Genomic DNA, 57,119 nt, shown 5'->3' on the forward strand with positions numbered 1-57,119 from the left:
ATGGACGTCAAGAGCGCCACGGACGCGCTCTCCGGCGGCAGTCTGATCGCCGTCCTCGCCGTGATGGGTGTCGCGGTGCACGCGGGCGGCTGGATCGTCGTCCTGCACGGGGCACTCACCGCACTCCCCAAGGACGTCCTGGACGCCGCCCAGGTCGACGGGGCGTCGGCCTGGCGCACCATGTGGCACATCAAGCTGCCCCTGGTCCGCACCTACGTGGCCTTCGTGCTGATCTCCAGCTTCGCCGCCGGCAGCCAGGTCTTCGTCGAACCCACCGTGCTCGGCACCGGCGCCCCCGGCCAGATCAGCCCCACCTGGTCCGTCAACCAGCTCGCCTACGTCTACGCCACCCAGGACGGCGACTTCGGCACAGCGGCGGCGCTGTCGCTGGCCATGCTCGCGGTCGGGCTGCTGGCCGCGTGGATCGTGATCACCCGCACCCGCATGTACGCCACGGACCCCACGAAAGCCGGGTGAGCCGGACCATGACCGCCCTGACCCGCGGCGCCCGCGCCCTGTTCCTGCTCGGCGCCGCCGTCTTCTTCGGACTGCCCCTGCTCTGGCTCCTCCTCGCGCCCACCCGTACCGCCGACGACCTGACGACCGGATCCCCGCTCGGCTTCGGCGCGCTCGGCAACGTCGGCGACGCCTGGCAGCACCTGATGTCGTACAACGACGGCGAGATCACCCTGTGGATCGGGAACTCCGTCATCTACGCGGTCGCAAGCGTCGTCCTCGCCCTGCTGCTCTGCGTGCCCGCGGGCTACGTGCTCGCCAAGCACGACTTCACGGGCCGCCGGACCCTGCTCACCCTCTCCGTCGTGACGATGATCCTGCCCCCGGCCGCCCTGGTGCTGCCGCTGTACCTGGAGATGTCGGCGGCCGGCCTCACCGGCACGGTCTGGGCGGTCGTCCTGCCGCTCTCCTTCTACCCGTTCGGTGTCCACCTCGCCTTCCTGCACTTCCAGGCCAACCTGCCGGACAGCCTGCTGGACGCCGGGCGCGTCGACGGCGCGGGCGAACTGCGGCTGTTCTGGTCGGTGGCGGTTCCGCTGGCCCGCCCGGCGATCGCCCTGATCGCGTTCTTCGGCTTCGTCCGCTGCTGGACCGACTTCTTCCTCCCCTTCGTCATGCTCTCCGACGACCGCACCTTCACCCTCCAACTGGGCCTGATGTCCCTGCTCCAGTCCACCGGCGCGGTCAACAACTCCAGCGGCTTCGCCGACCTCGACATCCACCAGCCGGAGGCCGCGCTCGCCGGTCTGGTGGCCTGTGCGCCGCTCCTCGTCGGATTCGTGCTGGCACAGCGTTTCCTGCGCACAGGGCTGCCGGCCGGGGCGGAGAAGGGCTGATGAGGGAGCAACTACAGGAGGAGTTGCGGCGGTTGGCGGCTGCCGTCGTGCCGCACTTCAGCACGGGACGGGCCCGGGTGCGCCTCGGCGTCAACACCGCGATTCACGACGACACCGCCGCCGAACTGGAGTCCTTCGCCCGCCCGCTGTGGGGGCTCGCCCCGCTCTCCGCGGGCAAGGGCTCAGTGCCGCACGCAGAACTGTGGTCGCGCGGGCTGGCGTCCGGCAGCGATCCCGGCCACCCCGAGTACTGGGGCGAACCCGGCGACCGCGATCAGCGGATCGTGGAGATGGCCGCCATCGGCTTCGCGCTGGCGGTGGCGCCCGAATGGTTCTGGGACGCGCTCACCGGCCCCGAACGCGACCGGCTGGCCCGTTGGCTGCTGAGCGCCCTGCCGTGCGAGACCGCCGACAACAACTGGCACTTCTTCCCGGTGCTGATCGGTCTCGGCCTGGACCGGGTGGGCGTGGCCTACGACCGTGAGCTGATCACCGCCCGCCTCGACCGCTTGGAGGCCTTCTGGCTCGGCGACGGCTGGTACTGCGACGGACCCACCGAACGCCGCGACTACTACGTGCCCTGGGCCATGCACTTCTACGGCCTGCTGTACGCCCGGCTCGCCGGTGACGGCGACCGGTTCCGCGAGCGCGCCGCCCGGTTCGCGCACGACTTCCGGCACTGGTTCGCCGACGACGGCGCAGCCGTCCCGTACGGCCGCAGCCTCACCTACCGCTGGGCGCAGGCCGCCTTCTGGGGCGCACTGCCCTTCGCCGGGGTCGACGCGCTGCCATGGGGCGAGGTCAAGGGCTATCTGCTGCGGCACCTGCGGTGGTGGCAGGGACGCCCGGTGACCGGTCCCGACGGGCTGCTGTCCATCGGATACGGCTATCCGCAGCCCGCGCTGGCCGAGCAGTACAACGCGCCGGGCTCACCGTACTGGTCCCTGAAGGCGTTCCTGCCGCTCGCCCTGACCGCCGACCACCCGTTCTGGACCGCCGCGGAGCAGCCCGCCCCGCTTCTCCCGGCAGTCAGCTCGCAGCCGCACGCCGGCGCGGTCCTGATGCGCGCGGGCGGGGACGTCACACTGCTCGCCGGGCGCCAGCACCACCCCTGGGTGCGGCACGGCGCCGCGAAGTACGCCAAGTTCGCCTACTCGACGCGCTTCGGCTTCAGCCTGCCGAGCGGTGCGCTCGGACTGGAGCAGGGCGCGTACGACTCGATGCTCGCGCTCAGCGACGACGGCGGGAGGCACTACCGGGTGCGCGAGGAACCGGCCGGCTGGCACCTGAGGGGCGACACCGTGCTCAGCACCTGGTGGCCCTGGCCCGACGTCGAGATCACCACCTGGCTGACCGCCGCGCCCCCGTGGCACGTGCGCAGACACCGCCTGCGGACCGGGCGGACCCTCCACACGGCGGAGGGCGCCTTCGCCGTCGACCGCGACCCAGGGGTGAGCCTGAGGACCGGCGTCGGCTACGCCCGCGTGTCCGCACCGGCGGGCTTCACCGGTCTGCGGGACCTCGACGGCGTGCGCCGGGGCGAGGTCATCGACTGCCTGCCCGGCACCAACGTCCTGGCCCGGCGCACGGCACTGCCCATGCTGACCGGTCGCATCCCGCCCGGGGAGCACTGGCTCAGATGCGCGGTGCTCGGTGCCCCCGGCGGCCCCGAAGCCGAGGCGGCCTGGCGGCGACCCCCGACGACTGGAGACGGCACATGAGACCGAGACACCTGTCCGTACTGGCCGCCGTGACAACGCTGCTGGCCCTCCCGGTCCAGGCGCACGCGGCGGCCCCCGCTCGCACCTATCACGTCGCCCCCTGGGGCAGCGACCACGCCCACGGCTCCCCGTCGAGCCCCCTGCGCACGATCACCGGCTGCCTCTCCCGGGTCCGCCCCGGCGACACCTGCCTCGTCCACCACGGCACCTACCGCGAGCAGATCACCCCGCCCTCCGGCACGAAGGACGCCCCGATCACCCTCGCCGCGTACGGAGACGGCCCGGTGACCGTAGACGGGACCGAGCCGGTGACCGGCTGGAAGGACGCAGGGGACGGACTGGTCGCCGCCGACACGAACCTTCCGCTCGACCCCGACTTCAATGCGGTCTTCCTCGACAACGACCGTGCGGCCGAGGGACGTTGGCCGAACTCCGGCGCCGATCCGCTGAACACCACCTGGGCCGAGGCCGATCCCACCTCCACCGACCAGCACATCGACGACACCGACCTGCCGGACGCCGACTGGACCGGCGCCACCGTGCACCTGTGGGCCGGCTCCAACCCGTGGGCCCAGCAGACCGGCACGGTCACCGCCACCGCACACGGCAAGCTGGACTTCAAGGGCGGCAACCACCGCTGCCCGCCCCTGTGCATGGGCAACCAGAACTACCGCAACTACTACCTCGTGGGCTCGAAGGCCGCCCTCGACCAGCCGGGGGAGTGGTACTACGACAAATCCGCGCACCGGCTCTACCTCGTACCGCCGAAGGGCGGCATGGCAGGGCACACGGTGACCGCCAAGCACCGCCTCTGGGGCGTCGACCTGAGCAGCAGCTCGTACCTCACCGTGCGCGGGCTGAACCTGTGGGGCACGTCCCTGCGAACGGGCAGGGACACTACGGGAGTTGTGATCGACCAACTCCACGCCACGTACATCTCCGAGTTCTCGACCCTCCCCATGCCGCCCGACAGCGACCTCGCTGTCCCGCCGTTCGAGGGGCACATCGTCGCCTCCCGCATCCTCGACTCGGGCGTGCAGATCCTCGGCACGGGAAACACCCTGAAGAACAGCGAGATCTCGCGGTCCGCCGGCGACGGCGTCCTGGTGCGCGGCACCGGCAACACCGTCACCGACAACTACATCCACGACGTCGGCTGGATGGGCAGCTACACACCCGGCATCGAGATCAACGGCGACGACCACACCGTCACGCACAACACGATCCGGCGCACCGGACGCGCCGCCATCGACACGGCGTGGCAGCTGGGCGGCACGGAGTTCCACGGCGACCGCATCGCCTACAACGACATGTCCGAGGCGATGCGCACCTCCCGCGACGGGTCACCCTTCTACGTCTGTTGCAGCCTGGACGGCTCCGGCAGCTCCATCGACCACAACACCTCCCACGACGCCGACGGCCAGGTCGGCTTCTACGTCGACAACTACTCGGGGCACTTCCTGCTGCACCACAACGTCGCCTGGAACACCGGCACCCGCGGTACGTTCTTCAACGGCCACACCGGACCGAGCATCGCCAACCAGGACCACAACTCCAGTTACGGCGTGGGCGTCAACGGAAACTCGACGCTGCTGAGCGGCGCGACCGACGCTTCCGGCTCGTACCTCAGCAACATCGTCGGACCGACGCCGGTCAGCGCGACCAGGACCGGCGACCCGCTGCCCGTCGTCCGCTCCAACCTCATCACCGACAAGCCCGGTTACACCGACGCCGTCAACGGCGAACTGTGGCTCACCGACGGCTCACCCGCCATCGACGCGGGCGAGACGATCGACGGGATCACCACGGACGTGCGGGGCTCGGCTCCGGACGTCGGCGCGTACGAGTACGGAGCGCCGGTCTGGTCGACCGGCTGCGACCTCCCCGGCTGCGCACAGCGCGTCCGGCACGGCACCTGGACCGCGACCACGAGCGACGGCACCGACGCCGCCGCAGCCGTCGACGGGGACATCGACACCCGCTGGACGGCCGCCGCCGCGCAGGCCCCCGGCCAGTCGCTCACCGTCGACCTGGGCGGGACCGAGACCTTCGACCGGCTCTCCCTCGACGCGGGGCGCGACACCAGCGGGCAGCCGTACGGCTTCTCCGTGTCCGTGAGCCGCGACGGCACGCACTGGAGCGGGAGCCTCGCCCGGGTCTCCGGGCGGTCCTTCACCCAGGACGCGGTCTTCCCGACGCAGACGGCCCGGTACGTCCGGATGACGCTCACCGCGCGCGGCCCGGCTCCCTGGGTGGTCAACGACCTGCGCCTGTACGGCGACGGCCCCGACGCCTCCGGCACGCTCCAGGCCGAGCAGGCCACCACCGTGCGCGGTGTCGCCCGCGGCACGGCCGCCACCGGCGTACTGGGCTCCGGCGACCGGATCGGCTTCCGGCGGGCGAGCGTGACCGGCGACCGGCTCACCGTGCGCCTCGCCTCCACCTGCACCGCGGGCTGCGCGCTCCAGCTCCGGCTCGACGCCCCGGACGGCCCGGTGGCCGGAACGCTGCGCGTACGCGCCACCGGCTCCACCGACACCTGGCAGGAGCAGTCGCTCGCCCTGCGCCGCCGACTGGCCGGCACCCACAGCCTGTACCTCGTCGCGAAGGGAGGTCCTCGGGTCGCGGCCCTGGACTGGCTGACGGTCCGTGCGCAGTGACAATGGCCGCGAAACGACAAAGGCAAGGAGTGCACCCACTCCTTGCCACTCTCAACTTATAGCGCACTGGGGGGCTTGCGGCAAGGCCCCCATCGTGCCGCAGAATCATCGGCCGAGGCCAGAACCTGCGGAATTAGGGGATTCACGAAGTGCGCGTTCTTTTGATGGGGTATGGGTCACGAGGGGACGTCGAACCGCTGGCGGGGCTCGCGAGGGCGCTGCGGACACTCGGTGCCGAGGTCCGGGTGTGCGTGCCGCCGGACGAGGAGTTCGCGGAGCTGCTGGCCCGTGCCGGTGCGGAGCCGGTGCCGTTCGGCCCGTCGGTGCGCTCGCTGGTGACCAGGCCGAATCCGTCGCCGGCGGACGCGTTCAAGCTCGCGCCCGAACTGGTCGCCGCGCACTTCGACACGGTCGCCCCGGCCGCCGAGGGATGTGACGCGCTGGTGGCCACCGGCCTGCTGCCGGCCGGCGCGCGGTCGGTGACCGAGAAACTGGGCATCCGCTACGTGTTCGCGTGCTGCCATCCGTTCGGAATGCCGTCCTCGCACCTCCCGCCGCCCGGGCGGCCGGGCCGCCCCGCCCCGCCGGACGCCGACATCCGGACGCTGTGGAAGGTGGACGGCGAGCGCGTGAACGCGCTGTACGGCGAGGCACTCAACACCCACCGGGCGGCGATCGGCCTGCACCCGGTGGACAACGTCCGCGACCACGTCCTCACCGACCGGCCGTGGCTGGCGGCGGACCCGGTCCTGGGCCCATGGCAGGACATGACCGATCTCGACCTCGTGCAGACCGGGGCGTGGATCCTGCCGGACGAACGCCCGCTCCCGGACGAGCTGGAGGCCTTCCTGGACGCCGGCGCGCCGCCGGTGTACGTGGGCTTCGGCAGCATGGCCATGCGCACCTCGCCGGACGTCGCCCGGGTGGCCGTCGAAGCGGTCCGCGCCCAGGGCCACCGCGTGCTCGTCGGGCGCGGCTGGGCCGACCTCGCGGCCGTCGACGACCGGGACGACTGCTTCACCGTCGGGGAGGTCAACCACCAGGCGCTGTTCCGCCGGGTGGCAGCCGTCGTGCACCACGGCGGCGCGGGCACCACGACGACGGCCGCCGCGGCCGGCGCGCCCCAGGTGGTCGTCCCCCAGATCGTGGACCAGCCGCACTGGGCCGCCCGGGTGGCCGAACTGGGCATCGGCGCGGCGCACGACGGCCCCACCCCCACCTTCGAGTCCCTGTCGGCCGCGCTCGAGGTGGCCCTGGCTCCGGAGACCCGGGCTCGCGCGACCGCCGTGGCCGGCACGGTCCGCACCGACGGGGCGACCGTGGCCGCGCGGCTGGTCCTCGAGGGGATCAGCCGGGACACGCCGTCCGCGTCCGCGTGACCACACGGAATCCGCCGGCCCGGACCCGCGGGCACAGCGATCCGGACACCTCGCCGTGCGCCATGGGCGCGAGCGGCCCCCACATCGGAGCTGATGCAGTGAACCCCCTGACCACGAGCGCGTTCGACCTGCCCGAACGCCTCTGCGCGAAGGCAGCCCCGGCACTCGTCGCCGACGACGAACGGCACTTCGCCGCCATCGCACAGTGCCTGGCGCAGTCGGTCGCCGAGCTGTCCGACCGCCTCGACGCCGAACTCAAGGCGCCGGGCGGGACGGGCCGGGCCGCCATGGACCGGGACATCGAGGTCCACCGGCTGACCGGACGCCTGCGCACCCTGCGCCGCTTCGGCCTGGACCTGTGTCTGGGGCACATGGTCGCCGCGGACGACGCCGAGCCCGTCTACATCGGACGGCTCGGCCTCACCGACAGCGAGGGCCGCCGGCTGCTGCTCGACTGGCGGTCACCCGCGGCCGAGCCGTTCTTCGCGGCGACCCACGCCGACCCGATGGGCCTGAAGAGCCGCCGCAGGTACCGCTGGACGGACGGCCGGATCAGCGACTACTGGGACGAGGTGTTCACCGCCGACGGGCTCGAAGGGCATGCCGCGCTCGACGACCAGTCCGCCTTCATCGCCGGCCTGGGCGCCAACCGGTCGGCCCGGATGCGTGATGTGCTCGCCACCATCCAGGCCGACCAGGACGCCATCATCCGCGCGGGATCCCGTGGCGCCCTCGTCGTCGACGGCGGCCCGGGCACCGGGAAGACCGTCGTCGCCCTGCACCGCACCGCCCACCTCCTGTACTCCGACCCCCGTCTCGGCCACCGTCGGGGCGGCGTCCTGTTCGTCGGCCCGCACCGGCCCTACCTGAACTACGTCTCCGACGTCCTGCCCAGCCTCGGCGAGGAGGGCGTGCAGACCTGCGTCCTGCGGGGCCTCGTGGACGAGGGAGCGGAGGCGACGCCCGAGGCCGACCCGGACGTGGCCCGCCTGAAGTCGTCCGCGGACATGGTCAGGGCGATCGAGACGGCCGTCAGGTTCTACGAGGAGCCACCCGCCGAGGGGATGACGGTCACGACCGACTGGGCGGACCTCTGGCTGAGCGCCGACGACTGGGCCGAGGCGTTCCGGGCACCGGGGCCGAGTACGCCGCACAACGAAGCACGCGACCAGATCTGGGAGGAGCTCGTCACCATCCTGCTGGACAAGTACGACGGCGACGACGTCCCGCGCGAGCGGTTCCGCAGGTCGCTTCAGCGCGACCGGGAGCTGGTCGACACCCTGGGCCGCGCATGGCCGCTGCTGGAGGCGACCGACCTGGTCGGAGACCTGTGGTCGGTGCCCGCCTATCTGCGGATGTGCGCTCCCTGGCTCGGCCGCGACGACGTGGGCAAGCTCCAGCGCGCGGACGCCCAGGCCTGGACGGTGCCGGACCTGCCACTCCTGGACGCGGCCCGGCAGCGGCTCGGCGACCCGGAGGCGGCGCGGCGGAGGCACCGGCACGAGGCCGTCCTCGCCGCCCAGCGCGAGCGCATGGCGCAGGTCGTCGACAACCTCATCGGGGCCGCCGCCGACTCCGGCGCCGACGGTGACGACGGCGAAGGCCTGGTGAGGATGCTGCGCGGCGAGGACGCCCAGGTCAGCCTGGTCGACGAGTCCGAACTGCCCGCCCTCGAACCGGACCTGCTCGCCGGTCCCTTCGCGCACATCGTGGTCGACGAGGCCCAGGAACTGACCGACGCGGAGTGGCAGATGCTGCTCCTGCGCTGCCCGTCCCGGAGCTTCACCATCGTCGGGGACCGGGCCCAGGCCAGGCACGGGTTCACGGAGTCGTGGCGGGAACGGCTGGAGCGGGTCGGGTTCGACCGGATCGACCTCGCCTCGCTGAGCATCAACTACCGCACTCCGCGAGAGGTCATGGCGGCGGCGGAGCCGGTCATCCGGGCCGTGCTCCCGGACGCCAACGTGCCGACCTCCATCCGCGGCAACGGCATCCCCGTCGCGCACGGATCCGTTGCGGACCTGGACTCCGTCCTCGACACCTGGCTGGCCGAGCACGCCGAGGGGATCGCCTGCGTCATCGGCCATCCGGCGTTCCGGGCGACGCCCCGCGTACAGTCGCTGGCTCCGGAGTTGACGAAGGGGCTCGAGTTCGACCTGGTCGTCCTCGTCGACCCGGAGGACTTCGGCGAGGGCGTCGAAGGGGCGGTCGACCGCTATGTCGCGATGACGCGGGCGACCCAGCGACTCGTCGTCCTCACGAGCTCCTGACGATGCTCACGAACACCTGACGCGTCGGCCGGCGCGTCAGACGAAGGACACGGACACCGGGCCGAGGTGGCTGAAGCGCGCCTCGACCCGCTGTCCGGCGCCGACGAAGGGGGCCGTGGTCATGGTGCCGGGCAGCACGACGTGTTCGGGCTCCAGCCCGGCGCCGAAGGCGGCGAGGGTGTTGGCCAGCCAGGCGACGGCGGCGGCCGGGTGGCCCAGGACCTCCTTGCCGCTGCCCGTGGCGACGCGCTCGCCGTCGACGAACAGGTCGACGAGGACGGAGGCGAGGTCGGACACCTCCGCCAGGGGCGTCCAGGGGCCGCAGACCAGACCGGCGGAGCTGGCGTTGTCGGCGACGGTGTCGACGAGCGTGATCTTCCAGTCGCGGATCCGGCTGTCGACGATCTCCAGCGCGGGTGCCACCGCATGGGTCGCCCCGAGCACGTCCTCGACGGTGACGCCCGGACCGCGCAGCGGCTCGGCGAGGCGGAAGCAGATCTCCGGTTCGATGCGCGGGGCGCAGTAGCGGGCCGCGGGGACCGGGGCACCGTCCCGGTGGACCATGTCGTCCATCAGGTGCCCGAAGTCGGGCTGGTCGACACCGAGGAGCCGCTGCATCGCGGCGGCGGTCAGACCGACCTTGTGGCCGATGACCGTCGCCCCGTCGGCCAGGCGCCGGGCGATGTTGTCCCGCTGGACGGCGTAGGCGTCGGCCAGGTCCAGGCCGGGCAGCAGCGCCGACAGCGGATCGATCGGCGCCTTGTGGTGTTCGGCCTGCCGCAGCAGCCGGGCGGCCTCCGCGCGCTGCCGGGCGGTCAGGGCCATCCCGGGCTCCTCCCGTAGCGGATGTTCCCATTGCGGGTAGACCCTACAGGGGGCCCGGGCTCAGCGCGGCGCCGTCTTCGGACACCGCGCGGGGGTCGCGGTCTCAGGCGCCGGTCATGTTGAAGCCGCCGTCGGCGTTGAGGTACACGCCGGTCATGTGGGAGGCGTCGTCGGTGGCGAGGAAGAGCGCGGTGCCGGCGAGTTCGGCCGGGCCGGGGATGCGGCCCAGCGGGGTCCTGGCGACCATGTCCTCGCGGCGGCCCAACTTCCAGTCGGCCCGGTTCAGCAGCGTCTGACGATGGCGCCGTGGCCCTGCTCCAGCATCCGGGAGCCGAACTCGTGGACGCACAGCATGGTTCCCTTGACGTCCACGGCGAGCACGTGGAAGAGCACCCCGCCGACGACGTCGTCCGGCGTGCCCAGGCGTCCGGCCGGCACCAGGCCGACCATCTCCTCGCGCACCCCCGGCCTGTCCAGGTACTCCCTGGTCGGCTCGGTCTCCGTGCAGCCCGGGGCGACCGCGTCACCAGCTGGTCCAGGCCGCCCTTGCTCGCCGCATAAGGGGCGTGGTGTCTGTGCGCGAGTCGGGAGGAGACCGACGAGAAGAACACGATGCTGCCCCGCCCGGCCGCACGCATCAGGCGTCCCGCGGCCCGCCCGGTCCAGAACGCGCTCGACAGGTTCAGCGTGACGATCCGGTCCCACATCTGGTCGGGGGTGTCCAGCACCGGGCGGCGGTCGTTCGTTCCGACCGCGTGCACCAGCGCGTCCAGCTCGCCGGCCACCGCCGCGACGGCGTCCTCGCACGCAGCGGAGCTCGTCACATCGGCCGGGAAGACCCGCACCCTGGCGTCCGCGAGCGCCGGATCGTCCCGCGGTGACTTCGCTTCGCCTCGGCCACGTCCACCACGGTCGGCCGGGCCCCGGCGCCCGCCAGGGCCCGGGCACAGGCGGCCCCCAGCCCGCCGGCCGGCCCGGTGCCACGGTGGTGTCCATGGGGCCCGCCCGCCACGGCCCGCCTACCATGGGGACATGAGCGGGATCGTCGTCGTGTACGAGCTCGACAAGCCGAAGGCCGCGCGCGCCTCCTCGGGAACGCAGGGCGGTGAGGAGCAGTCCGTCCGCAAGGTGCACGCGGCGCCCGCCGCGCCGGGGATGTCCTCCTCCACCGGGCCGCGGACCTTCTGCGGCAAGGACACCTTCGCCATGCGGACGGCCTCCTGGAGGCCCGCCGAGCACCCCGGAGCGCCCTGGTACTCCCCGCAGTACGCGTCCGTGGTGTGCCCCGACTGCGATGCCGTGATCGAGACCTGAGCGGAAGAGAGGGGCTCGTCATGAAGACCGGAGCCTCGGAGTACGACTCCTGGCTGTACTCTCACACACCCTCGCAGGCCGAGGGCGAGCGCGACGAACCGGCCGAACGCGCGGCCATGGAGCAGCACCCGGAAGTCCCCAGGACCGAACCGTCCCAGGCGGAGGGCGAACGGGACGACATCAGGCCCGCATGAAGGGAGCACGCCGGCGGGGTCGAATGCGCCCCGGCGGCTCCCTCACGCGGTCCGCGTCCGGTGTGACGTTCCTTCGTACGCGCGGACAGCCCGCCGCCGCACCTCACCCTTGCCGACAGTGACAAGCGAAGAGGGTAAAAACTGGCAAAGAATAAGCTTTCGCATATTGTCCGACTTTCATGGGTGGTCTTGTCGTGATCTCGCGCCTTGGGCGTAGCTAGATGCCGTGCCCATCGCCCGCCGGCCAGAGGCGGCGGGCGAAAAGAAGATCACGTGAGGAGACGTCATGAAGAAGGCTTACGAGGCACCGACGCTCGTCCGACTCGGTACGTTCCGGAAGGAGACAGGACTTCTCCAGCGCCACGGCAACGACCGGCTGATCCTCAGCAAGAACTGACGAGCGACGGTCCTTGATCCGACGTCATGACTGAAGTGCACGCAAGTGCGGGGACGGGCCCCGGCGACGCGCATTTCGCGGTCTTCACCGACCTCGCGGACGCGGCCGCCGTGGCCCGCTCCTTCACCCGCCCCTCGAGCCGAACCCTCACCCACCCGTCGGGCCGGCCCTGGCTGGTCGGCGACTGGCACGACGACGAGATCGTCACCGCGAGCACCGGCAACGCCGCCATCGCCGTCATCGGCTGCTGCCCCGTCGGCGCCGACGAACTGCGCCGCCACACCGCACGCCTGCGTGACCTCGCGGAACTCGACGCGCTGGCCCGCAGACTGCCCGGCAGCTTCCACCTGGTCGCCTCCCTCGACGGTCGAGTCAGGGTCCAGGGGAGCGCCTCCGGCCTGCGCCTGGTCTTCCATGCCGAGATCGAGGGTTCACGAGTGGCCGCCAGCCGCGCCGACACCCTCGCCGGCGCCCTGCGCCTCGACCCCGACGTCGAGGAGCTGGCCGTGCGCCTGCTGTGGCCCGCCCCCTACCCGCTGTTCGAGACATCCCTGTGGCGCGAGGTCACCGCCGTGCCCCCGCAGGACGCTGTGATCATCGCCGCGGACGGCCGCACCGTACGCCACACCCGCTGGTGGACCCCGCCGGAGCCGGTCACACCCCTCGCCGAAGCGGCACCCCGGATCCGCACGGCGCTGCGGGAAGCCGTCGGCGCGCGTACCCGGCAGGGCGGCGTGGTCAGCTGCGACCTGTCCGGCGGCCTGGACTCCACCTCCGTCTGTTTCCTGGCCGAGCGCTCTCCCGCCCGCGTGGTGGCCAGTACCTGGCCGGGACGGGATCCCGCCGACACCGACCTCCACTGGGCGGAGCGGGCGGCGGCACACCTGCCGGACGTCGAGCACGTGATCTGGGACGCCGACGCGTCCCCGCTGGTCTACGAGGACCTGCTCGGCATCGACGACCTCCTGGACGAGCCCACCATCGGCGTCATGGACCGCTCCCGGGTCCTGTACCACCTGCCCGGCCTCGCCGCGCGCGGCAGCCGGCTGCACCTCACCGGAATCGGCGGCGACCACGTGGCCTGGTGCTCCGAGGCCTACTACCACCGGCTGCTGCGCACCCGCCCGCTGTTCGCCCTGCGCCGGTTGCGCGGCTTCCGGACGCTGTGGCACTGGCCGCCGGCCGGCACGGCCCGCGCGCTCGCCGACTCCCGGCCCTACGGCAGGTGGCTCGCCGACGCCGCCGGCCACCTGCGGGACCCGTCGCCCCCGTCCGTCGCCACCGGCCTCGGCTGGGGGATGGCGCCGCGCCTGTTCGACTGGGTGACCCCCGATGCCGAGCGACTGGCCCGCAGGGCCCTGCTCGATGCGGCGGCGACGGCCGAGCCGCTGCACCCGGACCGCGGCCTGCACACCGACCTCGAACAGATCCGCTCCTGCACTCGCGTCATCCGCCAGTGGGACCGGATGGCGGCCCGCGCCGGCCTGCCGATGGCCTCGCCCTTCCTCGACGACCGCGTCATCGAGGCGTGCCTCGCCGTACGGCCGAGCGAGCGCGTCACACCCTGGCAGTACAAGCCGGTCCTGACCGCCGCCATGCGCGGGATCGTGCCCGAGGCCTGTCTGCGGCGGACCAACAAGGCCACGGCCTCCATGGACGCGGCCAACGGGCTGCGGGAACACCGCGCCGACCTGCTGGCACTGTGGGAGGACTCCCGGCTGGCGGACCTCGGCTTGGTGGACCCGGCAGCACTGCGCCGTCTCGCCCAGCGCCCCGCCTCCCGGGGACTGTCCGACGCCATCCTCTACTCCACCATCGCCGCCGAGGTATGGCTCCGGGGCCTGTCCCGTGGCGCCCGCACGTCCCCCCACCCCTGAACCGGCCCTGACCGACCCGAAGTCATCGACCACCTCAGAAAGGCGGCCACCCATGCCCTTGCGGTTCGGCGCCGACGTCACCACGGCCGAGACCGACTACGGCACAGTGCTGCTGGACGAACGGACCGGCGCCTACTGGGAGTTGAACCCGACGGCCACCCTCGTGGTCCGCACCCTGCTCGACGGCGGCGAGGCAGCCGACGCGGCCGCCGCCCTGGTCAGGGAGTTCGACATCGACCTGGCACAGGCCCTGACCGACGTCGAGACGCTCGTACGGCAGCTGCGCGGCGCGGAACTGGCCTCATGACGACGCCCAGTGCGCTGGAACGCCCCACCGGGGTACCCGCGACCCGACGCCTGGCCGCCCGCCTGGTCCTGCTGCCCGCGATCGCCCTCTCCTTCCTGCCGCCCCGCCGTATCCGCGCCGTGCTCGGCCTCCTGTGCCGCGGGGCGGCCCCCGCCACCACCGCTCAGGCGCAGGACGCGCGGGACGCCATGTGCGCCGCCAGCCTGCGCTGCGCCGGGCCGAAGGGCTGCCTGCCGCGCTCCCTCGGAGCGGCTCTGCTGTGCCGGCTCGGCGGAACGTGGCCGACCTGGTGCACCGGGGTACGCGTCGTGCCGCCCTTCACCGCCCACGCCTGGATCGAGGCGGACGGCCGCCCCGTCGGGGAAGGCGTGCCGGACGGCTACTTCGCCCGCCTGATGGCCGTCGCGCCGCTCCCACGGCCCGGGGACCGATGACCGGCACGGCGGTGCCGGGCGGCGGGCGCGCCATGGCCGCCGAGGCCGACAGGTCCACCCGGACGGCGGTGGCCACCATGTACCGGCTCACCGCCGGCCACCGGCCCGCCATTGCCGTCGCCACCGTCCTGACCCTCGTCGGCTCCGCATTGGGACTGGCCCAGCCGCTCGTCGCCAAGGACCTCGTCGACGCCGCCGGCGGTCATACGCGGATCATCTGGCCGCTGCTGGCCCTCCTCGGCGTCCTGTTCGTCACGGAAGCGGCCACAGGAGCCATCGGCCGGTTCCTCCTGGAACGCATGGGCGAAGGCGTCGTACGCCAGCTCCGCCACGGCCTGGTCGCACGCCTGCTGCGACTGGAGATGAGGGAGTACGACCGGCACCGCAACGGCGACCTGATCTCCCGGGTGACCGCCGACACCACCTTGCTGCGCGAGGTCGTCTCCCAGGCACTCGTCGACCTGGTGGCCGGCAGCCTCGCCGCCGCCGGGGCCGTCGTCCTCATGGCCTGGCTCGACCCGCTGCTGCTGCTCCTGGTGACCGTCACCGTGGCCGCGGCCGCCGTGATCGTCGCCTCGCTGCTCACCGGCATCCGACGCGCCTCCGAACACATGCAGGGCTCGGTCGGTGCCCTCGCCGCCGACCTGGAGCGGGCCCTCGGCGCCCTGCCGATGGTCCGTGTGCACCGCGCCGAGGAGCGCGAGGCGGCCACCATCGGCGCACGCGTCGACGCGGCCTACGACGCCGGGGTACACACCGCGAAGCTCGCCTCCGTCATGAGCCCGGCGGTCGAACTCGCCGTCCAGGGATCGTTCCTCGTCGTCCTGGTCGTAGGAGGTCTGCGCGTCAACGGCCACGCGGGCTCCCTCGGTGACCTCGTCGCCTTCCTGCTGTACGCCTCCTACCTCGTCCTGCCGCTGTCCTCGGTCTTCCGCGCGGCGGGCCTGGTCCAGCGCGGAATGGGTGCCTACCAGCGCATCGAACAGGTCCTCCACCTGCCGGTCGAACAGACGGCACCGGTACGTCCGGGCCACCGCACCCGCCCCCCGGACCGGGTCAGGCCGTCCGCCACCGGCGAGCGCCCCGCCACCGGCAGGCCCGCCCTCGCCCTCGACGACGTCCACTTCGGCTACGACCCGGCACGTCCGGTGCTCCGCGGTGTCTCCTTCACCGTCGCCCACCGCCGGCACGTCGCCCTGGTGGGCCGGTCCGGAGCCGGCAAGAGCACCGTGTTCGCACTGGTGGCGAGGTTTTACGAGCCGGACGCCGGAGCCGTGCTCTTCGACGGCCGGCCCGCAGGCGAACTCGGCCGCGACGCGTGCCGGCGACGCATCGCCGTCGTCGACCAGAACACCCATGTCGTCCATGGCACCCTGCGCGACAACATCACCTACGCCGTGCCCGACGCGACGGAAGCGGAGATCCGGCGCGTCGTCGAACTCGCCCGGCTCGAAGAGGTCGTCGACCGGCTGCCCGGTGGTCTGGCCGCCGTCATCGGTGAACGGGGCAGCACCCTCTCCGGCGGCGAACGCCAACGCGTCGCCCTGGCCCGCGCGTTGCTGGCCCGCCCCGCCCTCCTCCTGCTGGACGAGCCCACCTCCCACCTCGACGCCATCAACGAATCGGCGCTCACCACCGTCATGAAGGACGTCGCCCAGGAGTGCGCCCTCCTCGTCATCGCACACCGCCTGTCCACCGTGCAGCACGCCGACCACATCGTCGTACTCCACGAAGGCCGCACCACGGCGAGCGGCCGCCACGAGGATCTCCTGACCAGCAGCCCCCTGTACCGGAACCTGGCCGCGAGCCAGATGCTGCGCCCCGCTCAGGGCCGCGCGTGACCCGCTGTCACAGTCTTGAGTTCGTCGAGCGACTCCCGGACGAGGTGCCCGAGGTCGCGCTCGTCGTCCGCGTCGATCCAGCGCTGGAACGCGATTTTGAAGACGGCGACCCCGGCCTCCGCGGTCAGGCTCGCCGCCGGCTCCTTCACGCCGCGCCCGCGCAGGGTGTCGGCGAGTGCCGCGGACAGTGCGGCGAGTTTGATCAGCTCGCGCTCCTGGAGTTCCGCGTTGGCGACGATGACCGCATGGCGCTGCCGGGCGTGAGCGCGGCGCTCCTGGAACCTCGCGGCGACGGCCTCGAGAGCCGCGGCCACCGCGTCGATCGGCGCCGCGGACCCGGGCGCCCCGGAGGCGGTGCTCACGAACAGTTCCTGGAGCGAGGCGGCGCCCGCGAACAGGACCTCCCGCTTGTCGGCGAAGTGCCGGAAGAAGGTCCGCTCGGTGAGCCCGGCCCGCTGGGCGATCTCCGCCACCGTCGTCTGTTCGTATCCGCGCTCGCCGTACAGCTCCAGTGCGGCCTGCTCCAGTCGCCCGCGCGCGTTCGGCTCCCATCGCCCCATGGCCTGATCTTACGTGATGACAGTGACTGACATCGGTGTTACGGTCGATGTCAGTCACTGACGTCGACCGGGGGTGCGGCCATCCGCCGCGCCGAGGGCGGTCGACCCATGCGAAGGGCTTCTCATGCGCGTATTCGTCACCGGTGCCTCCGGCTGGATCGGCTCCGCCGTGGTTCCCGAACTCATCGGCGCAGGCCACCAGGTCGTCGGGCTCGCCCGCTCCGACTCTTCGGCCGCCGCCCTCACCGCGGCCGGGGCCGAGGTGCGGCGCGGCACCCTGGACGATCTCGACGTCCTGCGGAGCGCGGCCGCCGAGTCGGACGGCGTGATCCACCTGGCCTTCAAGCACGACATCGCCTTCTCGGGGGACTTCCAGGGCGCCGCCGACGCGGACCGCCGCGCCGTCGAGGCGTTCGGCGAGGCACTCGCGGGTTCCGGCCGGCCGTTCGTCCTCGCCTCCGGCATACTCGGGCTCACCCCGGGACGCGTCGCCACCGAGGAGGACACCGGCCCCCACCTGGCCCTCGATCATCTCGGCGACGGTCCGCGGACCCGGCTGGACACCGCGCGGCTGACGCTCTCCCTCGCCTCCCGTGACGTCCGTTCGTCCGTGGTCCGGCTCCCTCCGACGGTGCACGGCGAGGGGGACCACGGCTTCATGGCCGCGCTGATCGGCATCGCCCGCGCCAAGGGCGTCTCCGGCCACGTCGGAGACGGGACCAACCGCTGGCCCGCCGGGCACCGCTCCGACGCGGCCCACCTGTTCCGCCTCGCCCTGGAAAAGGCTCCGGCCGGGTCGGTGCTGCACGCGACGGCCGAAGAGGGGGTGCCGATCCGCACCGTCGCGGAAGTGATCGGGCGCCACCTCGATGTCCCCGTGGCCACCGTCGCGCCGGAGGCCGCGGCCGAACACTTCGGCTGGCTCGCCGGCTTCATCGCTCTCGACAGCCCGGCTTCGAGCACCCTGACGCGCGAACTACTGGGCTGGCAGCCGGCGGGCCCCGGGCTCGTCGACGACCTCGACAAGGGCCACTACTTCCACGACACCGCCGAGTAGGTCGCTCCTACCGTCCGCGGGACCGTCCGACGGTGAGTGCCCAGCGGACGCCGGCCGAGGCGGCGACGCTCAGCGTGCCGTGCTCGTGGGCGCGCTTCACGTCCAGCCGGTTGAGGATGCTGCTGACTCTTCCGTCCACGCAGCCCAACGGGAAGCTCACCCCGGCCGGTTCGACGGAGACGGTCAGTCGTCCCTTGCCCTGGCACTTGACGAGGACCGACAGCGCGCCGGGCCCGGTCCCGCCCCGGATGTCCATTTCCCGGCTGCCGCCGGCGTCGGCCACTTGGGCGAGGACTTCTCCCTCCGCCAGGACCGGAGCCTCGGTCACGGATTCCCCGGGAACGCTCTGGGCGGGGGAGGGGGAGGCCGGTGCAGGGGTGCGGGAGGGGCGACGGCTGTCGCCGTGCTCGCCGGCACAGCCGACGGCCAGCGCGGCGAGGGCGGCGATTGCCGCCGCCGATGAGAGAACCGTCGTACGACGAGCCGGGATCTCCGAGAGACGCCTATCCGCTGGGGACTGCTCCTGCGGCAGTCGGACCCGTCGACCGTAGGGCAGGGCCCTGGCGGAGGCGATCATTCTGCTGATCTTCTGAGGATGAGCTGAGGTGAGCGTGCTCTCCTCGTGGGACGCCACCGCGGCAGGCGCGGGCCGGTTGACCCGCCCGGGGAACGGGCGAGCACCGAACCGGCCCGCCGCACCGGCCGCGCCGACTAGACCGTCCCGCTCGCGGCGATCGTGACCTTCCCCTTGGGTGATCCGCTGCCGCTGCCGAGGGCCTCGATCTGGTCGACGAGCTCCTGGCCCTCGACGACCTCGCCGAAGACGACGTGCTTGCCGTCGAGCCAGTCGGTGACGACGGTCGTGATGAAGAACTGCGACCCGTTGCTGTGCGGGCCGGCGTTCGCCATGCTCAGCAGGTAGGGGCGGTCGTGCTTGAGGTTGAAGTTCTCGTCCTGGAACTTCTCGCCGTAGATGCTGCGGCCGCCGGTGCCGTTGCCCCGGGTGAAGTCGCCGCCCTGGAGCATGAACTGCGGGATGATCCGGTGGAAGGAGGAACCGGCGTAACCGTAGCCGTTCTGGCCGGTGGCCAGCTCGCGGAAGTTCCTGGCCGTCTTGGGCACGACGTCGTCGAAGAGCCGGAAGACGATCCGGCCGGCCGGAGCGTCGTTGATGGTGATGTCGAAGTAAACGTTCTCGCTCATGGCGATCAACCTATCGTCAAGCAGTGCCCGGCGTTCCCGGAGGGCATGCCCAAGGGCGTGACGTGTCGGCTCGGTCAGTTCAGCGGAGGCGGTCCGGCCTGGGCGGCCGTGCCCCACCCGGACGGCTCGGCGCCGACCGCGAACGCGAGTGACCGCATGCGCCGCAGGTCGTGCGTCGTCAGGTACGTGCGGTCGTAGGCGTTGCCGTCGACGCGGGCCGACCGGATGTAGCGGCGGGCGTCCGAGGTGCCGGGCGCCGTCACCGTGAGCGCCCCGTGGGGGTAGTAGCGCCGGTCGAGGGTGAGGTCGACGCGGTCGAAGACGGGGGTGGACAGGCCCCAGGTGTCGTAGCCGGGCTGCACCGGGAAGAGACCGATCGACGACAGCACGTTCCAGGCGGACATCGTGCCGAGGTCGTCGTTGCCGGTCATGCCGGTCGGGCTGTCCGTGAACAGGGTCAGCGCGGCGTGCACCACGTCCGTCGTCTTCCACGGCTCGCCGGTCGAGAGATAGGTGTAGGGCGCGATGAGGTCGGGCTCGTTCTGCGGGTTGTACTTGTCCGCGTTGTAGTAGTCGTACGGGCCGTTCACCCATACCTCACGGGCGGTCCTGGCGGGATCCCGCACGAGCTGGTCGTAGGCGAAGAAGGAGTCCAGCCGGTCGTTGGCCGCCTGCTCGCCGCCGATCAGGGCGACCATGCCCGGCAGGTCCTGCGGCACCAGCCACTGGTACTGCCAGGCGGTGCCCTCGTGGAACCCCTCGCTCCTGGCCGGGTCGTCCGGCCCGGTGAAGGCGCCGGAGGCGTCGCGCGCCCGGAAGAAGCCGGTCGTGGCGTCGAACACCCTGCGGTAGTTCTGGGCACGGGCGGTGTAGCGCGCCGCGTCGGCGGCATGGCCGAGGTCGCGGGCCATCTCGGCGAGCATGGCGTCCGAGAGGGCGTACTCCAGTGTCGCGGACGCGCCGTGGTCGTAGTCCGAGTCTCCCGGTTTCGCGTGCGGGCGGCCCTTGATGTACGGCGCGAAGCCGTCCGCGATGTACGCCGCGTTCGCCTCGCGGCCCACGGCCGGCGAGTCGGCGGGCGGCACCCCGTCGGCGTTCCTCCTCAGGGCGCGGTAGGCCCGGTCCTCATAGCCCTTCAGCAAGCCCTGCTGGTACGCGTTGGTGAGGAACGGGGTCACCGGGTCGCCGGTCATGATGTTCGTCTCGACCGTGCCGTACCCCCACTTGGGCAGCCAGCCGCTCTCCTCGTCGATCTTGATCACGGATATCGCCATGTCCCGGGCCTCACGCGGCGCGAGCAGCGACAGGAGCTGGGACTGGGTGCGGTAGGTGTCCCACAGGGACCAGTTCTGGTAGTACGTGAAGCCCCGCGCGCGGTGGATCCGCTGGTCCCGGCCGGTGTAGCGGCCGTCGGCGTCGCCGCCGACGTTCGGCGCGAGGAAGGACCGGTACAGGGACGAGTAGAACGTACGGCGGAGGGTGTCGCTGCCGCCCCGCACACGCACGTCGTCGAGCCGGTCCTCCCACGCCCGCCGTGCGGCGTCGCGCACCCGGTCGAAGGAACGGCCGCCCTCGGCGCGGAGGTTGACGGCGGCGCCGTGGGCGTCGACGTACGACAGGGCGGTGGTCGCCTCGACGGTCCGGTCCCCGGTCGTGTCGAAGCGGACGTACGCGCCGTCCCGGCCGGTCCTCGACCCGCCGGTGACCGTGGCCCCGTCCCAGGTGCCGTACGCGGTGAAGGGGCGGTCGAAGCGGGTGATCGTGTAGACGGTGTACGGCTTGGTGTCCTGGCAGAAGCCGCTGCCGGTGATCGCGGTGCGCACGGTCCGGTTGTCGAGGACCTCGACCTTGGAGGCGACCGTCCGGTGCAGCGACTGGCCGGCGTCGAGCAGGACGTTGGCCTTGTCCGTCGCGGGGAAGGTGTAGCGCTGCACTCCGGTGCGCGCGGTCGCGGTCAGTTCGGCGTCGATGCCGCTTTTGAGCCCGACCCTGTAGTAGCCGGGGCTCGCCTTCTCGGTGTCGTGGCTGAACTCGGCCTCGTACTTCGCGTAGTCGGTCTCCGTGACGTCGCCGGTGGTCGGCAGCACGGGCAGGTCGCCGCCCAGGCCGCAGCCGACGCCGGAGAGATGGACGAGGGAGAAGCCACGGATGTGATTCTGGGCGTGGTCGTAACCGGTGTTGTGCCCGGTGTCCGGCGACAACTGCACCATCCCGAAGGGCACGGCCGCGCCGGGGTAGGTGTTGCCTTCGTTCTCGGTTCCGATGAACGGGTTGACGAGGTCGGTGAGTTGGCCGTCCCGGTCGGCGGCGGCCTCGGCCGCGGGCGCGGTGAGGGCCCCGCCGAGGAGAGCGACCGCCGCGATCACCGTGCCCGCACCGCGAATGCGCTGAGTCCATCTCATGGGCGTCCGTACCCCTCCCCTGGACAACGTTGTCAGAGCGGCCCGCTCATTCTTCGCGTTGTGCGTGTACTCGTCAAGAGTGGGGGCGGGCAGGGGAGTTCGGCGTGCGGACCCGTCGCGACCCGGCCCCGACGGTCCTGGCACACTGCACGGCATGACGACCCTGACGCCCGCTCGTGCCCTCGTACTGCTCTGGAGCGGCATCACTTGCCTGGTCGTGGTGGCGGGCGGAGTGCTGGGCGCGCTCCTCGGCGGCTGGACGGCGTCGGTTCTCGCCGGCCTGTCGGCCGGGGCCGTCTGCCTGACCGGCTCCGTGTTCGTGCGGCGGCGTGTCATGACCAGGTTCGCCGTGGCCGAACAGGAGGCGATGGCTCGCGGCTATGCCGAAGGCCTCTCCCACGGCCTCCTCGCCGTCGTCGCCCAGTACGAGGCAGCCGTCTTCCCCATGAGCGCCGGGGGAGTGACCGCCGAGGAGCGGCTGGCCCGGCGCGGCGCCGCATACCGGATCGCCGCCGAGGCCGCACTGCCCACCCCCGTACGCGTGGCCGCTGCCGCCGCCCTGGCGGCACTGGACGAGGCGGACCCGCGTCGCTCCCGGGACGCCATCGGCAGGCTCTTCTCCGCCGTCAACCCCGGAACGGGTGGCTCGGCGGAGTAGGCGCGCGCGGGCGGGTCGTGCGGACGAGCGGGGTCGTCCGGTTCGAGGAGCAACGGCCTTCGGGAGCCGGCCCGTCAGGCGGCCGTCGAGGAGGCTGCCTGCCGGGAGGCTGTCGTGGCCCGGGAGTTCGGTGACCGCGGCCCCGCGCGTGGTGTCGCTTTCGGCGCTCGTCCGGCGGGTCCCGCGCTCTGCTCGCCCCCGCGGACGCGTGCGAGTCGGCGCGCGGGTCCGAAGCCCGGGACGCCCGGCCGCGATCGGCCTAGGGCTTGCGGACCGCCGCGGCCGGGGGACGCTCGCGGAGCGCGCCGTATCCGATGAAGTACGCGGGAAGACGGCGTGCGAACCGTGACCCGGCGAGCAGACCCGCCATGTGCCGCGCCCTGTCGACGCTGCCCAGAGGTGGCTGCCCCTGGAGGACGGGAGTGATGACGCGGGCATGGGCCACCCGCTGGAGGGCCTGCGTGAGGACCGTGGTGGGACGGCGGCGGCGCTGCACACCGCGTACGTCGCGCAGTCCGACCCGCCCGTGGCGCAGCGGCTCGACCAGGTGGCGGGCGGTGGCCACGGCGTCCTCGACGGCGAGATTGATACCGATGCCGAAGACCGGGGACATCGCGTGCGCGGCGTCGCCGATGCACAGCAGGCCCGGGCGGTGCCAGCGGCGCAGCCGGTCCAGGCGCACGTCGAGGAGCTTGACGTCGTCCCACGAGCGCAGGTGGTGCGTCCGGTCCGCGATCCAGGGCACGGCGGCGGCGTAGTCGTCGAGGAAGCGGTCGAGGCCGGCGGCGCGACGCCGGCTGTCGGTGCCCTTGGGGATGAGCGCGGCGCACTGCCAGTAGTCCCCGCGGTCGATCATCGCGGTCAGGAAGCGGTCACCGGCGCCGCCGACGAGTCCACGTGGGTCGTCTTCGCGCCGCGGCAGCCGGAACCACCACGCGTCCATCGGACAGCCGAAGCGGCGCTGTCCCAGCTCCGGCAGCGAGCGGGCCAGTGATCCGCGGCCGTCGCAGGCGACGGTGAGGTGGGCGCGCAGCTCGCCGGCGCGGCCGTCGGAGGTGCGGTAGCGCACCCCGGTGACCCGACCGCCCTCCATCAGGAACGAGGTCGCCTCGGTGCTCATCCGCAAATGGAAGGAGGGCTCGCGTCCGGCCTCGTCCGCGAGGAGGTCCAGCAGATCCCACTGGGGCACCATCGCAACGTAGTTGTACGGGCCGCCCAGCACCGCGAGGTCCGCGACCGTGACGTTCGCCCGGTCGGTCCCGACAGGCAGCTGGATGGTGCGTACCCGGCGCTGTGGCAGCCGGGCGAAGCGCTCGGCCAGCCCCAGGTCGTCCAGCAGCGCCAGCGTGGAGGGGTGCACGGTGTCGCCGCGGAAGTCGCGCAGGAAGTCACCGTGTTTCTCCAGCACCGTCACGTCGATGCCCGCCCGGGCCAGCAGCAGCGCGAGCACCATGCCGGCGGGACCGCCCCCCACTACGCAGCACGTGGTCCGCTCCATCGCAGCCTGCCCTTCGGGAGATCCCAATTCATCGCTTGGTGAATATTGTAGTCCACCGACGGGTCCTCGATCCGGTCGGGCGGTAGCCTGCTCGTGAGGGCAGCCATGGCCGACGAAGTGCGCATCCGGCTTCTCGGCGGTTTCGCCGTGACGGTCGCGGGCCGCCCGGTCGCCGCCGGGGCCTGGCGGCTGCGCAAGGCCCGCAGCCTGCTCAAACTCCTGTGCCTGTCCCCGGGCCACCGGATGCACCGGGAGCGCCTCTACGACCTTCTCTGGCCGGACCTCGACCGGGCGGCCGCGTCGAACAACCTGCACCAGGTGCTGCACGCCGTGCGGCGCGCGCTGACGGCCACCGGGGCACCGGGCGATGTCGTCGTACTCCGCGACGACCTGGTGCTGCTCGGCCCCGACGGCGGTGTGCGGATCGACCTCGACGACCTCGACGAGGCGGTACGCCGGGCGTCGGACGGCGGCGGGGCGGCGGACTACCGTGCCGCGCTCGCCCTGGCCGACGCCGGTCTGCTGCCCGAGGACCGTTACGAACCATGGGCCGGCGAGGCGGCCGCGGCGCTGGAGACCCGGCGTACGACACTCAGGCTGCGACTGGCCGAGGCGCTGGAGCACGACCACCACACGGCCGAGGCCGTCGACGTGCTGCGCGCCCTGATCGCCCAGGACCCCCTGGACGAGCCAGCCCACCGGGCGCTGATGCGGGCCCTGGCGGACGCCGGGCGGCGCCGGGAGGCCTTGGCCGCGTACGAACGTCTGCGTGACGCGCTGCGCCGTGACACCGGCGCCGACCCCGACCCGCAGACACGCCGCCTCTTCCGCGCCCTGCTCGCCGACTCGGTCGAGGCACGGGAACAGCGCCCCGAGGCCCCACGGCACCGCCTGCCGATACCGGCGACGGCCCTCATCGGCCGGGAGCGCGAGACGGCCGAGGTGGAGAAGCTGCTCGAACGGAGCAGGCTCCTCACCCTCACCGGGGCCGGCGGCTGCGGCAAGACCCGGCTCGCGCTCGCCGTGGCGGCCCGGCGCGAGGACCGCTTCCGCAACGGGGCGTGCTTCGTGGACCTCGCCGCGCTGACGGAACCCCACCTCGTCCCAGAAGCGGTCGCCACGGCCCTCGGGGTGCAACCGCCGCCGTCCGGCGGGGCCCAGCGGGCGCTGATCGCCCAACTCGGCGACCAGGACCTGCTGCTGGTGCTGGACAACTGCGAACACCTCGTCGACGCCTGCGCCGCCCTGGTCTCCGACGTCATGGCCCACTGCCCGGGCGTCTTCGTGCTCGCGACCAGCCGGGAGCCGTTGCGCAGCTACGGGGAACGCACCTTCCGGGTGCCGTCCCTGTGTCTTCCGGATCCGCGCCGGCTGCCGTCCGTGGCCGAGCTCGGCCGTTTCGCCTCCGTACGGCTGTTCGTCGAGCGGGCCGCCGACGCCGCCCCCGGCTTCCGGCTGACCTCGGGGAACGCGGAGGCCGTCGCCCAGATCTGCTTCCGGCTCGACGGAATGCCCCTGGCCCTGGAACTGGCGGCGGCCCGGGTGCCCCTCCTGGCCCCGCGTCAGATCGCCGAACGCCTGGACGACGCCCTGGCCCTGCTCGGCCGGGGCAGCCGGCACGGCGTGACCAGGCAGGAGACCCTGCTGGCCACCCTGGAGTGGAGCCATCGACTGCTCGACGACGACGAACGGCGCCTGCTCCGCCGGCTCGCCGTCTTCGCGGGCGGCTTCACGCTAGCCGCGGTCGAGAAGGTGTGCGCCGACGGCCCCCACCGCACCCCGGTGCTGGAGCTCCTCGGCAGGCTGGCCGACAAGTCCCTGGTGGGGGTGGAGCCCCCGCAGGACGAGGACGAGGCTCGCTACCGGCTGCTGGAGACGATCCGGCAGTACGCCGCCGAGCGGCTGCGGGCCGCCGGGGAACAGGCGGCGACCGAGGCCCGCCACCGGCGCTTCTACCTGGAGCTCGCCGAGGCCCGGGACCGCGAACCGTCCACGGGAGTCTCTGGAGCGACTCCCCTGGAGCTGGAGGCCGACTACGACAATCTCCGGGCCGCCCTGCGCTCGTTCCTGGGCCACGAGCCGGACGACGCGCTGCGTCTGGCGGTCGCCCTGCGATCGTTCTGGCCCGAACGCGGGCGCCTCGCCGAGGGCCGGCGCCGGCTGGACGACGCCCTGGCCGCCGCGCCGGCGCCCACACCGCAGCGGGCGAGAGCGCTGATGGGGAAGGCCGTCCTGGCGATCCGCCTCGGTGACGGCTCCCAGCTGGAGGGCATCGGCGCGCAGATCGTGGCGATCCACCGGCGCCGGCCTGAGCCGGCGGCGCTCTCGCACGCCTACTACCAGCAGGCGGTCCTGCTCTGGATGCGCGGTGCCTGGGAGCGCGCCCGCACCGCTCTCGACCGGGCCCGCGCCCTTGCCCGGGAGGCGGGCGAGACGTCGGTCCTCGCCGTCGCCGCGCACCTCGAGGCCGTCTGGGCGGTCTGCCGCGGCGAGGGGACGGCGGCCCGCGCGGCCTGCTCCGAGAGCCTCCGGCTGCTGGCGGACGCCGGGCCGGACAGCGGCCCGTTCTTCACGGTCATGACGCCGGGGTACACGGTCCAGGTCGACGAGGCGGGCCAGGTGTCGCTGCTCTTCGAGGAGACCGTGCTCGTCGGCCGCACGGTCGGCCCGTCCCGGGCCCGCGGCTACGTCCTGGCTAACCTCGCCTGGGCGGCCCGCCTGGAGGGCGATCCCGGCGCCGCCACCACGGCGGCCGAGGACAGCGTCGACCGCTTCCGCGCGCTGGCCGACCCGCACGGGGAATCCCTGGCCCTCAACACGCTCGGCAACATCCACCGGAGCCGGGGCGACCACGGCGCGGCGCGCGAGTACCTCGACACGGCGCTGGCGATCAGACGCCGGCTCGGTGACCGCCGTGAGGAAGGCATCACCCTCGGCTGCCTGGGTCTGCTCCACCTGGCCGCCGGGGACACCGGGAGCGCGCGGGCCGCCGTCTCCCGCGCCCTCGCGGGCTTCGAGGAGAGCGACGACATCCCCGGCGTCACCAACAGCCTGCTGCACCTCGGCCTGGTGGCCCGGGCGGCGGGTGACGCGACACAAGCGCGGAACCTGCTGACCCGCGCCCAGCGGCTCGAACAGATCGCCGGGTCGATCCCGGCCGCCGGATGGGTCGCCCTCATGCTGGCTCGGCTCCACCGGGAGGCGGGCGACCCCGACGCCGCCGGGGCGGCGGCCGCCCGGGCCGGTGACCTCTTCGCCGACCTCGGCGACACACGGGGCGCGGCCGTGCTGCGGCGCACGGTGCCACGGACGCCGACCGCGCAAAGCGGCTGCTGAGTGAGTGCTAAGAGACGCTTCCTACGGTCATGGACATCAGCGCAAGACACTCGGAGCGAGGAGCCGATGATGTCGATCGACACGGCAAGGGGCGTCCTGGGAGACGCCACCGTCGCCGAACTGGAAGCAGGCCTGCGCGGCACCGTCGTCCGCCCCGACGACACCGCCTACGACGAGGCCCGGGCGGTCTGGAACGGAGCCCACGACAAGCACCCGGCGCTGATCGTGCGCTGCGCCGGGACCGCGGACGTCGTCCGCGCCGTCGAGTTCGCACGCAGCCAGGACCTGCGCGTCGCCGTGCGCGGCGGCGCCCACAGCATCGCCGGGTTCTCGACCGTCGACGACGGCATCGTCATCGACCTGTCGCCCATGAAGGGCGCCCTCGTCGATCCCCGCCGGCGCCGGGCGGTCGCCCAGGGCGGCCTGACCTGGGGCGAATTCGACCAGGAGACCCAGGCCTTCGGCCTCGCCGTGACCGGCGGCCTGGTCTCCTCGACGGGCATCGCGGGCTTCACGCTCGGCGGCGGCGTGGGCTGGCTGCTGCGCCGCCACGGGCTGGCCTCCGACAACCTGACGGCGGCCGAGGTCGTCACCGCGGACGGCCGCGTGGTGCGCGCGGACGAGCAGGAACACCCCGAGCTGTTCTGGGCGCTGCGAGGAGGTGGCGGCAACTTCGGTGTCGTCACGTCGTTCGAGTACGAGCTGCACCCTGTCGGGCCCCAGATCCTGGGCGGCCTGATCGTCTACCCCCAAGCGCAGGCCCGGCAGGTGATCACGGGCTGGCGGGAGCTGATCGCGGACATGCCCGACGAGCTGACCACACTGATCAACCTGACGACGGCACCTCCGCTGCCGTTCCTGCCCCCCGAGGTGCACGGCACCCGCGTCCTGGTGCTCGTCGGCATGTACGCGGGCGACCCCGCGGCCGGTGAGCCGGTCGTCGGTCCGCTGCGCAGGCTGGGCACCCCCATCGCCGACCTCATGGGCCCCATGCCGTACACCGGCATGCAGTCGATGCTCGACCCGCTGTGGACGGCCGGCGCGCACAACTACTTCACGTCGGCGTTCATCGAGCCGTCCGACGCCTCGGTCGACGCCCTGCTGCGCCACCACCTGGCGACGCCCACACCCTCCAGCGAACTGCATCTGCACCAACTGGGCGGCGCCTACGCCCGCGTACCCGCCGACGCCACGGCCTTCAGCCAGCGGGAGCCGGGCGTGCTGTGCAACGTGATCGCGCGATCCCCGGACGCGACGGACTTCGACGCCCACGTCGCCTGGGCCCGCGACACCCGCAGGGACATCGCTCATCACGGCCACGGGGCCATGTACGTCAACTTCACCGGCGACGCCGCCGAGGACAGGGTGCGGGCCTCCTACCCGGACGCCGTCCACGAACGCCTCGTGCGGGTGAAGGACGCCTACGACCCCACGAACATGTTCCGCCTCAACCAGAACATCCGCCCCTCGGCGGCGGCATGACCGACGACGGCTCGTGCGGGGCCCCCGGAACCGTGGGCCCCGTCACGGCTGCCGCTCGGGCGGCGACCGCAGCAGGAGGGTGCCGTCCGGTTCGCGGACGACGTGCGACCCGAAGTCGCGGCTGCCGAACCGGTCCAGAACGGCCCGCAGCCACTCCTCGTCGGCACGGCAAGCGCGCTCCAGACGCATCCGCCGCGCCTGGAGCGGCACCATGCGCACAGCGGCCGAAGTGCCGGTGCCCGGATCCACGGTCACGAGGTACAGCAGCCGCAGATCGTCCCGGAAGCGCTCGTAGCCGCTGATGCCCTCGTAGTCGTCGACGAAGTCGCCGCAGCCGTACAGGACCAGCTTGCCCCGGTAGACCTCCATGGGGCGCGGATGGTGCGAGGAGTGGCCGTGCACGAGGTCCACCCCGCCGTCGACGAGGGCGTGCGCGAAGCCGACCTCGTCACGTGAGATGCCGTAACCCCAGTTCGCCCCCCAGTGGACCGAGACGACCGCGATGTCGCCCGGCCGCTTCACCTGCCGCACCCGGCCGGTGATCCGGGCGGCGGCGGCACCGGACGGCTTGGCCAGGAAGGCCACCCCGCCGCGTCCGCCGGTGGCGGCCCATCCGTGCGGGATGCCGCTGGACGCCGTACCGCAGGAGAGCACCAGTACCCGGCCCCCGCCGTCGACCGGGACGATCGCCGGCCGGTTCGCCTCGTCCTCGTCCCGGCCCGCCCCCGCCGTCCTCAGCTTCGCGCCGGCCAGGGCGCCGAGCGTCTCGTCGAGCCCGCCGGTCCCGAAGTCCAGCACGTGGTTGTTGGCCAGGACACAGACGTCGGGGCGGGCGGCGGCCAGGCACGGCAGGTTGGCGGGGCTCATCCGGTAGTGCACCGCCTTGCCGGGCGCGAACCGGCCCGCCCGCGTGACACTGGTCTCCAGATTCAGGATCCGGGCGTCGGGCGCGGCCTGGTCCAGGATCCGCAACGCCTCGCCCCAGGGCCAGGAGAAGCCGACCGGCCGGGGAATCGGCCCGTTCACCGCCTCGGCCAGCTCGACATAGCCACGGGCGTCACGGACGTACGTCTCCCGCAGCGCCGGGTCCCCGGGGTGCGGAAGGATCTGGTCGACGCCCCGGCCCAGCATCACGTCACCGCAGAGGAACAGGGTGACCAGGCCCCCGCGCATACTCCCAGGCTAAGCGGTCGTCCGGGCTTGCCCACGGCGGGAAAATGAAAGGGGGGACGCGGGCGCCGACGAGGAGGCCGGTCATGTTCTTCACGGATCGTCTCGACGCGGGGCAGCGGCTGGCCGCCCGGCTGGCGTACCTCAAGGACCGGAGCGTGGTGGTGCTGGGGCTGCCCCGGGGAGGGGTTCCGGTGGCGGCTCAGGTCGCCCGGGAGCTGAACGCCCCGCTGGACGTGTGCCTGGTCCGGAAGCTGGGGGTGCCGTACCAGCCGGAGCTGGGCATGGGGGCGATCGGTGAGGACGGCGTCCGGGTCATCAACGACGAGGTGGTGCGCGGCGCGCGGGTCACCCGGGAGCAGCTCGCCGAGGTCGAGAGCCGCGAGCGCGAGGTGCTGGCGCTGCGCGCCCGGCGGTACCGGGGCGAGCGGCAGCCGGTCGGCCTGGCGGGGCGGACGGCGGTGGTGGTCGACGACGGTGTCGCCACCGGGTCGACCGCACGGGCGGCCTGCCGGATCTCCCGCGCACGGGGAGCCGCGCGGATCGTGCTGGCCGTGCCCGTGGCACCGCGCGACTGGACCGAGCGGCTCGGCGGGGAGGCGGACGAACTGGTCTGCCTGGACACGCCCAGGAGCTTCTACGCGATCGGCCAGTTCTACGACGACTTCTCCCAGCTCGGCGACGACGAGGTGGTCGGCCTCCTGGAACAGGCGGCGGGCCGACCGCACGGAACCGCCGCCGACCCCGTGCCACCGGACCGGGAGGTCGACATGGCCGCCGGTGCCCTGCGGCTGCGCGGAGATCTGACCGTGCCCGACGGCGCGACCGGGCTCGTGGTGTTCGCGCACGGCAGCGGCAGCAGCCGCCGCAGCCCGCGCAACCGGTTCGTCGCGGCCGGGCTCAACCGGGCCGGCCTCGGCACCTTGCTCTTCGACCTGCTCACCCGGGACGAGGAGAGCGACAGGGCCAACGTGTTCGACACCGACCTGCTGGCCGGGCGCCTGGTGGACGTCACCACCTGGCTGCGCGGACAGCCGGAGAGCGAAGGGCTGGCGGTCGGATACTTCGGCGCCAGCACCGGCGCGGCCGCCGCCCTGTGCGCCGCCGCGGAACAGGGCAAGCGGGTCGCGGCGGTCGTCTCCCGCGGCGGCCGGCCCGATCTGGCCGGTCCTCGCCTGCCTGCCGTGGCGGCACCGACCCTGCTGATCGTCGGCGGCCACGATCCCACGGTGCTCGGCCTCAACCGCCAGGCACAGGCCCGGCTGCGCTGCGAGAACCGGCTCGCGGTCGTCCCGGGTGCCACCCACCTCTTCGAGGAGCCCGGTGCCCTGGAGGCCGTCACCGACCTGGCCCGCGACTGGTTCACGGACCACCTGGCCCCGGCCGCCCACGCCGTGGTGTGAGGCGCGCTTTGATGCTCTTCGTCTCTCTATGGGCATTTTTCACAGCACTTAAGCTGATGAGTGCTGATGAGTGCTGATGAGTGCTGATCGGGCCGTTCATCCACAGGGATGAGAATTGGTGACGAAAGAGCAGTCGACGTCGGAGCTGCCCCGCGTACCCGGAGCGGTGCAGGCCGAGGGCCTGCCGTTCCAGCAACCCGCCCTGGCCGCCGCGCGAGCCGCTGCTCAGGGTGCGTCGCTGGTGGCCGCCATGCTCGGGGCGGTGGGCCTGGTCGGCTGGATCTTCGGCATCGACGCGCTGAAGAGCGTGCTGCCCCACGTTGACGCGTCCATGAAGGTGAACACCGCCGTGGCTCTCCTGGCGCTCGGTGTCTCCCTGTTCGAGGTGGCCCGCAGACCCGCGTCCCCGCGCGCGATCGCCGTGGCCCGCGCGGCAGCCGCACTCGCCGGCCTGATCGCCGTGCTCACCCTCGCCGAGTACGCGACCGGAGCGCGCCTCGGCATCGACGAGCTCCTCTTCGACGACGACACCGCGCGGGTGGCGACCGGTGTGCCCGGCCGCATGGCGCCCAACACGGCCGCGGCGCTGGCGCTGACGAGCCTGGCGTCATGGTGCGCGAGCACCCGCCTGCCCGCCTGGACGAGCCAGATCCCCGGTCTGGCCGTCCTCGGGCTGGGCATGATGCGGTTCTACGCGTTCGTCTACGACGTCCCCGAACTGGAACGGTTCGGCGGCTACACGGGCATGGCCCTGCACACGGGGATGGCCCTGGTCCTGCTGGGGCTGGCCGCCTTCCTGGCCCGGCCCGACGAAGGCGTCGCGGGCCTGCTGATGAACGCGGGCACCACGGGCGCGCTGGGCCGCCGGCTGTTCGCCACCGCCCTGGTGGCGCCGCTGCTGCTGGGCTGGGCCGTCCTGGCAGGGGAGGACGCGGGACTGTACGGGGCGCGACTGGGCTTCGCGTTGTTGGTGTGCGGCCACGCGGTGGTGTTCTCCGCGGTCATCTTCGTCGCCCTGGTCGTGGGCTGCCGTGTCGAGGTGGCGCACGCCCGTGCCCAGTGGCAGGTGCGGCAGACCGAACTGCTCCAGGCGTTCATGGACCACACGCCCGCGGTGGTGTTCATCAAGGACCTGGACGGCCGTTACCTGGCGGTCAACGCGCAGTTCGAGGAGAGCACGCACCTGCCCCGCGACCGGGTACTGGGCCGTACGGACGAGGACATCATGCCGGCCGGCCTCGCGCGTCACGTGCGGGCCGCGGACCTGGACATGCTGGCTCAGGGCAGTCCCGTGCAGCGGGAGGAGCTGCTCATCCTGCCGGAGGGCCCGAGGGACTTCCTCACCACCCTCTTCCCCCTGAAGGATCCCGCCGGTACGCCCTACGCCGTCTGCGGTGTCGTCACCGACATCACCGAGCGGGTCGCGGCCCAGCGCGAGGTCCAGCGGGCCAACCGGCGCTTCCTCGCACTGCTGGAATCCGCGCCCGACGCCACCCTGATCACCGACGGCGCCGGCACCATCGTCATGGCCAACGCCCAGGTGGAACGCCTGTTCGGGCACGGTCCGGGCGACCTCACCGGCACCGAGGTCACCGACCTCGTGCCCCGTCCGGGACGCCGACGGCACAGCGCGCTCCTCGCCGCCTACCTGCGGCTGCGCGACCCGAGGCCGATGGTCCTGGACAAGGGCTTGTGCGGGCTGCACAGCGACGGCAGCGAGTTCCCCGTGGAGGTGAGCGTCAGCAGCCTCCAGGCCGAACAGGAGACGCTGGTGTTCCTGACCGTACGGGACATCACCGCACGCAGACAGGCCGAGGCCGAACGCGCCGAGCGCTACGAGCAGCACCGGCGCATCGCCCACACCCTCCAGCACAGCCTGATGGGCGAGCCGCCCCGCCTGCCGCACCTGCCCAGCGCCCACCGGTACCTGGCGTCCGTGCAGGACCCCGGAGTCGGCGGGGACTGGTTCGACATCATTCCGCTGGACCGGGACCGCACCGGTGTCGTCATCGGCGACGTGATGGGCCGCGGCCTGGAGGCGGCAGCCGTCATGGGCCAGCTGCGCGCGGCCTCCCACGCACTGGCGCGCACGGGCATACCGCCCAGCCGGCTCATGGCCGGACTGGACGTGTTCGTCAGCGACCTGGCGGACCAGCTCGTCACCTGCGTCTACCTCGTCATAGACCAGGCGGCCGGCGAGGTCAGCCTCTGCTCGGCCGGCCACCTGCCCGTCATCGCCCTGACTCCGGACGGCCCCGCCCACCGACTGCGGGCACCGGTGAGCGTGCCGCTGGGCGTCAACGATCCGTCCGGTGGCGCGGTGCCCTTCCACGAGACGACCCACCCGCTGCCGCCGGGCAGCACCCTGGCGCTCTACACCGACGGGCTGGTCGAGAGACCCGGCACCGACATCGACGCCCAGATCGACGTCCTCACCCACACCCTCCAGGTCGCGCTGAAGGGTGCTCCCGCGGACGCGGAGATCCTCGATCAGGCCGCGGCCCGGCTGATCGAAACCCTCATCCCGGACACCGCCGCCCACGACGACGACGTGACGCTCCTCCTGCTCGCGGTGCCCGCCCCCGAGGGGTCCGTCACGCGGTGAAGCGGTGGGTGCCGGAGCAGTGTGCCGTGCCGTGGACGGAGGCGAACGTGGCACGGGCGGAGGTGACGTCGCCGCCCGGGCGGGGGCGGATCACGATTCAATCCCTTGGCCTTCGGGCCAGTTCGTAAGCCACGCTGACCGATTCGGTGAGGCGGTCGTCGACCGTGTGGCGGCCGAGTTCGGCGGTGAGTTCGGCGTCGAACTCGGCGGCGCGGCCGGCGAGCACCGGAGGCGGCAGGAAGGAGGTCGAGCGGACATGGCCGGCGATTTCACGGATCGTCCAGTGGTGCTCGACGGAGAACTCGTGCCGCTCGACGGGCTCGAACCCCGCACGGGACAGCACGTCGCGGTCGGGGTCCCGCTGCCGTGCCTGTGCCCAGCCCGGCGGAACGCGGCCGGACACGCCCAGCGCGTCCTGCCAGGCGCGCAGCAGACCGTCGAGTGCCCGCTGCCAGTCCCGGGGGCCCGCCCACGGGCTGGTCGACCAGCACAGCGCGAGGTGACCGCCCGGCTCCAGCCAGGTGTGGGCGCGCCGGGCGGTCAAGGAGCGGTCGAGCCGGTGGAAGGCGTTGCCGATGACGATCAGCTCGAAGCTCTCCGGCTCGGCACACAGGTCCTCGGCCCTCGCGGTGACGGCCCGGACGTGGTCCGCTCCCATCGCGATCGCCTTGGCGCGGACCACCTCGGTCATGTCGGGTTCGGCGTCCACGGCCCGTACCTCGGCGAACCGGCCGTGCAGCGGGAAGGCCAGCTGACCGGTGCCGCACGCCAGGTCGAGCAGCCGTCCGTGCCCCGACGGAGCGGCCCGGCGAACGAGGTCGGCGATCATCGCCTCCGGGTAGGGAGGCCGGAACCGGTCGTAGTGTCCGGCGGTGCCCCGGTACAGATCCGGCTCGAACTTCATCTCGTCGACCATCCGGCCACTCTCGCACCGACCCCATCCGGGCCCGACCGAATTCGCCGCCGCGTCGGCCACGGGATGTCGACCGAAGAACGACCCGCTGGGTTGCCCTCCCGCCGGAAGGGTTTGTACCTTGTCCGCCCTTGCGCCGCCGCCACGGGGGAGGCGGGCGAGAGGAGCGATCGATGGCGGGGCGTCCTGAGAGTCCGCTGGATCCGACCGCGGGTCCCGTGCAACGGCTGGCGTTCGAGCTGCGCAAGTTACGCGCCGAGGCGGGCAGCCCCACCTACCGGGCCATGGCGGAGCGCACCGGTCACGGCGCGAGCACGCTGTCACAGGCAGCCGCCGGCGAGCGCCTGCCGACCCTGCCGGTCGTCCTGGCCTACGTGCGTGCCTGTGCCGGCGACCCGGAGGAGTGGGAGCGACGGTGGCGCACGGCTCACGCCGAAACGGTGGCCGAGCCCCGCGCCGACGACCCGGAGGCAGAGCCGCCCTACCGCGGCCTGGCCCGCTTCGAAGCCGCGGACGCCGCCCTGTTCTTCGGCCGGGACCGACTCACCGACCGCCTGGTCGAGCTGACTCGGAGCACCCGCTTCACCGCCGTCTTCGGACCGTCCGGCAGCGGCAAGTCCTCCCTGCTGCGCGCCGGCCTCATCCCCCGGCTCCGCACCGCGAACCGGGAGGACCCGCGGCCGGCCGCGCTCCGCGTCCTCACGCCCGGCGGCCACCCGATGCGGGTCCACGCCGACCGTCTCGTGCCGAAGGACGCGGACGGCGACACCTGGCTGATCGTGGATCAGTTCGAAGAGCTCTACACGCTGTGCGACGACCCCGCCGAACGCGACCGGTTCATCGACCGGCTCCTGACCGCCACGGACCCCGCGAGCCGGTTGCGCGTGGTCATCGGTGTGCGGGCCGACTTCCTGGGACGGTGCGCCGTTCACCCCGGCCTGACGGCCGCGCTCCAGGATGCCACGCTGCTGGTCGCCCCGATGAGCCGGGACGAGTTACGGGAGGCGATCGTCAAACCGGCCCAGGCGGCGGGCTGCATCGTCGAACGTCCCCTGACCGCGCGTCTCCTCACCGAGGTGGAGGGGGAACCGGGCGCGCTGCCGCTGATGTCCCACGCCCTGCTCGAGACCTGGCGCCGCCGCAGGAGCCGCGCCCTGAACGAGGTGGCGTACGAGGCTGCCGGCGGCCTGCACGGAGCGATCGCCCGCACCGCGGAGGAGGCCTTCGGCCGGCTCACCGACACCCAGTCGGCCCTGGCCCGAGGCATACTGCTGCGCCTCATCAGCCCTGGCGAAGGCACGTCCGACACCCGCCGTCCCGCCGAACGTGCCGAACTGGTGGGCTCGGCACCCGAGGACGCCCGGGACGATGCCGCCGTGATCCTGGAACGCCTCGCCGCCGCCCGGCTGATCACCCTGGACGGCGACACGGTGGACCTGGCGCACGAGGCCGTGATCAGTGCCTGGCCCCGACTGCGTGGCTGGATCGACGCGGAACGCGACCGCCTTCGCACTCACCGCCGGCTGACCGAGGCGGCCCGCGTCTGGCAGGACCTGGACCGCGATCCCGGGGCGGTGTACCGCGGCACGCGTCTGGCGGCGGCCGCCGAGGCCTTCGCCGCCCCCGGGCAGCGCACCGCCCTGACCGAGCTTGAGTGGTCCTTCCTGTCCGCCGGGATCGAGGCCGCGGAGCACGAGCGCCGGTCGGCGGCGCGTACGGCACGGCGTACCCGTACCTTCGCCATGGTCATCTCCGCGGTCGTCGCCCTGGCCCTCGTGGCCGGACTGGTGGCCTGGCAGCAGAACCGGGCCGGCGAGCGCAGAAAGGTGCAGGCCGAGGCGCGCCGCGTCGCCGCCGTGGCGGAGAGCCTGCGTGCCTCCGACCCGGCGACCGCCATGCAGCTCAGCCTGGCCGCCTGGAGGATCGCCGACCTGCCCGAGACGCGGTCGGCGCTGCTGGGGGCCATGGCTCAGAAGAACCAGGATGCCTTTCGGATTCCGGGGCCCGCCGACCCCGACACCGATGCCACGTATCTCAGCGACGGCGGACGCGTCGCCGTGTCCGTCGAAAGCGGGCGAGTCACACGATGGGACGTGCGCGGACATCATCGGCTCTCCTCTTTCCGCATCCCCGTGGCCGAGGACTGGGCCACGGCGAGGAGCGCGCTCTCACCGGACGGACGGATTCTGGCAGTCGGCACCGGTCGGTATGTGAACCTGTACGACGTGCGCACGGGGCGGCGGACCGGGCGGCTGCCGGACATCTATGTGGCATCCCCCGTCTTCGGCCCGAGCGGCCATACCCTGCTTCTCACAGCCACGGAGATCAACGTGACGCGACTGTGGGACGTGCGCCGCCACAAGCTGCTGTTCCAGACCGGTAAGGCGCCCCGCCCGGGAGAGATCCTCGACCTCGGCACGGGGGCGCTTCTCGGCAGTGCTTCCTTCGTCACGTGGTCCGTATTCGGTGGCGGCGGGGACGTCAGCGCCGACGACCGCTTCCTCGCCGACTGTTCCCACGGCAGGATCGAGGTCTGGAACATTGCGACACACCGCCGTTCACCGGGCCCTTGGACGGCGGTGCACAGCGATCAGTGCGCATCCGCGGGCATTCGTTTCGTCCCGGTCGGCAACGAACTGGCGATCACCACCAACAGCGGCACACGTATATGGGATGTGTTATCGGGAAAGGAACGGACGGGAATCAGACATCGCGGGCTCGAGGCGATGACGTACACGCCGGACGGCCGGTTCGCCGTCGCCTGCGACGACCAGGAGGTGCTCCTGTGGCGCCTGGATGCACCGCACACGCCGGTGTTTCGGGCTCCGGTGACGGCACAGAGTCCCTCAGACCTGCAACTCGACCAGCGCGACGGACAGATCCGGTACGTGTCGAGCGGTGCGAGCACCACCGTGAGGTCCCTCTTCCTAGGACATGCCTTGCAGCCGGGCTACCGCCATGACGTGACGACCGGCGTCGCGTTCAGCCCGGACGGCCGACTGCTCGCCGTGGCACGGCAGTCGGGCGGTCGGCACCGCCTGAGACTGGTCGACGTGACGCACGACAAGGTGCTGCCCGGTCGCCTGCCCACGGCTCCATGCCCCGTCGAAAACGAGGAGCCGGGCTGCACGGACAAGCTGGCGTTCTCCCCCGACGGCCGGACCTTCCTCTACTCCTCCACCGACGAGGACGACATCGAGCTCATCCTCACCGCCGTGGACACCAGCCGACCCGCCGGACGCACCACTTTCCGCGTCCCCGTACCGTCCGACGAAGTGGCGAGCATCGACGCATTGGCGCCGGACGACAGGGGAGCCGTTCTGCTGTCGCTGTTCGGTGACCGGATCGAGCGATGGGACACACGCCATCACACCAGAACCGGCCGATGGCTGAACGCCTCCGGAGACTCCCTGGCCCTGCCGGACGACGGCCGGTTCCTCGTCACCCCGGTTGGGCAGGTCGTCGATCTCGCAACGGGCCGGACGACGCGTCACACCCTCACCCAGGGAGAACCCACCGTCGTAGCGCTCAGCCACGACGGCGACCGCCTCGCGGCAGGCGACGAAGACGGATGGGTCACCCTCTGGGACGGCCGTGCCCGGCGCCGCCTGGGTGAGTTGCCTGTCACCTCCGCCGGCAGCACGGAGGTCTCGGCCCTCGCCTTCTCCCACGACGGGACCACTCTGGCCGTAGGCACGGACGACGGCAGCGTTCACCTGTGGGACGTCACGACCCGACTGCCGATAGGCTCGTCCCTCTCCACCGCAGGGGGGCGTGTCATGGCGCTGGCCTTCCGTGCGGACGACCGCACTCTGTATGTCTCCGGCGAGCACGTACCGCTGGAGAGCTACGACATCGCCCCGGACCGTGTGGCAGGCGATGTCTGCCGACGTGTCGGCACCGGCCTGCCACGATCCGAATGGCGAACGTATGTGCACGGCGTGCCGTACCGCGCATCCTGCTGAGGTCGCGCGCTACCAGGTGACCGGCAGCTCGTACACGCCGTAGATGACCGAGTCGTACTTGAAGGGAATCCGGTCCACGTCGGTGGCCAGGCGCAGGGTGGGAAGACGGACGGGTCGCGGTTGGCGAGTGCGCCTAGGAGGATGACGCCTTCTCCGGCGTGGATGGTGTGCCCGGCGATCCGGATGTCCTCCAGGGCGGTGCGCCGGCGGCCGAGGTGGACGACGGAGAGGTAGCGGAGGAGTTCCTCCACGGCGGAGACGATCGCCGTGGGCTCGTCGGCGTCGCGGACCAGGGCGAGCTGGTCGGGGTGCTGGAGGAGCAGCAGGGTGCCCAGGCTGATCATGTCGGCGGTCGTCTCGTGTCCGCCGAGCAGCAGGAGCACGCCCATGGTGGCGGCCTCGCGGCGGGTCAGCTCGCCGGTGTGGACGCGGACGGCGAGGGCGGAGAGCAGGTCGTCACCCGGGTGGGTCGGTTTCGTCGCAACCAGGTCGTCCAGGTACTGGGCAAGGGCGGTGTGCGCGGAGTGCCGTTCCTCGGCGGTGGCGACAGCGGACACGAGGGTCTTGCTGTTGGTCTGGAAGAAGTCGTGGTCCTCGTAGGGGACGCCGAGCAGGTCGGAGATGACCAGGGAGGGCAGGGGCAGGGCGAGTGCCTGGACGAGGTCGGCGGGCTTGGGGCCGGCCAGCATGGTGTCCAGGAAGTCGTCGACCATGCGTTGCACGGCCGGCCGCAGGGCCTCCACGCGTTTGATGGTGAAGGCACCGCTGACCATGCGGCGCAGCCGGGCGTGCTCGGGGTCGTCCATCCCGACGAAAAGTGGCCGGGATGCGACCACGGGGTTCCTGTGGAGCAGGGCGCGGACCTTACGAGATGCTGACCTCCGGGCCGGTGGCCACCGCTTCGGCCGCCCGGCGTGCCACTCTCGGTATGCCCCCCGCCGAACGGGTGGGTACTCCGCGGCCATTGGAGAAGCGGCTGCCGCGGAACGGCGCCCCGGGCAACCCCGGGGCGCTCCGCTCCCGGTCGGGTCACACGCGGCCGCAGGGCAGAACCGGTACTCGCTGGACGCGCCCGTCGCGTACGGTGGTCGCCCCTCACCGACTCGCGAGCGGAATCGGCATGCCTGACGGATGGCAGTGGGACAGCACGCTGTTCCGGGGAAGCGCGGCCTACTACGAGCGCGGCCGGCTGCCGTACGCCCCGGGCTTCGACGAAACACTGGCCACGGCTCTCGGACTGGACGGGCGGGGCCGGCTCCTCGACGTGGGCTGCGGGCCGGGCACCGTGACGCTCGCCCTGGCGCGGTTCTTCGCCGAGACGGTCGGCATGGACCCGGACGAGGACATGCTCGCCGAGGCCGAGCGGCGGGCCGGGCGTCGCGGGGTGACCGACGTGCGTTGGGTGCCGGCCCGCGCCGAGGACCTCCCGGCCGGTCTGGGCGAGTTCCGCGTGGTGGTGTTCGCCCAGTCCTTCCACTGGACCGAACGCGACCGGGTCGCCGCGACCGTGCTGCGGATGCTGGAGCCGGGAGGCGCGTTCGTCCACATCAGCGACTTCAAGGACCGGCCCGCCGAACCGGCGCCCCTGCCGCTGCCGGAGCCGCCGTACGCGCGGATCGCCGAGCTGGTGCGGCGGTACCTGGGCCCGGTGCGCCGCGCCGGGCGGGGGACGCTGGTCAACGGCACGCCGGGCCGGGAGGACCTCGTCCTGGCGCGGGCCGGTTTCGGGGACTTCGAACGGCATGTGGTGCCGGCCGGTGAGGTGGTGGACCGCGGCGCCGACGACATCGTGGCGTATGTGTTCTCCCGATCCGATTCCGCCCCCCACCTGTTCGGCGACCGGCTGGGGGAATTCGAGCGGGACCTGCGCGCGGTGCTGCGGCAGGCGTCCGCCGACGGCGGCTTCGCGGAACACCTCCCGCCGACCGAGATCATGACCTGGCGCAAACCGGATGGTGCGCGGTGACGGCGACGCCGGAGTGACCCGGCTTCCCTCCCGGCTCCTCTCCCCATGTCACAAACGGCCGGTGCCGTCTCGTCTCAGGTGTCGGAGACAGGCTCTGCGTCGGAAGGGTGACGATCATGCGGGTGTTCGTGGCGGGCGGGACCGGGGTTCTGGGACGGAGGCTGGTACCGCAGCTCGTGGCACGGGGCCACCAGGTGACGGCCACGACGACCAGCGCGGCCAAGCTGGGCGCGCTGACACGGCTGGGCGCGGACGGTGTCGTGATGGACGGGCTGGACGCGGTGTCGGTCGGTGAGGCCGTGGCCGCCGCACGGCCGGACGCGATCGTCCACCAGATGACCGCGATCTCCCCGGCACACGCGGGAAAGCCCGATCTGAAGCACCCGGACCGATGGTTCGCCACCACCAACCGGCTGCGCACCGAGGGGACGGACCACCTGCTGGCCGCCGCCGAGGCGACCGGCGTCTCCCACGTCGTCGCACAGGGCTACGCCAGCTGGAACGGAATACGCGAGGGCGGATGGGTGAAGACCGAGGAGGACCCGCTGGACCAGCTCCGGGAGACGGCGGCGCACAAGGGGCTGAAAGCGCTGAGCCACGTCGAGGACGTGGTCGTCGAGGCCGGCGGCGCGGTCCTGCGCTACGGCGCGTTCTACGGCCCGGGCGCCATCGACGACCAGGTCCAGCTGCTGCGCAAGCGGCAGTACCCGCTCGTCGGGCGCGGCACCGGCTACAGCTCGTGGGTGCACCTCGACGACGCGGCGAGCGCCACCGTCCTGGCCCTGGAGCAGAAGGCCACGGGCGTGTTCAACGTCGTGGACGACGAACCCGCCCCGGCGAGCGAGTGGCTGCCCTACCTGGCCGCGTGCGCGGGAGCGAAGCGGCCGATGCGGGTCCCGGTGTGGCTGGCCCGGCTGCTGGCCGGGGAGCAGGCGGTGGTGATGATGACCGAGGGGCGCGGCTTCTCCAACGCCAAGGCCAAGCGGGAGCTCGGCTGGGAGCCGCGCCATCCCTCGTGGCGGCAGGGTTTCAAGGAGGAGCTGGCGTGACGCGGGCCGAGGAGTTCGAGGAGCTGCGGTCGCTGCTGTTCGCGATCTCCTACCGCATCCTGGGCAGCGTGAGCGAGGCCGAGGACGCGGTCCAGGAGACCTGGCTGCGCTACGAGGCTTCCCCGGCCGAGCCCGCTTCGGCCAAGGCCTTCCTCTCGGCCGTGGTGACCAGGCTCTCGATCGACGTGCTGCGGTCGGCCCGGGTGCGGCGGGAGGAGTACGTCGGGCCGTGGTTCCCCGAGCCGCTGCTGACCGACCCCTACCAGGACCCGGAGCGCTCGGCGGAGCTGGCCGACTCGGTGTCGATGGCGGCACTGCTGCTGCTCGAGCGGCTGAGCCCGCTGGAGCGCGCCGTGTTCGTGCTGCGCGAGGTGTTCGGCTTCGGCTTCCCGGAGATCGCGTCGGCCGTGGAGCGCTCGGAGGCGGCCTGCCGCCAGCTCGCGGTCAGGGCGCGCCGCCACATGGACGCCGGTCGGCCCCGGTTCGAGGCCGGCCGGCGTGAGCGCGACGCACTCGCCGGGCGGTTCCTCGAAGCCTTCCGGGACGGCGACCTCGAAGGGCTGCGGGAACTGCTCGCCGCCGACGTGCACATGGTCGGCGACGGCGGAGGCAAGGCCCCGCAGTTCGCCGACCGCATCACCGGCGTCGAGGACGTGGCCCGGGTACTGGCCTCTCTCGTCGCGCCGTTCGCCCGGATCGGCGGCGCCGTGCAGCCCCACGAGGTGAACGGCTGGCCGGGAGCGGTCTTCCGCGACCGGGACGGCAAGGTCATCAACGTCTGGACGCTCGAGATCCTCGACGGACGGATCCAGACGATCCGCACGGTGCTCAACCCCGACAAGCTCGGTCACATAGGCCCCGTGGCGGACGCCTGGGCGCTCGTCCGCGAGACGGACCTGGCGCGCCGGCCCACGTGACCGACGCGGTCAGCCCCCGGTCGGACGAGAGGGGTCCCGCCGGTCCTGCCGCGACCGGCGGGCCTCCGCCAGCAGCGGCAGCAGGGAGAGGACGACGATCACGGCGACGAGCAGCAGCAGGTAGTCGTCGATGTGGGCGACCGACGAACCCAGGAGATATCCGGCGAGTACGAGGCTCTGCGACCAGAGCAGGCCGCCCACGATCTGCCAGACGGTGAACGTCCGGGTGGGCACGCCGAGCGCGCCCGCCGCCGGGTGCAGGACGGTGCGCACCATCGGGACGAAGCGGCCGATCACGAGCGCCTTGCCGTATCCGTAGCGGGCCAGGAGCCGCTCCGCCCGAGCCGCCCCCTCCCTCACCCGCCGCTTCGAGGTACGGGCCAGCAGGGGGCGCCCACCGTGCCGCCCGAGCAGATAGCCCACCTGCCCGCCCGCCACGGCGCCGACGGCCGCGCACACCAGCACCTGCCACAGCTCCAGCCGTGGATCCTGGTCACCGCTCGCCGCGCACAGCACACCGGCCGGGAACAGCAGCGTGTCGCCGGGCAGGAAGAACCCGACGACCAGCAGGCCCGACTCGGCGAAGATCACCAGCAGGACCCCCAGCGCGCCGAAGGCGGCGAGCAGTGACGCGCTGTCCGTCGGGTTGACGGCGATCACATCCCTCGCCTCCCGGTCCGCTCGTCGATCGCTGCATCACGAGTTTCCCGTGACCACGCTTCGAATGCAGGTGGGTGGGGCGTGTGTACGAACGTGAGTACGCGTACTCAGGCAACCTTCACCGGCTCACGGGATCGTGGGAACCCACCAGAACGCCGGCTTCGCCGGGGTGTGGGCCTTCGTGGTCACGGCGCCCACGTCCTGGCCCCTCCTGTTCCTGGCAGCGGTGCTCGGCGCCGCGTACCGCCGGCTCTCCGCCCGCCTCCACCACCACGCCGGCACGAGCGGCGCGTGATCGCGCGGGGCGGGCGCGGGAGCGAATGATCAGGAAATCGCGTCCGAGCGGAGCTCCCACCTGATCTCGCCGTCATACTGGTGACCGGTGGGTGCCAGTCCCGCGGCGGCGGCGACGGCAGCGGATGCCCGATGGTCCGGATGGATGTGGGCGCGGACCACCCGCACGTCCTGTTCCCACAGCCAGGCGATCAGTCCGCGCGCCGCCTCCGTGGCGATGCCGCGTCCTTGCCACGGGGTGCCGACCACCCAGGCGACTCCGGCCGCGGAGCCGTGCTCGGTGGTGGTGAGCGTCGCCTGCACCGTTCCCGTCAGGCGGTCCTCCTCGCGGAGCCGGATCACCCAGTTCCACCACGTCTCCCGGGGATCGGGTGAGCCTGCCACCAGGCGTTCGTACCGTGCCCGCAGAGCCTGCGGCGAGTGCGGGGCACCGCCGATGAAGACGTGCAGAGCCGGGTCGGAGAGCACCTCGGCCATCTCGTCCGCGTGCTCGACGGCGAGGGGCACGAGACTCAGCCTGGCGGTCTCGATGGCTTCGATCTTCCCCGTGCTCACTCCGTCTCGCTCCGCGGCGGAATCGGTCCGGCAGGAATCACACATGCGGGCGGCGGCCCCTCTCCTGGTGCGGGAACGTCTGGTCCGCGCCCGGCAGCGTCGGCTTCGGCAGCGTGGCCACCTCTTCCTCGGCCTTCTCCAGCTGCTGCGCCGTGTCGTCGGGCAGACGCGGCGGGCGCGGGCGGGCGTGCGTGAAGCGGAAGGCGGAGGTGAAGTCACCGAAGGCCGAACGCCGCCAGTCGCTGATGTTCGGCTCCTCGACACCGGTGAACCGCTCCAGGAACCGCAGCGCGGAGGTGTGGTCGAAGGCCTCGGACGCCACCCAGCCGCCGACGGTCCACGGCGAGACGACGATGGCCGGGACGCGGAAGCCGCCGCCCGTCGGCAGGCCCCGGACGAACTCGTCCGCCGTGCCCGCGGGCGGGGTGGGCGGCGCCACGTGGTCGAACAGGCCGTCGTTCTCGTCGTAGTTGAGGATGAAGGCGGTCTTGCGCCACACCTTCGGGTTCGAGGCGATCGCCTCGATCTTGGAGGCGACGAAGTCGGCTCCCGCCGCGGGCAGGTGGTCCGGGTGCTCCGACTGGTAGCTGGTCGGCATGATCCACGAGACCACCGGCAGCCGGTCGCCCCGGGCGTCGTCCTCGAAGGTGCCCTCCGGCTGGGGGCGTACGCCCCGCTCGTACAGGTCCGAGCCCGGCTGCGCGTTCTGGTACGCCGCGAACCGCTCCAGCATGTTGCAGTCGTAGTCGTCGTCCTGCTGGTACACCTTCCAGCCGATGCCGGCCGCCTGGAGCCGCTCGGCGTACGTCGTCCAGCGGTACGGCTCGGGCGCGACGTTGCTGATGACCGGGCCGCCCCGCGTGCCGCCGGGGTCGATCGTGCCGGTCATCCACATCAGGCGGTTCGGCCACGTCGGGCCGAGCACCGAACAGAAGTAGTTGTCGCAGATGGTGAAGGTCTCGGCGAGCGCGAACTGGAACGGGATGTCGTCGCGCGTGTAGTAGCCCATCACGTACGGCCCGTTGGCTCCGTCCGCCTTGCGGTGGGCCGGCAGCCACTGGTCCATCTTGCCGCCGTTCCATGCCTGGTGCTGCACCGACCAGGCATGGGACGTGGACGGGATGGCCTGCGCGCTGGAGCCGCGGGTGTCGAGATGGAAGGGCAGGAGGTAGCCCTTCGGGTTCCGCGTATCCGGCTGGTAGAAGACGCTGCGGCCGTTGTCCAGCCTGAGGGCCTGGGGGTCGGCGAAGCCGCGGACGCCCGACAGGGTGCCGAAGTAGTGGTCGAACGATCGGTTCTCCTGCATCAGCATGACGACGTGTTCGATGTCACGCAGCGAACCGTGCTTGGGTGGCCCGGCGGCGACCGCCTTCTGGACGCTCGGCGGGAGGAGGGAGAAGGCCGTGGCGCCGCCCAGTGCGCCGACGGCCGAGCCCAGGAGTCTCCGACGAGTCGACTGAGCCATGAATCCCCTTCGCGAGGGCCGGCCGCTTGGGCCGCGGGCGCCCGGTCAGCCGTGGTACGTGATGTAGCCGTTGCCGTCCGGGTCGGAGCCGGCCCTGGTGTACGAGTGGGTGTCGGCGTGGGCTCCGGAGGGCTTGAAGAGGTAGATGGTGTCCTTGTCGTTGTTCCATATGAAGTTGCAGTTCTGGCGGTAGACCACGTTGTGGGCGTCGGAGTCGGTGCCGTGGCCGCCGCGCAGCTTCACGTAGTCGCCGGGCTGAAGGTAGTGGTTGGCGGGGAAGGTGAAGCGGTTGCCGGTGGCGTCCTTGACGACGTAACCCTTGAGGTTGACCGTCGTGCTGTGCGAGTAGTTCTTGATCGTCAGGTACTCGTCCTTGGTGTTGCCGCCGGTGCACCGGTTGGAGTCCGGGCCCGGAGCGTCGTACTGCACGCCCTTGATCTTCAGGGCGGAGGTGTACTCGGTGGCCTGCGCGGGCGCGGCGGTGAGCACGGCGGTTATGACGGCGGTGGCGGCGGTGGCCACGGCGTAACGGGTACGCATGAGGAGTCCCCCCTCGATGGTGCGGATGAAGCGCCTGGAGCCTACCCAAAAGGCGACCGCGAGGTGGCGACTTGGTGCATGAATGGTGAAGGTCGGGCAATCGGTGTCACCCCGGCTCCCCGTGGGTTCCGATCGGGTAACGGTGAACGGGGGGGCAGGCCGGTCAGCAGGCCGGGCCAGACGGTGTCGATGACGTGCGCGCTCGGGGTGAACAGGGGCTGGGCGAGGGCGGGCAGGTCGGCGGGCTCGTGCCATTCCCAGCGGTGGATCAAGTGCGGCTCGGTGACCGCCGGTTCACCGGTGTGGGCGAGGACGCGGACGGCGGCCGTCATACGGGGCATGCCGTGGACGGTGTCCATCAGGAGGGCCAGCAGCCGCGCGTCCGCGGGGCTCGCCTTCAGGCCGGTCTCCTCCTCCAGTTCCCGTACGGCCGTCTCGGAGAAGTCCTCGCCGGCGCTGTTCTTGCCACCGGGCAACTCCCAGGCCCCGTGCGTCGACCAGCCCAGCAGGACGCGCCCCCCGGTATCGGTGACGACGACACCGGCGCCGGTGAGAGCGTGCGCGGAGGGCTGCCGCTCGCCGGCGTACGCGGCCCGGGCCGGGGCGGGTTCGCGCAGGACGAGGAAGGCGAGGCCCTCCGCGTCATGGCGTTCGGCGACGGCCCAGCCCGCGCTCAGCAGGCCCAGCTCGTCCTCGTCGAGAGCGATGGCCCGCCGGCCGTCCGGTACTTCCTCGGCGACGGGCGTGATGACGCAGAGGGTGCCGCCGGGGCGCAGTCGTTCGCGAAGGCGGTTCAGCACGCGGGTGCGGTCGCGGACGAAGGCCCAGCTGAGCCGGAAGGTGATCAGGTCGTACGCGGGATGCGGCAGGCCGTCGAGGGAATCGCGCTCGATGTCGAAGCACCGGTAGTCGATGCTCCAGCCGTCCCCGGTGTCGGACCGGGCGAGGTCGACGGCGGCGGGGGAGCGGTCGATGGCGTCGACGGTGTAACCGGCGGCGGCGAGATGGCGGGCGAGTTCGCCGAGCCCGCAGCCGGCGTCCAGGGCGAGACCGCCTTCGGGCGCCGGAGCGTGCGTGGCGAGCAGCTCGCGCTCGGCGTCGCCGAGATGCCGGAAGGTCCGGCCGCTGGTGTAGTACGCGTCCCACTCGTCGGGCGTGGTGTGTCCCACCGGTACGGCTCCTGCCTGCTCTGGGGGCGGTCGGGCTTCGCGGCCCATGGCTACCCCCGTCGGCGGCACTGGACTCCGGTCGACGTCGAAACCGGCCGAGCGCGAGGCACTTCTCCGACCGGGTCCCGAACGAGGCCCCGTACCCTGCTGTCCGCTGGAGGCGATGCGTCACCCTCCCGCCCACGTCTCGCATCCGGGCAGCCACTCGGCGAGCGGGTAACCGCCCGCCGACCGGGATCGTCGTCGCCCCGCACGATCCAGCATCCCGCCCGGTCGAAGGCGGTCCGCACCTCGGCCAGGAGCGGTGCCGGCCGCTCGCCGTCCGCCATGCCCAGGCCCCGCCCCCGTGGCGGAGCCACCACAAGTCGTACTCGCAGCCCATCATCCAGCCGGCGCGGTACGCCGGCGCTACGCGCATGTCCAGGCGTTCATGCCCTGGAGGGCGGCGAGGCGCCTGGCCACGGCGATCTGCTGCTTCTTCGTCGCCAGGTCCGCGCGGCGGGCGTACTTGAGTCCGCCGGCGGCGATCCAGCTCGACTGCTTGAACTGGAGGCCTCCGTAGTGCCCGTTGCCCGTGTTCGCGTGCCAGTTCCCGCTCGATTCACATCGTGCGATGGCATCCCAGTCGGCACCCAGTGCCGTGGCGTGCGCGGACGCGGACGCGGTCGCGGTCGTCAGCAGGGCCGCGACCAGCGGGAACAGTCCGAGTGTCAGGCGACGTCGCTTGTTCGGCCCGCTGTTCTGGAGCCGATTACTCTCATAGTTTGAAATCATGTCAAATGACAGTAATGGCTAAGTGTCTGTTATGCCCGAATTGACGTCTCTTCGGGCGACGCGAGCCCGTTCGGAGCCTGCCCCCGTCAGTGGCGCGACATGTGCTAGTTTCGTCAACTGCCCGCTCAGGGCAGGGGGTTGAATGCCGCGCCCGAGCTCGGCTCCCTCCAAAAGAGTCCAGGAACCTTGATGAGACGCATCATCCCTGCGCGGGGCCGCGGCACCGCGCTCGTCGCTGCCGGGCTGCTGGCCACGGCCGGCATGTCCGCGCCCTCCGTGGCGGTCGCCGTGCCCGGCGGCGCACCCGCGGTCACCGGCGCGGCATCCCAGCGGCAGCACCAGTTCGCCGCCGCTGCCGCCGAGTACCGGGTGCCGGTGGCGGTCCTGCTGGCCGTCGCGTACCAGCAGTCGGCCTGGGAGGCGCATCAAGGCAGGTACAGCGCCGACGGCGGCTACGGGCCCATGCACTTGACGGACGTCACGCCGGCGATGCTGGCCGGTGGTGACACCGGCGCGGTCGGCCGGGCGGATCTGGCGAAGACGGCGGCGGACCCGGCGCTGCACACCCTCGAAAAGGCGGCTCGCCTGACCGGTCTGACGGCCCGTGCGCTGCGTACGGACCCGGCGGCCAACATACGCGCCGGCGCCGCGCTCCTGGCGTCGTACCAGAAGGAATCGGCCGGTGAGCTGTCCCCGGACCCGGGCGCGTGGTACGAGGCGGTGGCGCGGTTCAGCGGCTCCACCGAGCGCCGGGCGGCGGTCGCGTACGCCGACCGGGTCTACGCGACCCTGCGCAAGGGGGTCTCGCGCACCACCGACGACGGGCAGCGGGTCACCCTGCGCGCCGTGCCGGACCTGCGTACGGCCGGCTCGGGGTCGACCGCGCGGAAGTCGGTCACCGCCCAGAGCACCACGGCGGAGTGTCCGGTCACCGTGTCGTGCACCTTCGTCGCGGCGTCCCCCTCGAACGGGCAGGTCTCCGACCGCCCCGCGAACGGCATCCGTATCGACTCCATCGTCATCCACGACACCGAGTCGTCCTACGAGTCCGCGATCAACATCTTCCAGACCCCCGGCGGCGGCGCGGCGCACTATGTGATGCGGTCCTCCGACGGCGCGGTGACGCAGATGGTGCCGACCAAGGACCTCGCGTTCCACGCGGGCAACTACTCGGCCAACATGCACTCGATCGGCATCGAACACGAGGGCTACGCCGCCCACGGCGGTACCTGGTACACCGAGGCCCAGTACGAGGCCACGGCGGAACTGGTGAGGTACCTGGCCGCCCGCTTCGGCATACCGCTGGACCGGCAGCACATCCTGGGACACGACAACGTGGCCGGGCCCAACACGGCGCTGGTCTCCGGGATGCACTGGGATCCGGGACCGGCATGGGACTGGGAGCACTTCATGAGCCTGCTCGGTGCTCCGGTCACCGGGCGGCACGGCGTGGGCCCGGCCGGCTCGGTGGTCACGATCACCCCCGGATTCGACCGCAACCAGCAGACCGTGCAGGTCTGCCCGTCCGACGACCCGACCGGCGCCACCACGGAGTGCGCCGAACGGTCCGGTCCGGCGAACTTCGTGTACCTGCGCACCGCGCCCCAGGACGACGCCCCGCTCTTCGGTGACCAGGCGCTGCACCCGAACGCCTCGGGCACCGACCGGATCAACGACTGGGGCAGCACCGCACAGGCCGGTCAGCAGTTCGTCGTCGCCGGGCAGGAGGGCGACTGGACGGCGATCTGGTTCAGCGGGTCCAAGGTGTGGTTCCACAACCCGCACGGCTGCAACACCTCCCGCGCCGAGGGCGTGACCGTCGTCCGTGCCTCCGGTGACGCGCCGGTGCCGGTCTACGGCTCCAGCTACCCGGACGCCTCCGAGTACCCGTCCGGCCTGGGCGCCTCGACCCAGAAACCGCTGGCCCAGTACACCGTCCCGGCCGGCCAGGCCTACGTCGCCACCCGGCCCCCGGCCGTCACCGACGACTACTTCCCGTCCAGCGGCAGGGTCGTCCTCGGCGGCAGGAAGATGTACACCGTCCAGTACAACCACCGGGTGGCCCTCGTCTACGCCGGCGACGTCACGGAGGCCACGCCCGCGGGCCCCGAATGAGCCGGACACCGTCGACCGCGCACTCGCCGCACTGACCGACGCGGGCGAAACTGCTGGTATGACCCGGCCCTCGCAGTCGATCGCCGGGCTCCTGCCCGCCGTCGCTCGCGCCGCGCAGATCGTGGGGCGCGACAGCGACGTGCGGCTGCTGCCCGAGGAGGCCGCGGCTCTGGGGCGGGTGGCGGAGGCCAGAAAGTGGGAGTTCGCCGCAGGCAGGACCTGTGCCCGGCGCGCCATGCGGGCTCTGGGGCGGCCGGCCGCCGCGATTCCGATCGGGACGCATCGAGAGCCGGTGTGGCCGCGGGGGGTTGTCGGCAGTATCACGCACTGCCGCGGCTACTGCGCCGCGGCGGTGGCGCTGGAGCGGGATCTGGCTTCGCTGGGCATCGACGGCGAGCCCCACGACGGACTGCCGAGCGGCGTTCTGCAAGCCGTCACCATCCCAGCGGAAGCGGCGGCTCTCGACGACCTGCCCCGGGGGCGAGTCCACTGGGACCGGGTCCTGTTCAGCGCCAAGGAGAGCGTCTACAAGGCGTGGTTCCCGCTGACCCGGAAGTGGCTGGACTTCACGGATGTGCTCCTCACCGTGGACCCGTCAGAGGAGACCTTCCACGGGCGTCTGGCCGAGCCCGCCCTCGACCCGACGGCGCCGGCCGGGTTCGACGGACGGTTCGCGGTCCGCGCCGGTCTTGTGCTGACGGCCGTGACGGTGGCGCGGTCGCGAGGGGCGGAAGACCGCGCGGCCGGGACCTACGGCGTGCCGGGTGACCGCGCCGACGGAGCCGGCCGGGCCTGACGTGGATCGGCGTCGGACCGCGCGTCAGTGGGCAGCAGGTCGGCGCCGTAGAGAGCGTGGATCCAGTTGGCCTGGTAGACGGTGTCGAGATAGCGCTCGCCGAGATCCGGGGCGATGGCGACGGCGGTGGCGCGCTGGTCGTCGCGGTGGGACAGCCAGTCGACCGCTCCGCTGACCACGGTGCCAGTGGAGCCGCCGAAGAGGAAACCGTGGCTGGCCAGACGGTGGCAGGCCCGGATGGTGTCGGCCTCCTCCACCTGTATCGCCTCGTCCACGTACGACGTGTCCAGCAGGGGCGGCCGGATGCTCATGCCCAGCCCGGGGATCATCCTGCGCCCGGGCGCGCCGCCGAAGGTCACGGAGCCGACCGTGTCGACCGCGACGATCCGCACGGGGCGGTGCCAGTGTCTGAACCAGCGGGCACATCCCATGAGCGTTCCGGTGGTGCCCGCGCCGACGAACAGGACGTCGAGATGAGGGAACCAGCGAGCGATGGCCGGTGCCGTCCGGTGGTAATGGGCCTTCCAGTTGTGTGCGTTGGTGTATTGGCTCAGCCACACGTACCGCTTGTCCCGGAGGCACAGTCCGCGGATGTACTCCAGACGGGCACCGAGGAAACCCGTGTCCGGGCTGGGCTCGGTGACGACGTGGACATGGGCGCCGAGCGCCTCCATCAACAGCCGGGTCGACAGGTTGCAGCGGGAGTCCGTCACACACAGGAACCGGTAGCCCCTGCTGGCCGCCATCACGCTCAGAGCCACGCCCATGTTGCCCGACGAGGACTCCACCAGGATCGAGTCGGGCGTGATGAGCTCCTCCTGTTCGGCGGCCTCGACCATCTCCTTCGCCGGTTTCAGTTTGATGGAGCCGGCGAAATTGAAGCCCTCGCATTTCAGGAACAGTGGGAGCCCGAAGATCGACCGCAGGTCGACGTAGAGGTCTTCCTCGTTGAAGCCGGAGGGCTCCGAAATGACTGGCACGATGGCCTCCGTTGGTGAGAGCGGCTCAGTGCCCGATGGGGTTGCCGACCGCTCATCCGTAGCGGTTCAGCTCGTGGAAGAAGTCATCGACGACATGCAGTTCTCCGGAGTCGGCGAGTCGGTCGTAGACGTACTTGCCCAGGGCCAGGTCGAGCACCCCCAGGCCGAAGGGTGAGAAGACCACCGGGCGGTCCGCCGGTGGTGTCACGAGCCCACCCATGACGTCCGCCAGTGTCCCGTCGAGGAACCGGCGGTTGCCGGTGAGCTGTTCGGTGAGATGCGGTGATGTGTCGGCTCGCAGGCAGTGTTCGACGTCGTCCACGATGTTGGCCGATGCGAGCAGCACGGCGGGCGCCAGGTCGCGCAGCGAGACGTGGAGAACGACAGGAGCGTGCGCGAACCATGCCGGGTCGTGGATGTGGGGGCGGGCGGCGACCGTGGCGAAGACGACCAGGTCGCTGAGGCGGATCACCTGTTCGGCGCTGTCGTGCACGGTGATGTGCCCCGCGGCTCCGGACTGTTCGAGGCAGCATCGGAAGGCCGCGGCGTTCTCGCGGGACAGGTCGAACACGCCGGTGTTCTCGAACGACCATCCCGTGCCGGCCAGGAACGTGTGGATGTAACGGGCGATCAGTCCCGTGCCGACGAAGCCGACGTTCGCCGGGCGCGGGCCGTTCCGGGTGAGCCGGTCGGCCGCCAGGGACGCCGACGCGGCCGTCCGGGAAGCGCTGATGATCGAGCTCTCGAGGCACGCGAACGGATAGCCGGTGTCATGGTCGTTGAGGATGAGTACCGCCGATGCCCGGGGGATGCCGGCCGCGACGTTCTGCGGAAAGCTGGAGATCCACTTGAGGCCGTCCACCCGTGTCTCGCCCCCGAGCGACGCGGGCAGCGCGATGATCCGGGACGCCGGACGATCGTCGAAACGCAGGAAGTAGGAGGGCGGGTTCACCGAGTCCCCTTCGGCGTGCAGCCGATAGGCGTCCTCCACCAGGCGCACGATCCGCTGTTCCTGCCCCTGGAGCACCCCCCGCACCTGGGCGCCGGAGATGACGGCGAAGGGAGGCACACGGAGCGTCCCGGAGGGCGTGAACCGGGCGGTGGGGGAGTAGGCGGTGGTCATGACGGGATCACCTCCACGGTCGGCGAGCAGTCGGCCAGTCGCACCGCGTCGGCCAGGGCGGCAAGCACCTCGCGCCGGCCTTCGTAGGCTTCTCGGCTGTGTGCGGTACGCAGGTTGTCGACGAGCAACAGGTCACCGTTCCGCCAGGGTTCACGTACGGTGTTGGCCTGGTAGACCCCGTTGATGAGGTCGACGGTCTCCCGGGAGATCGCGTCGCCGTTGCCGTAACGGGTGTTGAACGGCAGCCCGTCGGCGCCGTAGACATCCACCAGGTACTCGCGGATCTCGGGATCCAGTGTCCATTCGCTGAGGAACGCGATCTGGTTGAACCAGCAGCGCCGCCCCGTGAGCGGGTGACGGATCACGGCGCTGCGGTGCTGGCGGGTGCGCAGACCGCCGTCGGGTTGCCAGGAGAACTCGATCGCGGAGGCGCGGCAGTAGTCCTCGACGGCCGTTGGGTCGTCGGTGCCGAACGCATCGGCCCAGGAGGCGCCGATGTCCTCGTTGTAGTTCCGCACGAGCAGCCATCCTTCGCGCTCGAACCGCTCGACGAGTCCGTCCGGCAGGGCCTCGAGCACGGCCGGCGAGTCGGCGAGCGCCGTCGCACCGCCGCTGTCCGGCGCGCTCAGGCAGGCGAATTGCAGCATGCTCGGGAACCGGAGGGCATAACTGAGCTCATGGTGCATGCACATCGGCTGGTTGGGCGGCCACTTCGACGACGAGTAGACGCCGTTGCCGAAGGAACGCCGGGCCGCGAACGCTTCCCTCTCGTCCATCAGGCCGGAGGCCAGCCGGCTGAAGACCGAGGCTGTCGCGGACAGGTCGCGCAGACCGAGACCGCGGACGAGAACGGCACCGTGCTCGGTGACGAGGCTCCGCAGCCTGTCGCGGTGTTCGGTCGCCCAACGGGACGGATCGTCGGTCGGACCGGTCGTCAGGACCGGTACCCGGTCGAGCCGCACGTCCGGCTCCAGCGGTCGGCTGGTGAATGAGGAGGACATCTCACATTGCCTCCGGTGACGGTTCAACGGTCGGGGGCGGCGCCGCCTTGGCGTCGAGCAGCCGGGCCAGGTCGGCGAGGACCGGGTGCCGGGTGAGGTCTTTCGGGGTCAGCGCGCGGTCGAGGCGGATGGCGAGCTGGACCGCGGTGAGTGAGGTTCCGCCGTTGTCGAAGAAGTGATCGTGACGGCCGATCCGGTACCGCGGGATGCCGAGCACCGTGGCCCACGCGGCGGCCAGGCGCCGCTCCGCCGGTGTCCGCGGGGCTTCGTCGGGCTCCGCGGCGGTGGCATCGCAGGTGCTGGGGGGCCCGGTGTCGTCGAGTCCCGTGGCGAGCGCGGCCAGCGCCTTGCGGTCGACCTTGCCGTTCACGGTCAGCGGGAGGTCACCGCGCCAGTGGAAGGCCGAGGGGATCATGTAGGCAGGCAGCCACCTGCCCAGCTGGTCGCGCATCGCGGAGTCGTCAAGCGGTGGCCCACCGCAGCAGAAGGCCACCAGGCGCCTGTCGCGTTCGCCCTGGGCGACGGCCACCGCGCCGGTGCGCACGCCGGGCACCTTCAGCAGCGCGTTCTCGACGTCCTCGATCTCGATGCGGAAGCCGTGGATCTTGACCTGGCTGTCCCGGCGGCCGAGGAATTCGAGCTTGCCGTCGGGCAGCCAACGGCCGTAGTCACCGCTCCGGTAGAGCCGGTCGCCGGCGCGGTAGGGATCGGTCGTGAACGACTGCCGGGTGCGCTCGGGATCGTTGACGTAGCCGCGGCCGACGCAGACTCCGGAGAACACGATCTCGCCGGGCGCGCCGAGCGGGACCAGGGACAGGTTGTCGTCGACGACGCGGACCCGCACGTTGTTGACGGGACGGCCGAGCGGGATCCGCGCGGTGTCCGGTACGCCGTCGAGGACTTCGTGGTTGGTGTCGTCCGAGGTCTCGGTGAGCCCGTAGGCATTGACGAGCCGGACGCCCGGCTGGGCGGCGAACCAGCGCTCCACGAGCTCCTTCCGCAACGCCTCGCCGGTGACCGACACGCAGCGGAGGTCGGGCAGTTCGCGCGGGGAACGCTCGAGGAACGACAACACGGCGTCGAGGTACGAGGGCACGGCCTGGAGGACGTTGACCCGGCCGTCGGCGATGGTGTCGACGTAGCGCGGGACGTCCCAGATCACCTCTTGGGGGACCAGCAGGGTCCGCCCCCCGGCCACGAGCGCCGCCAGCAGCTGCCACAAGGAGATGTCGAAGCACTGGGGCGCCGTCTGGGCGACGACCTGTCCCTTGCCGATGCGCAGGTCGTCGATCTTGGCATGGATGTGGTTGAGCATCCCCGCGTGTTCGCACATCGCGCCCTTGGGCTCTCCCGTGGAGCCGGAGGTGAAGTAGATGTAGGCGAGTTGGTCCAGGGACACGTCGACACCGGGGTTCTTGGCAGTAGGCGTCTTCTCGTACGCCGCGTCGACCAGCAGCGTCCGTACCCCGGGCAGCGTCTCCACGGCCTGGGCGAGGGTGGTGGTGCTGCCCGGCTCGGTCAGCACGAGCCGGCACCCCGCTCGCGACAGCGTGGTCGCGATGCGGCCGGCGGGGAAGTGCGGCTCGACGGGCAGGTAGACGCCCCCGGCCTTGAAGACGCCCAGCACGGCGGCCGCCCAGTTGAGGTTTCGCTCCGTCACCACCGCGACGACGTCCTCGCGCCCCACCCCGCGTGTGAGGAGAGCCCCCGCCACTGTGTCGGCACGCTCGTCGAGTTCCGCGTACGTCCACTGCCGGGCCCCTCGCACGATGGCGACGGCGTTCGGGTCCTCCTGGACACGCTGCTCGATCAGTTCATGGACACAGCGTCGCGGGAGTTCTCGCCGCGGACCGGCGAGCGCGTCGAGCTGGAAGCGGATCTCCTGCGCGGACAGCAGGCTCTGGGACTCGTGCGGGGCGTCCGGTGCGGCGGTCATCAAGGCCAGCGCGGCCAGGTGGTACCCCGCGACGCGCGCGGCGTACCGGGCGTCCAGCGTGTCGCGGCGGTACCGCAGCTGCAGGACGGTGCCGTTGCCGTGCCGGGCGGTGCCGACCTGCAACACGGTGCCGGCGGGGAGTTCGCGCCCCGGGTCGGCGCCGGCTGCGGGGAGCGGATCGAAAGAGGCTTCGCTCAGCGGTCCGGACAGCGGGACGTTGCGGTGTGTCGGCAGTTCCGTCTCGCCACGCCGGGCTTCCCGGATCAGAGTCCGCCACGACGGCACCTGTGTCGTCAGCCCGCACGGCAGCGGCCGACCGCCCGGCTCGGTGATGTAGTACGTCGTGACCTCCTGCTCGCCGGTCAGCGCGGCCAGTACTTTCGCGTGTGCCGCGAGCAGGACCGAACTGGTCGGCACGGTCAGCTCTTGGGCCAGCCGGTGAACGGCGGTCACGGTCTCCTCGGGAATCACCGCATCGTGTTCCGCGACGCCCGGCACCGGCACCGGCGACCAGCGCGGAATCCTGGTGACACCACCTCCGTCGAGGGCGGGTTCGACGGTCATCGACCGCACCTCCCCGCGTCCTGGCGGGCCTGGTCCAGCTCCCGTGCCGGATTCCCGCCCCACCGCGCGTGCCGGGGGACCACTTCGCCCTTCATGAGGAAGGAGTCGGGGGCCAGCACCACGCCGTCGCCCAACGTCACGCCGTAATGGACGAGCGTGCCGACACCGAGTGTGCAGCCGCTGCCGATCGTGGTGGTGTCGGACTTGAAGGTGCCGTCCTCCTGCGAGTGGCACTGGATGATGCTCCCGGCGTTCAGCGTGCAGGCGTCCCCGATGGCCACCATCGGCCGGTCGGGCAGGTAGCAGCCGTCGTCGAAGACCCTGCTCCCGATGCGGACACCCAGCATCCGCCACATCACGTTCTTGAACGGAGTGCCGTTGAAAATCCGCAG

Annotated in this window: 48 protein-coding genes and 2 pseudogenes (2 of these 50 cut by a window edge); 26 read left to right on the top strand and 24 right to left on the bottom strand. The window is 72.1% G+C overall.

Features of this window, described 5'->3' with window-relative positions:
• From ACFY01_RS29430 to helR, 6 genes are all read left to right on the top strand, one after another.
• On the top strand, positions 1–477 hold the 3' portion of the coding sequence (locus tag ACFY01_RS29430) for a carbohydrate ABC transporter permease (protein WP_390738777.1). Its footprint begins 465 nt before the window's first position; the window shows 477 of its 942 coding nt (coding positions 466–942); the start codon falls outside the window, past its left edge; its stop codon occupies positions 475–477.
• Between the two features lie 8 nt (positions 478–485).
• On the top strand, positions 486–1,352 hold the full coding sequence (locus ACFY01_RS29435; RefSeq protein WP_390738778.1) for a carbohydrate ABC transporter permease: 867 nt from the start codon (positions 486–488) through the stop codon (positions 1,350–1,352).
• Complete coding sequence (locus tag ACFY01_RS29440) at positions 1,352–3,073, top strand: DUF2264 domain-containing protein (protein ID WP_390738779.1); 1,722 nt, start codon at positions 1,352–1,354, stop codon at positions 3,071–3,073. Before ACFY01_RS29435 ends, ACFY01_RS29440 begins: the two co-directional genes overlap by 1 nt.
• Positions 3,070–5,733: a discoidin domain-containing protein gene (locus ACFY01_RS29445; protein WP_390738780.1), complete on the top strand. Its 2,664-nt coding sequence runs from the start codon at positions 3,070–3,072 to the stop codon at positions 5,731–5,733. The genes ACFY01_RS29440 and ACFY01_RS29445 overlap by 4 nt, the downstream gene beginning before the upstream one ends.
• Positions 5,734–5,882: 149 nt before the next feature.
• Positions 5,883–7,112, top strand: a complete 1,230-nt coding sequence (locus tag ACFY01_RS29450) for a glycosyltransferase (protein WP_390738781.1) — start codon at positions 5,883–5,885, stop codon at positions 7,110–7,112.
• 98 nt (positions 7,113–7,210) lie between these two features.
• On the top strand, positions 7,211–9,382 hold the full coding sequence (helR, locus tag ACFY01_RS29455; RefSeq protein WP_390738782.1) for an RNA polymerase recycling motor ATPase HelR: 2,172 nt from the start codon (positions 7,211–7,213) through the stop codon (positions 9,380–9,382).
• A 36-nt stretch (positions 9,383–9,418) separates the two neighbouring features.
• On the opposite strand, the gene ACFY01_RS29460 is transcribed toward helR, so the two are convergent.
• The 4 genes and pseudogenes from ACFY01_RS29460 to ACFY01_RS29475 all read right to left on the bottom strand — a co-directional run.
• Positions 9,419–10,207 (bottom strand): 2-keto-4-pentenoate hydratase, encoded by a 789-nt coding sequence (locus ACFY01_RS29460; protein WP_390738783.1) that lies wholly within the window; start codon positions 10,205–10,207, stop codon positions 9,419–9,421.
• A gap of 103 nt (positions 10,208–10,310) precedes the next feature.
• Positions 10,311–10,454, bottom strand: coding sequence for an SDR family oxidoreductase (locus tag ACFY01_RS29465; RefSeq protein WP_390738784.1), 144 nt, complete (start codon positions 10,452–10,454; stop codon positions 10,311–10,313).
• A gap of 35 nt (positions 10,455–10,489) precedes the next feature.
• The gene (locus tag ACFY01_RS29470; protein WP_390738785.1) at positions 10,490–10,669 is read right to left on the bottom strand and encodes a hypothetical protein; all 180 of its coding nucleotides are present in this window, start codon (positions 10,667–10,669) and stop codon (positions 10,490–10,492) included.
• A gap of 116 nt (positions 10,670–10,785) precedes the next feature.
• A pseudogene (locus ACFY01_RS29475) lies at positions 10,786–11,052 on the bottom strand (SDR family NAD(P)-dependent oxidoreductase); the annotation flags it as partial.
• A 187-nt stretch (positions 11,053–11,239) separates the two neighbouring features.
• Here ACFY01_RS29475 and ACFY01_RS29480 point away from each other — a divergent pair.
• The 7 genes from ACFY01_RS29480 to ACFY01_RS29510 all read left to right on the top strand — a co-directional run bounded on the left by ACFY01_RS29480 (position 11,240) and on the right by ACFY01_RS29510 (position 16,571).
• Positions 11,240–11,521 carry a hypothetical protein gene (locus ACFY01_RS29480; protein ID WP_390738786.1) on the top strand — a complete coding sequence of 94 codons (282 nt, stop codon included), beginning with the start codon at positions 11,240–11,242 and terminating at the stop codon, positions 11,519–11,521.
• A gap of 20 nt (positions 11,522–11,541) precedes the next feature.
• Positions 11,542–11,715, top strand: coding sequence for a hypothetical protein (locus ACFY01_RS29485; protein ID WP_390738787.1), 174 nt, complete (start codon positions 11,542–11,544; stop codon positions 11,713–11,715).
• A gap of 286 nt (positions 11,716–12,001) precedes the next feature.
• Positions 12,002–12,112: a keywimysin-related RiPP gene (locus ACFY01_RS29490; RefSeq protein WP_107407388.1), complete on the top strand. Its 111-nt coding sequence runs from the start codon at positions 12,002–12,004 to the stop codon at positions 12,110–12,112.
• A gap of 26 nt (positions 12,113–12,138) precedes the next feature.
• The gene (locus ACFY01_RS29495) at positions 12,139–13,989 is read left to right on the top strand and encodes a lasso peptide isopeptide bond-forming cyclase (RefSeq protein WP_390738788.1); all 1,851 of its coding nucleotides are present in this window, start codon (positions 12,139–12,141) and stop codon (positions 13,987–13,989) included.
• A 52-nt stretch (positions 13,990–14,041) separates the two neighbouring features.
• Positions 14,042–14,296 (top strand): lasso peptide biosynthesis PqqD family chaperone, encoded by a 255-nt coding sequence (locus ACFY01_RS29500; RefSeq protein WP_390738789.1) that lies wholly within the window; start codon positions 14,042–14,044, stop codon positions 14,294–14,296.
• Entirely contained in the window at positions 14,293–14,730 is a 438-nt protein-coding gene (locus ACFY01_RS29505; protein ID WP_390738790.1) for a lasso peptide biosynthesis B2 protein, read from the top strand. Before ACFY01_RS29500 ends, ACFY01_RS29505 begins: the two co-directional genes overlap by 4 nt.
• On the top strand, positions 14,727–16,571 hold the full coding sequence (locus ACFY01_RS29510; protein ID WP_390738791.1) for an ABC transporter ATP-binding protein: 1,845 nt from the start codon (positions 14,727–14,729) through the stop codon (positions 16,569–16,571). The genes ACFY01_RS29505 and ACFY01_RS29510 overlap by 4 nt, the downstream gene beginning before the upstream one ends.
• On the opposite strand, the gene ACFY01_RS29515 is transcribed toward ACFY01_RS29510, so the two are convergent.
• Entirely contained in the window at positions 16,556–17,131 is a 576-nt protein-coding gene (locus ACFY01_RS29515) for a helix-turn-helix domain-containing protein (protein WP_390738792.1), read from the bottom strand. The two genes, ACFY01_RS29510 and ACFY01_RS29515, sit on opposite strands and share 16 nt — an antisense overlap.
• A gap of 124 nt (positions 17,132–17,255) precedes the next feature.
• Here ACFY01_RS29515 and ACFY01_RS29520 point away from each other — a divergent pair, with 124 nt between their 5' ends.
• Entirely contained in the window at positions 17,256–18,188 is a 933-nt protein-coding gene (locus ACFY01_RS29520; RefSeq protein WP_390738793.1) for an SDR family oxidoreductase, read from the top strand.
• 7 nt (positions 18,189–18,195) lie between these two features.
• Here the strand turns inward: ACFY01_RS29520 and ACFY01_RS29525 are convergent, their stop codons facing one another.
• The 3 genes from ACFY01_RS29525 to ACFY01_RS29535 all read right to left on the bottom strand — a co-directional run bounded on the left by ACFY01_RS29525 (position 18,196) and on the right by ACFY01_RS29535 (position 21,793).
• Positions 18,196–18,516, bottom strand: a complete 321-nt coding sequence (locus ACFY01_RS29525; RefSeq protein ID WP_390738794.1) for a hypothetical protein — start codon at positions 18,514–18,516, stop codon at positions 18,196–18,198.
• Between the two features lie 383 nt (positions 18,517–18,899).
• Positions 18,900–19,391 carry a peptidylprolyl isomerase gene (locus ACFY01_RS29530; protein ID WP_390738795.1) on the bottom strand — a complete coding sequence of 164 codons (492 nt, stop codon included), beginning with the start codon at positions 19,389–19,391 and terminating at the stop codon, positions 18,900–18,902.
• 74 nt (positions 19,392–19,465) lie between these two features.
• On the bottom strand, positions 19,466–21,793 hold the full coding sequence (locus ACFY01_RS29535) for a GH92 family glycosyl hydrolase (RefSeq protein WP_390738796.1): 2,328 nt from the start codon (positions 21,791–21,793) through the stop codon (positions 19,466–19,468).
• 154 nt (positions 21,794–21,947) lie between these two features.
• Between ACFY01_RS29535 and ACFY01_RS29540 the strand changes: the two genes are divergently transcribed.
• On the top strand, positions 21,948–22,451 hold the full coding sequence (locus ACFY01_RS29540) for a hypothetical protein (RefSeq protein ID WP_390738797.1): 504 nt from the start codon (positions 21,948–21,950) through the stop codon (positions 22,449–22,451).
• 259 nt (positions 22,452–22,710) lie between these two features.
• Here ACFY01_RS29540 and ACFY01_RS29545 read toward each other — a convergent pair whose 3' ends face one another.
• A complete protein-coding gene (locus ACFY01_RS29545) occupies positions 22,711–23,949 on the bottom strand; it encodes an FAD-dependent oxidoreductase (RefSeq protein WP_390738798.1) in 1,239 nt (412 codons plus the stop codon).
• A gap of 105 nt (positions 23,950–24,054) precedes the next feature.
• Here ACFY01_RS29545 and ACFY01_RS29550 point away from each other — a divergent pair, with 105 nt between their 5' ends.
• Together ACFY01_RS29550 and ACFY01_RS29555 are read left to right on the top strand one after the other, a co-directional pair.
• The gene (locus tag ACFY01_RS29550) at positions 24,055–27,285 is read left to right on the top strand and encodes a BTAD domain-containing putative transcriptional regulator (protein ID WP_390738799.1); all 3,231 of its coding nucleotides are present in this window, start codon (positions 24,055–24,057) and stop codon (positions 27,283–27,285) included.
• A 66-nt stretch (positions 27,286–27,351) separates the two neighbouring features.
• Entirely contained in the window at positions 27,352–28,767 is a 1,416-nt protein-coding gene (locus tag ACFY01_RS29555) for an FAD-binding oxidoreductase (RefSeq protein WP_390738800.1), read from the top strand.
• Between the two features lie 42 nt (positions 28,768–28,809).
• Here ACFY01_RS29555 and ACFY01_RS29560 read toward each other — a convergent pair whose 3' ends face one another.
• Positions 28,810–29,940: a CapA family protein gene (locus tag ACFY01_RS29560; protein ID WP_390738801.1), complete on the bottom strand. Its 1,131-nt coding sequence runs from the start codon at positions 29,938–29,940 to the stop codon at positions 28,810–28,812.
• Between the two features lie 83 nt (positions 29,941–30,023).
• Here ACFY01_RS29560 and ACFY01_RS29565 point away from each other — a divergent pair, with 83 nt between their 5' ends.
• Both ACFY01_RS29565 and ACFY01_RS29570 read left to right on the top strand, forming a co-directional pair.
• Positions 30,024–31,340, top strand: coding sequence for a phosphoribosyltransferase family protein (locus tag ACFY01_RS29565; protein WP_390738802.1), 1,317 nt, complete (start codon positions 30,024–30,026; stop codon positions 31,338–31,340).
• Positions 31,341–31,458: 118 nt separating this feature from the next.
• Positions 31,459–33,945, top strand: coding sequence for a SpoIIE family protein phosphatase (locus ACFY01_RS29570; RefSeq protein WP_390738803.1), 2,487 nt, complete (start codon positions 31,459–31,461; stop codon positions 33,943–33,945).
• Here the strand turns inward: ACFY01_RS29570 and ACFY01_RS29575 are convergent.
• Together ACFY01_RS29575 and ACFY01_RS29580 are read right to left on the bottom strand one after the other, a co-directional pair.
• Positions 33,935–34,039 carry an alpha-L-rhamnosidase C-terminal domain-containing protein gene (locus ACFY01_RS29575; RefSeq protein ID WP_390738804.1) on the bottom strand — a complete coding sequence of 35 codons (105 nt, stop codon included), beginning with the start codon at positions 34,037–34,039 and terminating at the stop codon, positions 33,935–33,937. The two genes, ACFY01_RS29570 and ACFY01_RS29575, sit on opposite strands and share 11 nt — an antisense overlap.
• Before the next feature lie 3 nt (positions 34,040–34,042).
• A complete protein-coding gene (locus tag ACFY01_RS29580) occupies positions 34,043–34,861 on the bottom strand; it encodes a class I SAM-dependent methyltransferase (protein ID WP_390738805.1) in 819 nt (272 codons plus the stop codon).
• Positions 34,862–35,031: 170 nt separating this feature from the next.
• On the opposite strand from ACFY01_RS29580, the gene ACFY01_RS29585 reads away from it, so the two are divergent.
• Entirely contained in the window at positions 35,032–38,823 is a 3,792-nt protein-coding gene (locus tag ACFY01_RS29585; RefSeq protein WP_390738806.1) for a hypothetical protein, read from the top strand.
• A gap of 9 nt (positions 38,824–38,832) precedes the next feature.
• On the opposite strand, the pseudogene ACFY01_RS29590 reads toward ACFY01_RS29585, so the two are convergent.
• A pseudogene (locus ACFY01_RS29590) lies at positions 38,833–39,638 on the bottom strand (cytochrome P450); the annotation flags it as partial.
• Between the two features lie 305 nt (positions 39,639–39,943).
• Between ACFY01_RS29590 and ACFY01_RS29595 the strand changes: the two are divergent.
• The 3 genes from ACFY01_RS29595 (at position 39,944) to ACFY01_RS29605 (ending at position 42,755) form a co-directional block, all read left to right on the top strand.
• Complete coding sequence (locus ACFY01_RS29595) at positions 39,944–40,789, top strand: class I SAM-dependent methyltransferase (protein WP_390738807.1); 846 nt, start codon at positions 39,944–39,946, stop codon at positions 40,787–40,789.
• A gap of 116 nt (positions 40,790–40,905) precedes the next feature.
• Entirely contained in the window at positions 40,906–41,838 is a 933-nt protein-coding gene (locus ACFY01_RS29600; protein ID WP_390738808.1) for an NAD-dependent epimerase/dehydratase family protein, read from the top strand.
• Positions 41,835–42,755, top strand: coding sequence for an RNA polymerase sigma-70 factor (locus tag ACFY01_RS29605; protein WP_390738809.1), 921 nt, complete (start codon positions 41,835–41,837; stop codon positions 42,753–42,755). The genes ACFY01_RS29600 and ACFY01_RS29605 overlap by 4 nt, the downstream gene beginning before the upstream one ends.
• A gap of 9 nt (positions 42,756–42,764) precedes the next feature.
• On the opposite strand, the gene ACFY01_RS29610 is transcribed toward ACFY01_RS29605, so the two are convergent.
• Positions 42,765–43,415 (bottom strand): DedA family protein, encoded by a 651-nt coding sequence (locus tag ACFY01_RS29610; RefSeq protein WP_390738810.1) that lies wholly within the window; start codon positions 43,413–43,415, stop codon positions 42,765–42,767.
• Between the two features lie 136 nt (positions 43,416–43,551).
• Between ACFY01_RS29610 and ACFY01_RS29615 the strand changes: the two genes are divergently transcribed.
• Positions 43,552–43,710: a hypothetical protein gene (locus ACFY01_RS29615; RefSeq protein WP_390738811.1), complete on the top strand. Its 159-nt coding sequence runs from the start codon at positions 43,552–43,554 to the stop codon at positions 43,708–43,710.
• A gap of 29 nt (positions 43,711–43,739) precedes the next feature.
• Here the strand turns inward: ACFY01_RS29615 and ACFY01_RS29620 are convergent, their stop codons facing one another.
• The 5 genes from ACFY01_RS29620 to ACFY01_RS29640 all read right to left on the bottom strand — a co-directional run bounded on the left by ACFY01_RS29620 (position 43,740) and on the right by ACFY01_RS29640 (position 48,212).
• Positions 43,740–44,264: a GNAT family N-acetyltransferase gene (locus ACFY01_RS29620; RefSeq protein ID WP_390738812.1), complete on the bottom strand. Its 525-nt coding sequence runs from the start codon at positions 44,262–44,264 to the stop codon at positions 43,740–43,742.
• 37 nt (positions 44,265–44,301) lie between these two features.
• Entirely contained in the window at positions 44,302–45,729 is a 1,428-nt protein-coding gene (locus ACFY01_RS29625) for an alkaline phosphatase family protein (RefSeq protein ID WP_390738813.1), read from the bottom strand.
• A 45-nt stretch (positions 45,730–45,774) separates the two neighbouring features.
• The gene (locus ACFY01_RS29630; RefSeq protein WP_390738814.1) at positions 45,775–46,269 is read right to left on the bottom strand and encodes a lamin tail domain-containing protein; all 495 of its coding nucleotides are present in this window, start codon (positions 46,267–46,269) and stop codon (positions 45,775–45,777) included.
• A 41-nt stretch (positions 46,270–46,310) separates the two neighbouring features.
• Positions 46,311–47,438, bottom strand: coding sequence for an NUDIX domain-containing protein (locus ACFY01_RS29635; RefSeq protein WP_390738815.1), 1,128 nt, complete (start codon positions 47,436–47,438; stop codon positions 46,311–46,313).
• 408 nt (positions 47,439–47,846) lie between these two features.
• Positions 47,847–48,212: a transglycosylase family protein gene (locus ACFY01_RS29640; RefSeq protein WP_390738816.1), complete on the bottom strand. Its 366-nt coding sequence runs from the start codon at positions 48,210–48,212 to the stop codon at positions 47,847–47,849.
• 189 nt (positions 48,213–48,401) lie between these two features.
• Here ACFY01_RS29640 and ACFY01_RS29645 point away from each other — a divergent pair, with 189 nt between their 5' ends.
• On the top strand, positions 48,402–50,327 hold the full coding sequence (locus tag ACFY01_RS29645; protein ID WP_390738817.1) for an N-acetylmuramoyl-L-alanine amidase: 1,926 nt from the start codon (positions 48,402–48,404) through the stop codon (positions 50,325–50,327).
• A 58-nt stretch (positions 50,328–50,385) separates the two neighbouring features.
• Entirely contained in the window at positions 50,386–51,123 is a 738-nt protein-coding gene (locus ACFY01_RS29650) for a 4'-phosphopantetheinyl transferase (RefSeq protein WP_390738818.1), read from the top strand.
• Here the strand turns inward: ACFY01_RS29650 and sbnA are convergent.
• The 5 genes in view from sbnA to ACFY01_RS29675 are tightly spaced (at most 52 nt apart) and all read right to left on the bottom strand, a layout consistent with a single transcriptional unit that may run on beyond the window.
• Positions 51,078–52,103, bottom strand: coding sequence for a 2,3-diaminopropionate biosynthesis protein SbnA (sbnA, locus tag ACFY01_RS29655; RefSeq protein ID WP_390738819.1), 1,026 nt, complete (start codon positions 52,101–52,103; stop codon positions 51,078–51,080). The two genes, ACFY01_RS29650 and sbnA, sit on opposite strands and share 46 nt — an antisense overlap.
• Before the next feature lie 52 nt (positions 52,104–52,155).
• Positions 52,156–53,226, bottom strand: a complete 1,071-nt coding sequence (gene sbnB / locus ACFY01_RS29660; RefSeq protein ID WP_390738820.1) for a 2,3-diaminopropionate biosynthesis protein SbnB — start codon at positions 53,224–53,226, stop codon at positions 52,156–52,158.
• Positions 53,223–54,227 (bottom strand): TauD/TfdA family dioxygenase, encoded by a 1,005-nt coding sequence (locus ACFY01_RS29665; protein WP_390738821.1) that lies wholly within the window; start codon positions 54,225–54,227, stop codon positions 53,223–53,225. The genes sbnB and ACFY01_RS29665 overlap by 4 nt, the downstream gene beginning before the upstream one ends.
• A gap of 1 nt (position 54,228) precedes the next feature.
• On the bottom strand, positions 54,229–56,727 hold the full coding sequence (locus ACFY01_RS29670) for an amino acid adenylation domain-containing protein (RefSeq protein WP_390738822.1): 2,499 nt from the start codon (positions 56,725–56,727) through the stop codon (positions 54,229–54,231).
• A protein-coding gene (locus ACFY01_RS29675; protein WP_390738823.1) for a Pls/PosA family non-ribosomal peptide synthetase crosses the window boundary here: on the bottom strand, positions 56,724–57,119 show its end. The gene runs 2,226 nt beyond the window's last position; the window shows 396 of its 2,622 coding nt (coding positions 2,227–2,622); its start codon lies off the right edge, out of view; its stop codon occupies positions 56,724–56,726. Before ACFY01_RS29675 ends, ACFY01_RS29670 begins: the two co-directional genes overlap by 4 nt.

Origin of the sequence: Streptomyces sp. NPDC001480 (assembly GCF_042894725.1) — a bacterium.
Lineage (GTDB): Bacteria > Actinomycetota > Actinomycetes > Streptomycetales > Streptomycetaceae > Streptomyces.

Bases quoted from the DNA above. Each gene is read 5' to 3' on its own strand.
- ACFY01_RS29435 (WP_390738778.1), top strand. From the start codon at position 486: ATGACCGCCCTGACCCGCGGCGCCCGCGCCCTGTTCCTGCTCGGCGCC.
- ACFY01_RS29440 (WP_390738779.1), top strand. From the start codon at position 1,352: ATGAGGGAGCAACTACAGGAGGAGTTGCGGCGGTTGGCGGCTGCCGTC.
- ACFY01_RS29445 (WP_390738780.1), top strand. From the start codon at position 3,070: ATGAGACCGAGACACCTGTCCGTACTGGCCGCCGTGACAACGCTGCTG.
- ACFY01_RS29460 (WP_390738783.1), bottom strand. From the start codon at position 10,207: ATGGCCCTGACCGCCCGGCAGCGCGCGGAGGCCGCCCGGCTGCTGCGG.
- ACFY01_RS29465 (WP_390738784.1), bottom strand. From the start codon at position 10,454: ATGGTCGCCAGGACCCCGCTGGGCCGCATCCCCGGCCCGGCCGAACTC.
- ACFY01_RS29480 (WP_390738786.1), top strand. From the start codon at position 11,240: ATGAGCGGGATCGTCGTCGTGTACGAGCTCGACAAGCCGAAGGCCGCG.
- ACFY01_RS29485 (WP_390738787.1), top strand. From the start codon at position 11,542: ATGAAGACCGGAGCCTCGGAGTACGACTCCTGGCTGTACTCTCACACA.
- ACFY01_RS29490 (WP_107407388.1), top strand. From the start codon at position 12,002: ATGAAGAAGGCTTACGAGGCACCGACGCTCGTCCGACTCGGTACGTTC.
- ACFY01_RS29495 (WP_390738788.1), top strand. From the start codon at position 12,139: ATGACTGAAGTGCACGCAAGTGCGGGGACGGGCCCCGGCGACGCGCAT.
- ACFY01_RS29500 (WP_390738789.1), top strand. From the start codon at position 14,042: ATGCCCTTGCGGTTCGGCGCCGACGTCACCACGGCCGAGACCGACTAC.
- ACFY01_RS29505 (WP_390738790.1), top strand. From the start codon at position 14,293: ATGACGACGCCCAGTGCGCTGGAACGCCCCACCGGGGTACCCGCGACC.
- ACFY01_RS29510 (WP_390738791.1), top strand. From the start codon at position 14,727: ATGACCGGCACGGCGGTGCCGGGCGGCGGGCGCGCCATGGCCGCCGAG.
- ACFY01_RS29515 (WP_390738792.1), bottom strand. From the start codon at position 17,131: ATGGGGCGATGGGAGCCGAACGCGCGCGGGCGACTGGAGCAGGCCGCA.
- ACFY01_RS29520 (WP_390738793.1), top strand. From the start codon at position 17,256: ATGCGCGTATTCGTCACCGGTGCCTCCGGCTGGATCGGCTCCGCCGTG.
- ACFY01_RS29530 (WP_390738795.1), bottom strand. From the start codon at position 19,391: ATGAGCGAGAACGTTTACTTCGACATCACCATCAACGACGCTCCGGCC.
- ACFY01_RS29535 (WP_390738796.1), bottom strand. From the start codon at position 21,793: ATGAGATGGACTCAGCGCATTCGCGGTGCGGGCACGGTGATCGCGGCG.
- ACFY01_RS29540 (WP_390738797.1), top strand. From the start codon at position 21,948: ATGACGACCCTGACGCCCGCTCGTGCCCTCGTACTGCTCTGGAGCGGC.
- ACFY01_RS29545 (WP_390738798.1), bottom strand. From the start codon at position 23,949: ATGGAGCGGACCACGTGCTGCGTAGTGGGGGGCGGTCCCGCCGGCATG.
- ACFY01_RS29550 (WP_390738799.1), top strand. From the start codon at position 24,055: ATGGCCGACGAAGTGCGCATCCGGCTTCTCGGCGGTTTCGCCGTGACG.
- ACFY01_RS29555 (WP_390738800.1), top strand. From the start codon at position 27,352: ATGATGTCGATCGACACGGCAAGGGGCGTCCTGGGAGACGCCACCGTC.
- ACFY01_RS29560 (WP_390738801.1), bottom strand. From the start codon at position 29,940: ATGCGCGGGGGCCTGGTCACCCTGTTCCTCTGCGGTGACGTGATGCTG.
- ACFY01_RS29565 (WP_390738802.1), top strand. From the start codon at position 30,024: ATGTTCTTCACGGATCGTCTCGACGCGGGGCAGCGGCTGGCCGCCCGG.
- ACFY01_RS29580 (WP_390738805.1), bottom strand. From the start codon at position 34,861: ATGGTCGACGAGATGAAGTTCGAGCCGGATCTGTACCGGGGCACCGCC.
- ACFY01_RS29585 (WP_390738806.1), top strand. From the start codon at position 35,032: ATGGCGGGGCGTCCTGAGAGTCCGCTGGATCCGACCGCGGGTCCCGTG.
- ACFY01_RS29595 (WP_390738807.1), top strand. From the start codon at position 39,944: ATGCCTGACGGATGGCAGTGGGACAGCACGCTGTTCCGGGGAAGCGCG.
- ACFY01_RS29600 (WP_390738808.1), top strand. From the start codon at position 40,906: ATGCGGGTGTTCGTGGCGGGCGGGACCGGGGTTCTGGGACGGAGGCTG.
- ACFY01_RS29625 (WP_390738813.1), bottom strand. From the start codon at position 45,729: ATGGCTCAGTCGACTCGTCGGAGACTCCTGGGCTCGGCCGTCGGCGCA.
- ACFY01_RS29630 (WP_390738814.1), bottom strand. From the start codon at position 46,269: ATGCGTACCCGTTACGCCGTGGCCACCGCCGCCACCGCCGTCATAACC.
- ACFY01_RS29640 (WP_390738816.1), bottom strand. From the start codon at position 48,212: ATGATTTCAAACTATGAGAGTAATCGGCTCCAGAACAGCGGGCCGAAC.
- ACFY01_RS29645 (WP_390738817.1), top strand. From the start codon at position 48,402: ATGAGACGCATCATCCCTGCGCGGGGCCGCGGCACCGCGCTCGTCGCT.
- ACFY01_RS29650 (WP_390738818.1), top strand. From the start codon at position 50,386: ATGACCCGGCCCTCGCAGTCGATCGCCGGGCTCCTGCCCGCCGTCGCT.
- sbnB (WP_390738820.1), bottom strand. From the start codon at position 53,226: ATGACCACCGCCTACTCCCCCACCGCCCGGTTCACGCCCTCCGGGACG.
- ACFY01_RS29665 (WP_390738821.1), bottom strand. From the start codon at position 54,227: ATGTCCTCCTCATTCACCAGCCGACCGCTGGAGCCGGACGTGCGGCTC.
- ACFY01_RS29670 (WP_390738822.1), bottom strand. From the start codon at position 56,727: ATGACCGTCGAACCCGCCCTCGACGGAGGTGGTGTCACCAGGATTCCG.